Origin of the sequence: Fischerella major NIES-592, from assembly GCF_001904645.1 — a bacterium.
In the GTDB taxonomy this organism is placed as follows: Bacteria; Cyanobacteriota; Cyanobacteriia; order Cyanobacteriales; family Nostocaceae; genus Fischerella; species Fischerella thermalis.
Genome location: NZ_MRCA01000022.1, coordinates 1 through 53,714 on the forward strand (window position 1 = coordinate 1; position 53,714 = coordinate 53,714).

Here is a 53,714-nt window from a genome sequence, read left to right on the forward strand (position 1 = left end):
TGTTGAGTATTTCCCATGATCTATTAGCGCCTTTGTTAATTCACATTAGACGTTACTTATAATTAATACTAATAAATACATTTTTCAATTATCAAAAATGAAGAGGACGGGAATTGTAGACATCTGTAGAGCAGCTTCCCATCCTCATTTTTATGTATGATGATTGGTAATTGGTATTGATTTTTCCCATTACCAGCCTGCGATCGCCTCTTCAGTTCTTAAAGCTCACCTCTTAGAAAAACAATTTACGTTCCAGATAGTAAGTTTGTTGGAGCCAGGGAACTAGATTATTCACTCAAAACAGACGCACAAGCTTGAGCAACGACCCAGAGTTTGTGTAGTAAAAACTCAGTGCGATCGCTCAGTGTGGTAACAAACACACCTTGGACATTCTCAGAGCCATCCGATAACCAAGAACCGCTGAGAGTGACTTCAATGTACTCACAATCAGATGCGCATAAAGCAAGAATTTCTCTTTCTTCCCATTGCACCTGAGTCTTGAGTTGTTCTAATCCTGGCAAATTCGCAGGAAGCAAAAAGGAAGCAGTGCTAGGTTCAACAGACAGACTTTGACCGACTCGCAGTGTCAAAATCACTCGCTGCGCGACCCACTCCTCAAGGGACTGAGCCAGACACTCTAGGTGAAAACTCGTTTCGGTGTAAGTTAATTTCAGCATTCCTCATGCTCTCCTGTTATTCCAGGTTTATTTGCACGTCCATCCAAAACTGTTCCGCAAAAGCAATCGTGGGATGGACAGGTGCTTTTGGTTTAGTACGTAGGCGCATACCCGCTTCTTGTGGGGTTTTATCTCCTTTTTTGGAGTTACACCGTTCGCAAGCAGCAACCACGTTATCCCAAGTGTGCTGTCCACCTCGAGAACGGGGAAGCACATGATCTAATGTCAAATGTTTGCTGCTACCGCAATATTGGCAACTGTGATGGTCTCGTCGCAACACTTCCCGTCTATTGACTGGTGGAATTTTCCACATCCGTTCCCGAGAAGCTATTTTCAAGCGAATTTGTTTTGGTACATCGATTACCAAGCTAGGAGAGTGAACTTGCCAGCCGCTATTAGTGGTAATATCTAGCGGTTCCGCCTTGTTTGTGAGCAAAAGTACAATAGCTCGCTTGATATTTACTCGACACAGTGGCAAGTAATTTTGAGAAAACACCACCACAGATTGATCTAAAACTTGCGTTGCGATCCTCACGGTTTGACTCCTCATTCAAAAACCCCCGCTTTTTTCTTTGTTAAAGCGGGGGTTGAGAATTGACTTTAAAAGTCTTTTATTCCTCTATCGGTACAGCATCTGGGTGTCTGTACCTCCCGCTTCTCTCTTTTAGTTGTGGTGCTCGATTAAGTACACCAATCCTGGCATATTTAGAATCATGATTACCCTCTGTAAATTTGCCCAGTTTTAGGCAAATCAGCCCCATAAATAAATACTCCACTCCCATAGGCGCTGATTCCCAACTGGTTCGGGACTGATCAGCACATAAAGAAGTAGAGATGGGGTAAATGGATATCACAGAAAATTTCACCTATTGAACATTCCTTTAAACATACTACACTTGTATTACTATCCTGTCTATAGTTTTAAGGAGAAAAACTCATGCATACCATCACTCGCACCCCCACCACCGATATGGAAGTCACCAGCATCCGTCTTGAGCGCGAATTAAAAGATAAACTTAAAGATTTAGCAGGCAATCAGGGATATCAAGCTCTCATCCGCGATATCCTTTGGAATTATGTCCAGCAAAAATCAGGAGAGTGGAAACCTCGATTTTCCAGATCTGATATTCGAGCAAGCATAGCTGCTACAGCCCAACAAGAAGAGCGTTGTGTACTCACAGGTCAATTAATTCAACCGCAACAACCGATGTTGTTAGGACTGACGAGGACGGGCGATATGGTTCCTCTAAGTGTCGAAAGTTTAGCCGGATAAATGGATTCAGGTGAATGCAGCCTGGTTAATGTTGTTTCAAGCAAAACTAGGCTGTATTCACCATAAAGTTATGAAGAAACTAGGCAGAAGGCAAAGAAAAAATAAGGAAGCCTATTAGGTATAATTATTGACTATATAAATTAATGCTATAATTAGTTATTTTATTTATCAAATCAATAAAAACAGGAAGTAACAGTCATAAACATTCTGCCCGAATCATCGGACTCCTTGCGCCAAAATTAAATTAGCTCAAAAAAATAAATATCTAAGAGGAACAGAAATAACTTTTGCCTATTTCCCGTTCCCCCTTGCCTTTTAAATAACGTCGAAACTATCTAGAGGCTTAGTAATTTATAACACAGGGGGTCTGACTACACTTGACAGATCTAAAACATCAGCCTAAAGATTAAATGATTCTAAAGACAAGGAGTGAAGTAGCTAATCTCAATACAAATTTTTCCCTACCCCTTGTTTAGTTGTCGAAAATTTTGCTAAACCCTGACGCTAATTACATTTATTAGTGTCTGACCTAGCTAAAAAGTCAGCGATGGGAGCATAGTGTGAAAAAAATATTACACTTTTTTAGAAAAATTCAGTATTAATGCGGAAGCTATTTAGGAAGTCTTGGCGACAAGTCTAGAGAAATTACGGTTTATGTATAGTTATAGACAGGATAATCTAAGTAGATGTTAGCAAAAAATAGGCGTGTAAAAAGCTGTAACTATATTTGGCTATTTGCCCGATGCAACTAAACTAAATTTATTTTTATGTATCTTATTACTCAAGGTTTCTGATATGAGATGATTTGACGATCTGCAATAGAAAAGGGCTATAACAGGTGAGAGTAAAGTTTTGAAGACAAGATGAAAGATTCAATCACAGGGTGCAGGGTTACAAAGGGAGCAAGCATATGGCAGGAGGTTGGGTACAAAGGAAATGGGTTCAATATCCAAAAGCGTACCAGGAATGAGAAAGCGTTTGTCTTCGTTGCCACAACGCCGAGATGAAATAGATAGACTCACACACTACCCGGTCAATCTGATGCAACATGAGGAAGAGGCAGCCCTCCAGTTAGCACAAAAAATCAATCACATCATTGCTAATAGCTCAACATCAGCAATGATGCTGCAAGATATTGCCCAATTGCTAGGAGTTGCATTCAAAGTAGATTGCTGCTGCTTAGTGACTGCCCACAAAGAGGTGACTGGTGGTGAAGAAATTGCTGCAAATTGGTGTCCCCAAGAGTATTTAGATTCGTCGCCAGATGAAATATTTTCACTAGAGCAGCTGGATTTACCAGTGGTGCAATGCGCTGGTGAACCAACTATAGAGGACATTGCCACAATTCAAAACAGTCTGAAAATAGGTTGCCAACAAGTGCCGATACCAGTGAAATCGGTTCTGGCAATTACTACCCATTTTGGAAACAAAAAGAATGGTGTCATTAACTTAATCAAGTCTCAGCTATATGATTGGAGTGAGTCAGAAAAATCTTTACTCACAGCAGTAGAGTCAGTTTGCGCGATCGCCTTAGAACAAGTAGCACAAGCACAGCTGATCACCTCACAACAGCAGTTTCTCCAAACTTGTGCTAAGCATCAAAATCTGATCAAACAATTGACAATACTTGGTCGCAGCAACTTGGAGATTAATCAAATGCTTCAGGTGGCGATCGCATCTACTGCCGAAGCCCTAGAAGCAGACCGGGGTTTGATTATATTACTCAAATATACTGATCCGCTATTTAGAAATCTACCCAAAAAACAAATTCCCAAAGCGAAAGCTACTGTTATTGGTGAATGGTCTAAACAGCCAGAAGATTTTTACATTGATAAACAAGATAACCAAGATCATTCCTTCTGGCTTTCAGAGTGTGGAATTAGTCGGCGTGCCTTTACAGCAGAGTCTGGCAAGCCTGTAATTATTAATGACACTAAAGATAGACGCAAGGATACCTCCAAAATCGCCCAAGCGTTTATTTTAGAAAAACTGCCTGCAATGCTGTTAATGAGGTTGGAGAGTCAAGGCAAAGTTTTGGGATTTTTAGCACTACAGCAAACCCAACCTCGTTACTGGCATACAGCAGAAATCAACATGGTAGAAATGGTCTGCGCTCAACTCAGCAATGCCATCATTCAAACACAGACACTACGGCAAGTACAAATGTTAGTCGATGAGCGCACATCCCAATTGCAGCGCAGTCTGGACGTTCAAGCAAAACTGTATGAAAGAACAAAGCAATATGTTGAGCAATTGCGAGAACTCAACAAACTCAAAGATGAGTTTTTGAGTAACATGAGCGATCGCCTACGTTATCCTTTAACCAACATGCGTATGGCTTTGCGTATCCTGCGTCAACCAGGAAGAACCCCCGAACAGCAAACCAGGTACCTAGATATTCTGGAGGAGGAGTGTACTAAAGAAATCAACTTGATTAACGACTTATTGACACTCCAGAAGCTAGAGAATCATCAAGAGCCTCCGCAATTTGAAACCTTAGATTTAAATCGCAGAATCCAAGACATATCAGCATCTTTTGAGAAAAAGCTGGTAGAAAAAGGATTAAATATTTCTTATGAGTTACCGGAACAATCCCTAGAATTACAAACCGAACTAGAAAGTTTTGACCGCATCTTACAAGAACTTTTGACCAATGCGGTAAAGTTCTCCGAAAGGGATACTAGCATCCAAATTCAAGCTACACACCAAGTTATTCAACAAATTGATCGAGTTATTATTAAAGTAACCAACATAGGACGTGGCATCTCAGAGGCAGAAAGCACCTATATTTTCGATGCATTCCGTCGCGGTAGAGGAAGATGGACTCCTGGCACTGGCTTAGGGCTTGCTCTGGTAAAATCCTTAGTGCAGCATTTGAGTGGGGAAATCGCTGTAGAAAGTACTCCGATTGAGGATACAGATCTCAGCAAAATCTGTTTTACCTTAAATCTGCCCCAATTTTCAGACCAAGACAAAACCTACCCTGAAAGTGACTGAAGAAAAATATACACCAGAAGAACTCAACTTCATCGCCATTGAAGACGAAACTAACTTTGAAGCGAATGATCAAAACGCTGTGGCTGTTCAAATCGAGAAAATCACCGACAGACAGCGACAAATCACCGCTAAAATCCAAATTCCCCAGCCAGTGGCAAAAGTTTGGGAAGTACTCACCAATTATGAAGCCTTAGCCGACTTCATCCCCAACTTAGCCCAAAGTCGTTTACTGGAACATCCCAACGGTGGTATTCGTTTGGAACAAATAGGTTCTCAGCGCTTTTTACGCATGAATTTTTCTGCCCGTGTAGTTCTTGATCTTGAGGAACACTTTCCCAAAGAAATAACTTTCCAAATGGTAGAGGGCGATTTTAAAGACTTCTCTGGTAGCTGGTGCTTAGAGTCTTATTCTTTAGGTCAAGAAACAGGGACTAATCTCTGCTACACGGTCAAAGTTTGGCCTAAACTTACTATGCCCGTAGGAATTATTGAGCGCCGCCTTGCGAAAGACTTACAACTAAATCTGCTGGCAATTTACCAACGTTTGGAGGGATAAGGTAGTGGACTGGTCATTCCATTTTGGATTTTGGATTTTGGATTTTGGATTGCCTCCAGAAATGAGATGATCTTAAAACAGAATGCATTAATAGCAAAAAACACTCCACAAATCGTTCACTTTTACTGTGGAGTTTTCCCTATATTGATTTTCAGATACCCCCAGGGGAATTCGAATCCCCGTTACCTCCGTGAAAGGGAGGTGTCCTAGGCCTCTAGACGATGGGGGCGCGGGTCACACTTTTATTAATTTAGCGGCTTTTACTTTTGATGTCAACAGTTTAAATGAATAATTTGATAGCAAAATTTTAAATTGCAGCAGGTTAAACTGAGTGGAAGCAAAAGTGATTCATAGTCAAGGGTTAAAAAATGAACCTAAGGAGGTAAAAATGGCACTCAAAAGCTGATAAATCAAGCATTAGGGTCGTTACCATTTTACCAATCCTCTGGGGCGAGTGTATTATAGGTAACCAAGTAAAAAACTTTTCTGCTCAACAAAGAGTATTCAAGTTGTCATATTGCATCAGGTAAATAGAGTCTTTACAATTCTTTACAAGAGATTTTGAAAAACATAGCTCAAAATCTACAACATGGAAGCATCTTTTGAAATCACCTTGCAGATGGTTATTGCCGTCGTTGCCGGCATAAGCGCTCAGGTAGTAGCTGCGTACCTGCGAGTACCCAGTATTGTATTTTTATTGCTGTTTGGTATTCTGCTTGGCTCTGACGGTTTCGGGCTGTTGCATCCCCATTTGCTAGGCACTGGATTAGAAGTTATTGTTGCTTTGGGAACGGCAATAATTTTGTTTGAAGGCGGACTTAACCTAGAACTGCGAGAGTTAAACAAAGTTTCTACAAGTTTGCAATTACTCGTAACTTTGGGAACTTTAATTACATTACTTGGTGGGAGTATGGCGGCTCATTGGCTAGGTGAATTTCCTTGGCCGATCGCTTTGCTGTTCGCCTCTCTAGTAGTGGTTACAGGCCCTACGGTGATCAGTCCTCTGCTCAAACAAATTAATGTGGAACGACCAGTTGCCACATTGTTAGAAGGCGAAGGAGTGTTAATTGACCCTGTTGGAGCCATCCTAGCTGTTGTAGTGCTGAACACGATATTAAACGATAATGCCGACCCCTTTGTTGCCATCAGCAGTTTGCTAGTGCGGCTGAGTCTTGGTGGCATCATTGGGGCAGTAGGCGGCTGGTTGATGGCGCTAATTTGCAAGTATGCCAATTTTCTATCTTTTGAGGTCAAAAACCTTGTAGTCTTGGCTGGTTCGTGGGGTTTATTTGTGTTGGCGCAAATGCTCCGCAGTGAATCAGGATTGATGGCGACTGTAGTTGCTGGTGTGGTGTTTGGAACAGCTTCTGTTCCAGAAGAACGACTACTGCGGCACTTCAAAGGTCAGTTAACGATTTTGTGCGTTTCAGTCTTATTTATTTTACTGGCTGCTGATTTATCTATTGACAGTTTGTTTGCACTAGGTTGGGGCAGTTTATTTACTGTTTTGGCTTTGATGTTTATCGTGCGTCCGATCAACATTCTTTGTTGTACCTGGAACAGTGACTTGAACTGGCGACAAAAACTGTTTCTTAGCTGGGTTGCTCCTAGAGGAATTGTTTCTGCTTCTGTAGCTTCTTTATTTTCAATTTTGTTGACCCAACACGGCATTAACGGTGGTGATGCCATTAAAGCTCTTGTGTTCCTCACAATTATCATGACAGTTTTCTGTCAGGGACTAACTGCTGGCTGGATTGCTAGGTGGCTGGAAATTACCTCCAAAGAGGCGACAGGGGCAGTAATTGTTGGTTGCAATCCTCTGAGTATTTTAGTTGCTCGCCTGTTGCAAGAACGGGGAGAAGCAGTTGTGATGATCGACACTGATCCTGAAGCAAGTAAGCAAGCCCAAGCCGAAAATTTACGAGTCCTAATCAGCAGTGCTTTGGATGTCAATGTTTTGGAAGAAGCAGGATTGGCTTCGGTGGGAACTTTTTTGGCGATGACCAAAAATGGCGAGGTGAATTTTGTTTTGGCACAACGAGCCGCAGAAGAGTTTAACCCACCCCGCGTTCTAGCAGTTTTTCCCCGTGATCCACAAGCCACTAATGGTACAAATAATACGAAAGTCAGTCAGGCCTTTATTCCAGACTTGCAAATTAAAACCTGGAATCAATATATCAACGATGAGCAAGTGAAACTAGGGATGACGACACTCAAAGAACCTGGTTTTTCATTACAAAAGGTTCAGTTGCAGGCATTAATTCGGACTGGTGAGTTAGTACCACTGTTTTTAGAACGGGATGAGAAATTGCAGATCATGCCTGCGGGTGAAGCTTGGCAAAGTGGCGATCGCATCATCTACCTATTGCATGATCCCAGACCGAAGCTTTTAAAACGCTTATCGGGTGGTAGAGATTCAAATCGCCTCTCTCTGGAAAAATTACCAGAGGTTGAGGAAATCCCGATCGGGAAGTTATCTCAGCTTTCTGTCAGTGATGCTCCTGCACCTTGAAGCTGACTCGGTGGCAAGTTAGCACTTTCAGAGTTGGCAAACTGAGCTTTCATTTGTTTTTCTTGCCACAATACGCTGAATAAATGTGCGCCAGAAATGATAATGGCAGCAATTGAAAGGATATAACTGTGTATGGTGTAGAGTCTTTGGATAGTTAGCGTACTAATTGCACCACCAGTCAGGATTTCGCGTAGTTGTGAACCAATCAAAGGAATTGCTTCAATGGTTCCTAACTCAATGCTAAAACGCCAGAATCCTTCTTGATCCCAGCTTAAAATCATTGCTGTCCAACTTAACCCAATGGCAATGAGAGTGAAGAAAATTGCACTGATCCAGGCTGATAACCAACTCTTGCGAAATTGTCTGCACAGAAATAACACCACAATTTGCACAAGTGCGATCGCAATCACTCCATTACCAGCAATATTGTGGGCTTTACGGAACAACCAACCATACTGCACTTGCTCTGTAATCAATTTCAACGACTGATACGCCCTGCCTGCTGCTGGTTCATAGTAAATAGATAACAAAATGCCAGTAGAAGCTGCAACTAAAGATAGGGTAATAATGACGAGAGATAATACGGTAGCTATGCGCCGCAGAACCCTATTAAACTCGGTGCTTTCCATCACTCACCGCTCCTTTTGTTAGCTAAAATGTACTTTTATAACAATTTTAGCTAAGAAATATTAAGAAAGTATAATTTATAGTTAATAAATGTTTGTCCCAAATGTTTTTCATGAATAACATGATGAGCGAATGTCAAATTGAAGTGCGATCGCTCTCAATGAAATGCTCACAGTTGTATTTTCTGTTGTGGAAAACGGCTATAAATGCAATCACGTGTTATCCAAGGTTTATTGGCAATTGTCTAGTTATTTTTAGTTAACGAACACAGATGCACACCGATAAACACAGATGGATTATCGCTGTACATCTGTTTGAATTTACAATCTATTGTGCTGCTAAATATTCATACAATTGCCAACGTGCGTCTACTTCTGCTTGGGCTTGTTGTAGCAAACGTTGAGCAAGTTCGGGTTTACTCTTGACAAGCATTTTGAAGCGATTTTCTTGATACATTGACTGTTCTAGTGATTGTTTGGGCGATCGCATATCCAATTGCAAAGGATTTTTACCCTGTTCTCGCAATTGTGGGTTATAGCGATACAGCAACCAACGACCTGATTCTACTAAAGCTTTTTGGTTGTTCATGGCTGTGGTCATATTAATGCCATGAGCAATACAATGACTATAAGCAATAATCAGTGATGGGCCGTTGTAAGCTTCAGCTTCTAAAAATGCTTTCAGTGTTTGGTCATCACGTGCGCCTAAAGCTACACTCGCTACGTAGACATTACCGTAGCTCATCGCCATGAGTCCCAAATCTTTCTTGGCAGCAGGCTTACCACTAGAGGCAAATTTGGCGATCGCAGCTGTTGGAGTGGCTTTAGAAGATTGTCCGCCTGTATTGGAATATACTTCTGTATCCATCACTAGGATATTAACATTGCGACCACTGGCAAGTACATGATCTAATCCGCCAAAGCCAATATCATAAGCCCAACCGTCACCACCGACAATCCAAACACTCTTTTTGACAAGATAATCAGCCAACAGTCTCAGATTTTGGATTTTGGATTGTAAAGACGTACCATGGTACGTCTCTACATCGTCTAATCGCTGTTTAAGCAATTCTACCCTTTGTCTTTGCTCGTAGATATCTGCTTCGGTTTTTTGGGGTGCGTTAAGAATAGATTGAACTAAATCCTCAGGAAGCTTACTTCCCAACTCTCGCAATAATTCCGCCGCATGTTCAGCATGTTTATCTAAAGATAAGCGAAAACCAAAACCGAATTCGGCGTTATCTTCAAATAAACTATTAGACCATGCTGGGCCTCTACCTTCAGAGTTTTTAGTCCAAGGAGTTGTGGGGAGATTACCACCGTAAATCGAAGAACAACCAGTAGCATTGGCAATCATCGCGCGATCGCCAAATAATTGTGACAGTAGTTTTAAATAAGGTGTCTCGCCACAACCCGCACAAGCACCAGAAAATTCAAACAATGGTTCTTGCAGTTGTTGTTGGCGAATTTGGTTTAATTTTAGTTGCCGTCGGTCAGGATTTGGTAAATTCAAAAAGAAATTCCAATTTTCCCGTTCTTGCTCCCGTAAAGGTAACTGCGGTTTGAGATTAATTGCTTTAGTTTCTGGCTGCAATTTATTTTTCGCAGGGCAAATTTCAACGCAGATACCGCATCCTGTACAATCTTCCGGTGCTATTTGAATCGTAAATTTCTGTCCCGCAAAGTCTTTATCTTTGGCATTGATAGACTTAAATGTTACCGGAGCATTTGTTAATTCACTTGCTGCGTAAACTTTACTGCGAATTGCCGCATGGGGACAAACCATCACACACTTGCTGCATTGTACGCAGACATCAGGTTCCCAAACCGGAATATCTAGCGCCACATTGCGTTTTTCCCATTGAGAAGTACCTGTGGGAAAAGTTCCATCAGCAGGTAAAGCACTTACAGGTAAATCATCCCCTTCCCACCTCATAATTTTGCTTAAGACTTCGCGGACGAACTCAGGCGCACCCTCAAGATTTTGGATGTTGGATTTCTCCCCATCACACCACCTTGGAACATCGACTTTCTGCAAGTTTTCCAGCGTCTGATCTACCGCTTGCAGATTCATGCGGACGACTTCTGCGCCTTTTTTGCCGTATGTTTTTTCAATCACTTGCTTAATTTTGGCGATCGCTTCTGCTTGGGGTAAAATTCCTGCTAAGGCAAAGAAGCATACTTGCATAATAGTGTTAATGCGTCCACCCATGCCACTTTCACGGGCGACTTGAGTAGCATTGATAACATAAAATTTTAGTTGTTTGCTAATAATCTGCTGCTGTACTTTCTCTGGCAGATATTCCCAGACCGTATCTGCATCATAAGGACTATTAAGTAAAAAAGTTGCCCCTGATACAGCATTTTTCAGTACATCTACTCGATCCAAGAATACCCACTGATGGCAACCGATGAAATTCGCTTTGCCAATCAGATAAGTAGAGCGAATCGGCTTCGGACCAAAACGCAGGTGAGAAACTGTCATCGAGCCAGATTTCTTAGAATCGTAGACAAAATAACCTTGGGCGTAGTTGTCGGTTTCTTCACCAATAATCTTGATCGAGTTTTTGTTTGCACCCACCGTCCCATCAGAACCCAAGCCGTAAAACATGGCTCTGACAACCTGATCTGGTTCAGTAGAGAAGTTGGGGTCAAAACTTAGGGAAGTGTTGGTAATGTCGTCATTAATACCAATAGTGAAGTGATTTTGCGGCTGTGGTTGGCCGAGATTGTCGAAAATTGCCCGCACCATCGCCGGAGTAAATTCTTTAGAAGAAAGACCATAGCGACCAGCGATGATTTTAGGAGTGGGGTGATGGGGTGTAGACGCGCTCTGCGCGGCTTCCCGTAGGGTAGGGGTGATGTGAGGAGTATGAGGGGTGTAAGGGGTATAAACATTTTCGTTATCTCCTAGTCCCCCAAGTCGTCCCCTTTGTCTCCTTATCTCGTCCTGCAATTCCCATGCTTCGTGAATGGCGGTGACGACATCAAGATACAACGGTTCGCCGGCTGAACCTGGTTCTTTGCTGCGATCTAGAACTGCGATCGCTTTTGTGGTTTTTGGTAAGGCTTGAACAAATCTTTGGACATCAAAGGGGCGGTAGAGTCTGACTTTGACAACACCCACTTTTTCACCACGGGCGTTGAGGTAATCTACTGTTTCATGGACTGTTTCACAACCAGAACCCATGAGGACAATCACGCGATCGGCGTCACTTGCGCCATAATACTCGTAAATTTGATAGTGTCGTCCCGTGCGTTCCCCAAGTTTGTCCATAACGTGTTGGACAATTTCTGCACAAGCATTGTAGTAGGGGTTAGCGCGTTCACGGGCTTGGAAATAAACATCGGGGTTTTGGGCAGTTCCCCGCAATACAGGGCGATCGGGAGTTAAAGCACGGGTGCGATGGGCGAGAATTAATTCTTCATCAATGAGCGATCGCAAATCCTCATCTGCCAGCAACTGGACTTTCTGAATTTCATGGGAGGTGCGAAAACCATCAAAAAAGTGCATAAATGGCACTCGCGCCGCCAGAGTTGCAGCTTGGGCAATCAGCGCAAAATCATGGGCTTCCTGCACCGACGCAGAACACAGCAAGGCAAATCCTGTACCACGGGCTGCCATAACATCGCTGTGGTCGCCAAAAATAGATAAAGCATGGGTAGCTAAAGCACGGGCTGCTACATGAATAACTGCACTAGTTAATTCTCCAGCAATTTTGTATAGGTTAGGGATCATCAACAATAACCCCTGTGACGAAGTGAATGTAGTTGTGAGAGAACCTGTTTGTAGCGCCCCATGTACAGCCGCAGCCGCTCCGCCTTCACTCTGCATTTCGATTACACTCGGAACCGTACCCCACAAATTAGCACGGTGTGATGCTGACCAAACATCAGCCCATTCACCCATTGCGGAAGAGGGGGTGATGGGATAGATAGCTATGACTTCACTTAAACGGTAAGCAACACGGGCTACAGCCTCATTCCCATCAATGGTTGCAAAAGTTGTGTGCATGATTTCCTCCTGCAAGCTACCCCCAAAAGTTAAGTTAATCAGTGGTTAGTGGTTAGTGGTTAGTAGGGGCGTACTCTACCTTGAAGCAGCTTTGCGTCTACGGGTACTCTACCCTACAACAGCTTACGGCGTACGAGAAGCCTGGCTTCGCCCGTCTACGGGGGTTTGCATACCCTTACCTTAAGCCTATGAGTGCGTCTACGCGTAGCGTCTCCCTTCAGGGAGATAGCGTTTATATGGGTATCTTGAATTTAAAACGAAATATATTCGTACAATTTATAACCCGTTTTAACGGGTTTAAGCTTTCAGCCCAAAAGTTTAGTTTTGGGATTACCTAGACATATTTATTAATTATTTAGATTATCCCATTCACAAAAAACATATTGATTGCTCTTAATTAATAACTGCACTCATCCCAAAAAACTAACCATGAGTTAGCTTTTCAGAAAATATAAACAATTTTTGGGGTAGAGGTTCGAGAATTAATTAATTCAGCATTCCAGCGACTTTGTCTTCAGATATTTTTTCGTTTAATTTCTCAAGAGCTTGAAGTCTTCCAGATTCCTGAGTTAGTCAAAAATTTTTTAGTTTTAATAAGGATTATGAACGAGTTGTTATCTTATCTTCCTGATGGATAACAGTTCAGAGAGTGACACAAAAGGGTTATCAGCTTGATGCGGTCAATCACCCATTGTATAATACCCATTATTCATCTCTGAAAAAAGTAAAAATATTTTTTGAGAGACGCACAGTGCTTGTACAAGTAAAAAGTTAAAATAACTATTAAATTCATCTTTCTTTTTACTTGTTTTTTCTTTTTCATGCGTCTCTTTCAAATCTCCTAAACTTATGGGGATTTTATTTTTAGTTTTTATTTTTCAGGATACTCTTTTACGAATTAGGTACTTCAAGTTCCCCGATTTCTGCAAGATTATTATCTGTTTCTTTGATTTCCTCAGAGGCTTCTTTTTGAATCCATAAAAATAATATGGCAAACACAGGAAAAGGCAAAATATAGAAAACTAGGGGAATCATGATCCAGGGCAACCATGAAGCAGCATAGTCACCTGTTAGTTGTGTCATATCTACCATCATACAATTCCTCTAAAACTCAAAATTTAAAACTCAAATTTATCCAATGCAAAATTTGTGTTAAGAAAGTAACATTTAGCTAGCATTAACGGCTCCTCTAAGAATGGCATCCAAAGCGTCAAAGTTTTCGAGCAGCAAATATGCAAATATAGCACCACCCATTGCACCAAGAAAAATTCCGCCATTTAATTGGCTCCATTCTTCACGAGTTCTCAACGGTCTTAATGAGTCTTTGGAATAAGAACTATAAGAACCTTTCGGATTTCCTTGGAATGTTGTAATCGCAAAAATGGAAATTCCTAAACAAGCGGATAAAGCTATATATATAGCAGTGATTAATCCACTCAGATTTGCTCCATGTGCTGATTCCCGTAAAGGTCCAATTACAACCTCTGGTCCCACAAGAAAATAGCCATGAGCCATACCAATTTCCAGTCCCCGCATGAAAGGAGTTAACCCTTTGCGATAAGCAGGTAAATTATTGATGAAAGCTTTAGCTAAAGGAGAATCATTAATAGGAGTGGATAGATTACCAAGGCATGGATCGCCTTTGAAAGGTTTAATTATATCGTTATCTACTGTATCAACTGTATTAGACATTGTTATTAACCTTTGTATTGAATTGGTTGATGTTGTCTTAATTTTAAATATATCAATTATCGATTTCTAAAAATATATTTTTAGATGATTTTAAGAATATTATTAACAATAATGCAAGCCCTAAATAGGAAAGTCTCTTGCTCAGTCAAGCAAGAGAGGAGGTCGAAACTTTATATTTTTAATAACTTAATTTCCGGAATAAAAATAACAAAGTATAACCTTGAGAACTTATATTTATTTGTTAACTGTTGACAGTTAATTTTTAACTGTCAACAATTGATTCATTGACCAAACTTACTTGCTGTTGAGGCAATTAAAAAGGCTCCGTAGGTAGCGATGTAACCAACAGTAAAGTGAGTTAAGCCGACTAAACGAGCCTGAACAATTGACAAAGCAACGGGTTTATCTCTCCAGTAGCCAAAGGATAGGGGCGTTTGTTCGTGTGCCCAAGCCAGAGTTTCGATTAACTCTTGCCAGTAACCCCGCCATGTAATTAGGAACATGAAGCTAACAGCCCAAGCTAAGTGTCCAAACAGGAACATCCAAGCCCAAACAGCTAAGTTACTAGTCCCATAGGGGTTATAGCCATTAATCAACTGAGCGGAGTTTGCCCAGAGGTAGTCTCGGAACCAACCCATGAGATAGGTAGAAGATTCGTTGAATTGGGCGACATTCCCTTGCCAAATAGATAGATGCTTCCAATGCCAGTAGAACGTTACCCAACCCAGAGTGTTAAGCATCCAGAAGACAGCGAGGTAGGATGCATCCCAAGCCGAGATATCACAAGTACCACCCCGACCGGGGCCATCACAGGGAAAGGCGTAGCCAAAATCTTTTTTATCGGGCATTAGCTTGGAACCACGAGCATCCAACGCACCTTTTACTAATATCAAGGTGGTGACGTGCAAACCGAGAGCGATCGCATGATGAACATAAAAGTCACCCGGGCCAATTGTCAAGAATAATGAGTTAGTCCCACTGTTGATTGCATCTAACCATCCCGGTAACCAAACATTGGCATGGTTGGGCCATGCTGTGAAAGCAATACTATCTGGATTTGACAGCAGTGTGTGAAACCCATACAAAATCTTACCGTTTGCTGACTGGATAAACTGAGCAAACACCGGCTCAATCAAGATTTGCTTATCAGCCGCGCCAAAGGCTACTTCTACATCGTTGTGGACGTATAGACCCAAGGTATGGAAGCCTAAGAATAGCGATACCCAACTTAGATGAGCAATAATGGCTTCTTTGTGCTTCAACACTCGCTCTAGGACATTACCTTTATTCTGTTCTGGGTCGTAATCTTTAATCCAGAAGATGGCAGCATGGGAAAATGCCCCTACCATTAAGAATCCGGCAATATACTGATGGTGTGTGTATAATACCGCCATTGTGGTAAAATCCTTGGCGATAAAAGCATAAGGCGGCATGGAATACATGTGCTGTGCCGTCAAAGAACTGGCAACACCTAGACAAGCTAGTGCCAAAGAGAGTTGGAAATGCAGAGAATTGTTTACTGTTTCGTACAGCCCTTGGTGAGGTAGATTGAAGGGACCTTCAACTTTTCTACCAAAGAAAGTCTTTGAATCCATCATCTCCTTGAGACTGTGACCGATATCCCAATTAGTGCGGTACATGTGACCCGCAATAATTAATACGACTGCGATCGCTAAATGATGGTGTGCCATATCCGTCAGCCACAGTGATTGCGTCTGGGGATGAAAACCACCTAAGAACGTGAGAATTGCTGTGCCTGCACCTTGAGAAGTATTAAATACATGCTGGGCGGTATCAGGGTTTTGAGCGTATGCTCCCCAATTACCCGTGAAAAATGCCCACAAACCAGCGGGATGGGGTGGGGCAGATAAGAAGTTATCCCAGCCAACATGTTGTCCGCGAGATTCTGGTATGGCAACGTGTACTAAATGACCAGCCCAAGCTAAAGAGCTAACACCAAACAAACCTGCCAAATGATGATTTAAGCGAGCTTCCGAATTCTTGAACCAACCTAAATTCGGTCTAAATCTAGGTTGTAAATGTAACCAGCCTGCAAATAAGAAAAGAGAAGCAAGTAAAATTAAAAACAAAGCACCAACATACAAATCAGTATTTGTACGCAAGCCAATGGTATACCACCAGTGGTAGACGCCGGAATAGCAAATATCTACAGGATTTCTTGCTCCTGCTTGGGTATAAGCTGCAATTGCTCCTGGTCCAAATTGGGCATCCCAAATCGCGTGAGCAATGGGACGCACATGCACAGGGTCTTTAATCCATACCTCAAAATTACCTTGCCAAGCAACGTGGAATAAAATCCCCGACGCCCACAGAAAAATAATTGCTAGATGACCAAAGTGAGAGGCAAAAATCCTTTGATAGAGATTTTCCTCCGTCATCCCATCATGACTTTCAAAATCGTGAGCAGTAGCGATCGCATAGAAAATGCGCCGCGTTGTCGGGTCATTAGCAAGGTCTTGGCTAAATTTTGGGAATTTAGTAGCCATAAGCCAAAGAAGTAAAAAGTAAAAAGTAAAAAGTAAAAAGGCAAAAATGAAGCAATATAGCCGGAAAAAGGAAAAAGTACACAAGTTAAATGCTTTTTCCTTTTGCCTTCATCCAAATGCCGTCATTCTTGCCAGGAAGAAAGCCCAAGTAGTGACAATTCCTCCTAAAAGATAATGAGCAACCCCTACAGCCCGACCGTGAATGATGCTCAAAGCACGAGGTTGAATAGCTGGGGCAACTTTCAACTTGTTGTGTGCCCAAACTATCGATTCAATCAGTTCTTGCCAGTAGCCACGACCACTGAATAAGAACATCAAACTAAAGCCAAAGATGAAGTGTCCGCCCAGGAACATTAAGCCGTAGGCCGAAAGTGATGTGTTGTAGGATGTAATCACTTGCGTTGATTGCGCCCAAAGGAAATCACGCAACCAACCGTTATTCGTTATTGACGAAGTCGCAAAGTTTCCACCAGTGATGTGAGTGACCACCCCATCTGCTCCCACCGTCCCCCAGACATCTGATTGCATCTTCCAGAAGAAGTGGAAAATCACCATACTAAGAGAATTGTACATCCAGAACAAACCCAGGAATACATGATCCCAAGCCGACACCTGGCAAGTACCACCCCGTCCCGGTCCATCGCAGGGGAAGCGGAAGCCTAAATTAGCTTTATCTGGAATTAAACGGGAACTGCGGGCAAATAAAACCCCTTTCAGCAGTACTAAAACAATGACGTGAATTGTGAAGGCATGAATGTGGTGAATTAAGAAATCCGCTGTACCCAAGGTAATGGGCATCATCGCCACTTTGCCACCCACAGCCACTACACCACCACCGAAAGCATAGCTGACAGGCTCGTGCAAATTAGGCGCTGCGGTTCCCAATCCTGTTAGTTCCAGATTTCGCAAGCCACCAAAAGCATCACCCAAAGGTGCAGCAACTTGGAGAGATGGATTTCCGATGGTCATCGTATGGATATGTTGCAGCCACTGGGCAAACACTGGCTGTAATTGAATTCCCGTATCCGAGAACATATCCTGAGGACGACCAAAAGCCCGCATGGTGTCGTTATGACAATACATGGCAAAGCTATGGAAGCCAAGGAACTGACACACCCAAGCAAGATGAGAAATAATTGCATCCCGATGGCGTAGTACCCGATCCAGTACATTATTGAAATTCTCTTCTGGATCATAGTCCCGCACCATGTAAATCGCTGCGTGGGCTGCTGCACCAACAATCAGGAAGCCTCCAATCCATACATGGTGAGTGAATAGAGATACCACAGTCGCATAGTCTGTTGCCAAATAGGGATAGGGCGGCATCGCATACATGTGATGGGCGATGATAATGCTCAGAGAACCCAACATTGCCAAATTGATTGATAGCTGAGCGTGCCAGGACGTCGTGAGGACTTCAAACAGACCCTTGTGACCGACAGGCCCAATAAAGCTCAAGAATGGCAGCATGTTTGGAGTTCTGGCATCATCCAGCATTTCTTTAATGCTGTGACCGATACCCCAGTTGGTACGATACATGTGACCGGCAATGATGAACATTACCGCGATCGCCAAATGATGGTGTGCAACATCTGTCAACCACAAGCCACCAGTAACAGGGTTAAGCCCACCCTTAAAGGTGAGAAAGTCAGTAAAATGCCCCCACTGCAAGGTGAAGAAAGGCAGGACACCTTTCACAAAGCCCCAATCTGCATGGGGATACAACTTGTTCATCAAACTGGGATTCAAGATGAACTCGTGCGGTAAAGGAATATCCTTCAGAGCTACTCCAGTATCCAACAGCTTGTTAGTGGGTAGGGAAACATGGATTAGGTGTCCTGTCCAACCTAATGAACCCAAACCCAAAAGCCCAGCCAAGTGATGATTTAACATCGACTGGGTATTCTGGAACCATTCCAGTTTGGGAGCGCGTTTGTGATAGTGGAACCAACCAGCGAACAGCATCAGCGCTGCCATTACCAAAGCGCCAATTGCAGTGCAATACAATTGGAATGTATTGGTGAAACCAGCAGCACGCCACATCTGGAAAAGCCCAGATGTGATTTGAATGCCGTGGAAACCACCGCCCATATCTCCATTCAAAATTTCTTGGCCAAATATGGGCCAAACAACTTGGGCGCTCGGTTTAATAGCAGTTGGATTTGCCATCCAAGCTTCAAAATTGGAAAAGCGAGCACCATGAAAATACATGCCGCTTAACCAAATAAACACCACCGCTAGATGCCCAAAATGGGCAGCAAAAATCTTGCGCGATATGTCTTCTAAATCGCTGGTATGAGTATCGAAATCGTGGGCGTTAGCATGTAAGTTCCAAATCCAGGTTGTGGTTTTGGGGCCTTTGGCAAGGGTGCGGTCAAAGTGTCCTGGTTGCGACCACTTCTGAAAAGAAGTAGGCACCGGATCGTTATCAACTACAACCCTCACCTCTTGCTCTCGCTCTGGCGTAAGAGTCATTGAACTCTCCCTCTTCTATTAAAGAAATGAGAACTTTACTCTGCTCAAAGTAGCTGTATTTACGTTTTTTGTTGGTTGTTAGTTTGGGGATTAACTATTGCCACTAACCAAGAGAAAAAGCCAGCGATTGGATTAACAGTAACGCTGGATTATTTGTAGATAAATTATTCGCTCAAGAGACATCAAGTAGCTGAATAACCCTTTCCTTAGAGAATAAGAAAAAAAAATGAAGAACTGATGAAAGAAGATAGTTATTAATAAAAAATTACAAAAACTAATTCCAATTCAGCACTTCAGCTACTTGTTTGGCCAGAGTCATTAAATCAAAAGGTTTAGCGATCACAGTCATTGTTAAAAGCACAGACGGTAAAGTTGATGTACGCCAAAAACAACAATCAACAGCTATTACACGAAATATATTCACGCCGACCCACTGATCAATGCTTGTAGCACTTGATCAGATAAGGTAAAAGGATCGTAGGGCTTGGTAATTACCGCCGCGATCTTAAGTTGAGTAAACTGACGTTGTTCAGCAGCCTGTGCTTTTGCTGTGAGCAAAACTACTGGAATATTCTGAGTAGTAGGATTTTTTTGGAGGTTTTGCAAGGTCGTCAACCCATCCATATCTGGCATCATCACATCCAAGAGAATAACATCAGGTTTTTCTGTTGCAGCTTTGACCAGACCTTCTCTACCAGAAACTGCTGTTAGAACTTCCCATCCACCAGCTATCTCTAGACACATCTGGGTAGTTTCTCGGATATCCTGTTCATCATCAATAATCAAAATGCGTTTTGTCATTTGTAATTTGTTGGTTGTTGGTTGTTGGTAGTTAGTAGTTAGTGATTGGTATTTTCCCCAATACCCAATTACTGACTAATAGGTAACGTGAAATAGAAGGTGCTACCCTTCCCTAAAATACTCTCTGCCCAGATTCTGCCTCCATGCTGTTGTACTATGCTGCGACAAATTGCTAATCCCAAGCCAGTACCCCCTTGATGACGGGAATTAGAAGCATCGACTTGCTGAAAGCGGTCAAAAATTGTCTCTAGTTTATCTTCAGGAATACCTCGCCCTTGATCTTTGATTTGGAACAAGAGATAGGAAGTAGGGGAAGTAGTAAATTTATTTTTCTCCACACAATCGGCTTTCCTCACTTTCCCCTCTTGTTGAAGTTCAACACTTAGCCATACTGTGCTACCTGGAGGCGAGAATTTGATAGCGTTGCTGAGTAAGTTAGTAATTGTCTGGATGATACGGTCTGGATCTGCCCATAGTTGCACTGATGCTGGTGTCAGTTCTAGGTGAATTTCTGCTTTCTCAGCCATGGCTCGCATTTCATCCACAGCTTGAATCATCAAGTCAGTGACGTTACATATCTGTTTGTGCATCGTCACTTTACCTGAGTTGATACGCTCAATATCAAGGATGTCATTAATCAAACGCACTAAGCGGTTAGTGTTATCAAAGGCAATTTCTAACATCCGCTGACTTTTTTCGGGTTGATTGTTTAAGGAACCCCGCGCCAACAAACCTAAAGCACTGCGAATTGAGGTTAAAGGTGTTCGTAACTCATGGCTGACAACAGAAACAAATTCATCCTTCATCCGTTCTATTATTTGTCGTTCGGTTATATCCTTAAAAATAACTACAGCACCAACAATTTTTTTTTGTTCTCGAATTGGTGTAGAGACATATTCGACTGGAAATTTTGACCCATCGCGGCGGTAGAATATGTCGTCAGTAACATGTTGTACTGTTCCATTTTGCAAGGTAGCGTAGATGGGGTTATCTTCCAAAAAATAGCGGACACCGTCGGGTTTAGAATGCTTCACGACTTCGTGCATAAATAGATTGATTAGTTCTTTCACCCCATATCCCAGCATTCTTGCTGCTGCTGGATTTACAAAAGTAATTTTGCCGTGACAATTTAAACCATAAATTCCCTCGCCGGCTGAGTTCAAAATTAACTCGCTTTGCCGACTAAGGCGTTCTAGTGAGGCTTGTGTTTGCTTGCGATCGCGAAGTGCGCGTTCTCGTTCGTTGATTTCTTCCAACAATCGTCTATTGGCTCGTCGTAACTCTGCGGTTCGCTCTTGAACTCGTTGCTCTAATTCGGCATTCAATGCACAGATTTTTTTCTCAGCTTGCTTGCGCTCTTCGATATCGCACTGCAAGTTGGCGTTGAGAGCATTGACTTGCTGATACAGTTGATATTGATGAATTGCGATCGCAAAGTGACTAGCCAAAGCTTGGGCAAGTTCAATTTCCGTAGCTTTCCATGCTTGGACTTGACCTCGCTTCAACTCTCGCCACACCTCAAAAGATTTAATCGGAGACAAATGTCTCTCATCATCGCGGTCTGGTCGTCGCGCCCAGATAGTTTCTATGTCTATTTCGTTACGAAAAATACTTAAATAACCCAAAATCTGCTGCCGATATTGCAAGCGCACAATTAACAAAGTACGAATCCCAGACTTCAAAAACGCCTGTGCTAAATCTGACTGTAGTGCCGCTTGATACAAATCATTAACAACCCAAACTGGGCTTTCTTCAACAACAGTTGTTTCCATTCTTAGCCATTCTCGCCAGCTAGGATGTTCTTCGAGGGGGGAAAATGAAGAATTTATTACTCCCCCTTGTCCCCTTTGTTTCCTTTGTCTCCTGCTCCCCTGATTAACAGGAAAAATCGGCTGTTCTCCGATGGTGAACAATTGTGCTTCCTCAGCAGGGTTCTGGGGGGTAATGCAAACTCTGCCGCCTGCGCCTTGTAGTGCTGATACAGTTAATTCTAGTGCTTGTTGCACCTGCATCTGTGTCATGGAGTGTAGCAGTTTGGCAACGCGGTTAATTGTGGCTTCTTGTTGGGCTTGGAGGCGGCTTTGTTCGAGGAGAGTAGACTGAGCGATCGCAATTGATAATTGATCTGCGACTAACTGCACCACTTGTAATTCTCGCTCTGTTATTTGGCGCGGTAAACTATGATGGGAAACTAATAAGCCCCATAATTGCTCGCGATGCAAAATTGGCACTACTAAAGAAGATTGCACTCCCATTGAGGTGAGGTATTCTACATGGCAGGGGTCTACCGAGCGAAATCGAATGTCATTTTTGAGTTTGATGGATTCGTCAGCTTCCGGAGCAGGGCTGAGTCCAATTTGTTGTGTTCCTACATCCACAATTGAACGCTGACGAGCCAACAAAAATAATTCTCGAGCTTCAGATGGAATATCCTGAGCAGGGAAGTGTTGCCCTAGTAAGGATGGTAGACGTTCTTTATCAACCGACTCTGCCACAACTTCACCACTACCATCTGTATCAAATCGATAGATTTTAACGCGGTCAGTCTCCAAGAATCCACGGATTTCGGCAACAGTTATTGAGAGTATCGCTGGTAATTCCAGAGATTGGCGAATGCGATTCATTATCCGATGTAGCAATACTTCTAAAGAAGTGATTTGCTTTTCACCAGCAGTGTTAGTCTGATTTAACGCCTTGGAATGGGGATTATTCGATGGCATCATCTAAAACATCATGGCAAAGTATTTTCTCTAGTTCTGCAAACGCAGGCTGCTGTATTTCTTGCTTCAAGGCTATAACCAAGTTGTACAAATGCAACACTTGGTTTTGATTAGTGTTCATATGCGATCGCAACATCTGCTCAACTTCAAAAGCCAAACGCGAACCTTTGGTAAAACCAAAAATACCCAAAGCCCCCGCCAGTTTATGTGCTGCTTGTTGTGCTTTTTGTCTTAATTCGTCTCCCAGGTTGTTTTCTAGTAATGCTTCTGTGGCTTGCTCTAGGATGATGATGCGATCGCAATTCTTAACTTTCAACTTCTCCCACAATTTAGTTAACGCTGCTTTGGTTTGTTGTATATTATCATGTAAATCTTGAGCCTCATAAAATAAATCTTTTATCTGTTGTTTTTTACTTGGTTTTACACCATTTAATCTGTGATTTTCTTTTGTTTTTTGTGGCAATTTTTTGGAAGATGTAGGTACTTTCAGGCGATAACCCAGACCATACACCGTTTCAATAAAATTATTCTCCGCTCCTGCTTGTTTGAGTTTTTGTCGCAAACCTTTAATGTGAGCTGTAACTGTATCTTCTTGGGGAGCTTCTTCCGTTGACCACAAGTGTTCTAAAATGTCGCCGCGGCTAAAAACTTGATGTCCGTTGCGAAGAAAAAGTTCTAGCAAACGATATTCTTTGGGAGTTAAATTGAGAAGGTGATTGTTATAGACAACTTCACATTTACCAGGATCAAGACGCAGGTTTTCCCATTCCAAAACCGTTTGTAGAGTTGAATTTCGCCGCCGCAATAAAACCCGAATTCGAGCTAATAATTCTGACATGTCAAAAGGTTTAACAAGATAATCATCTGCTCCAGCATCCAATCCCATTACTTTATGAGTGCTAGAGTTTTGCGCTGTTAATAACAGCACGGGAGCTTGATAGTTATGAGAACGTAACCTTTGACAAAGCTGAATACCGTCCAACTTCGGTAGCATGACATCCAACAAAATTAAGTCATAGTTGAAAGTCTCTACAAGCTCCCAGCCTAATTCCCCATCATTTGCAATATCGACAACATAATGTTGATTCCCAAGAATATTTTCTAGAGTATTGGCAATACACTCATCATCTTCAACTAATAAAAGTCTCATGAAATATCACCCTGTGATTAGTGGGAATATATCGAAATCACACGCTTAGGTTTTGAGCTTGGATAGCTTGGAGAAATTTCCCCACTTGAACATATCGGTTAAGCAAGCGTGACATTCGCGATTAATTAGTTGACTTTTTAGATCATCTTTTGGTGATGTCTAAGGCAGACTTCAAGAGAAAGATAAACTGGGGATATTTGCCTTTTCACCTTTCAGAATTGTTAATAAGCAGCGTTTTATAATTGTCATGCGATCGCTCCGCACCCTTTAGGAAGGCTCCGCCTACAAAATGAAAGTATTTTTTAAAAATGTACAAGTTCTGAATTAATCAGAAATAATCGCCAAAAAATCAAAATCAAGAATATCAAAAGTTTGGTTAATAAAAAATAACTGATTGTTCACAAAAATGTTACTAATATTTTCCCATTTTAGGATAGTTGGGCATACTAAATATATTATCGTGTTGACAATTACAATCATTATTAACAGATTTCTCACAAAACTAGTTACTTAGCTTCAATAAAATTTTTATTTCTTCACTTATTTTTATAAAAACTAGAGTAATTTTTTACACATCCTCAAATGTTCCAAAGATGTAGCTAGCGAACAATTATCAGACTCTTTATCAAAAAATTTCCGTAATTTCACCGGATTACCACATGTAGCATTACTACGTCTCTATTAAGAGTTATTATCTGGAAACTGCTCAAATTTACCTATCAATGATGATTTTGTAAATTTCTGTAAAGAAAATTAATTCCTTCATTAGTTCTTCATGTTTTTTCACTATTCTGCTTTTCATCAATCTTGAATAATATTTTCGTCGTAGCTGATGAAGGTTTGACTGCAAATATATAGCCCTGCCATCGCCTCTGGTGTGAGAGTGTGCTGCGATGGAAACTCCTGCCCATTCAATGAGGATGTATTGAGTATGAAGCTAGAGTCAGACCATGTAATTGCAACCTCAGATAGTAGCAATTACACTTCTGAGCCAACAGCAAACAAACTCTCAGAAAGACGCAAAAAAGTTAATCATTGGGAAAAATTTTGTTCATGGGTTACCAGCACAGAAAACAGACTATATGTCGGTTGGTTTGGTGTGTTGATGATTCCTTGCATCTTAACAGCAACAACTGTTTTTATCATCGCCATCATCGCTGCTCCTCCTGTAGACATGGATGGAATAGGTGCGCCCATTTCCGGTTCAATACTTTCTGGAAATAACATTATCACTGCTGCTGTTGTGCCAACATCGGCTGCAATTGGTCTGCATTTTTATCCAATTTGGGAAGCAGCTTCCATTGATGAGTGGCTTTACAATGGTGGGCCATATCAAATGATTGTGCTGCATTTTTTGATTGGCATCATCGCCTATCAGGACCGGGAATGGGAACTAAGTTACCGCTTGGGAATGCGTCCGTGGATTTCTCTAGCATTTACTGCTCCCGTCGCCGCAGCTGTCTCAGTGTTGTTAATCTACCCAGTGGGACAGGGTAGCTTATCTGCGGGAATGCCTTTAGGAATATCTGGCACATTTCACTTCATGTTGCAGTTTCAAGCAGACCACAACATCTTGATGAATCCTTTGCATCAGTTAGGAGTGATTGGAGTTTTGGGTGGTGCTTTTGCGGCTGCAATGCACGGTTCCCTAGTCACATCTACCCTAATTCGCAGTCATAATCACAGCGAATCTGAATCAATTAACAAAGGGTATAAACTTGGTCAACAACACCCAACCTATAATTTTAGGTCAGCCCAAGTTTATCTATGGCACTTGATATGGCATCGTGTCAGTTTTCCTAACTCTCGCAAATTGCACTTCTTCTTGGCAGCTTTACCAGTAGCAGGAATTTGGTCTGCGGCTTTAGGTGTAGACATTGCTGCGTTTGACTTTGACTACTTGCAATTCCATCAGCCTGAGATCAAAAGCCAAGGGCAGATTATTCACACTTGGGCAGACACAATTGATTGGGCTTCTTTAGGGATAAAAATTTTAGATGAACGCCATATTTATGACTTCCCTGAAAACTTAACAGCAGGTGAAGTAGTGCCTTGGAAGTAGGCATCTTGAATTTTCAATTTGGAATTTTTTATGACTACTATTTCCACACGACCAACGAGCCGTTTCCCAGCTTGGGACAGGTTCTGCGACTGGGTAACTAGTACCGAAAATCGCCTGTATATTGGCTGGTTCGGCGTCTTGATGATTCCTCTGTTAGGAGTTTCTATCTGCGTCTTTACGATCGCCTTTATTGCCGCTCCCCCAGTGGATATTGACGGCATCCGCGAACCAGTATCCGGTTCACTACTCTACGGCAACAATATCATTACCGCCGCCGTAGTTCCTATGTCCAACGCGATTGGACTGCACTTTTACCCCATTTGGGAAGCAGCTTCTATGGACGAATGGCTCTACAACGGCGGGCCATATCAAATGATTGGTTTCCACTACATTCCAGCCCTTGCTTGCTACATGGGGCGTGAGTGGGAATTATCATACCGTCTGGGAATGCGTCCTTGGATTGCAGTTGCCTACAGCGCTCCTCTTGCCGCTACAACTTCAGTATTCTTGATTTACCCAATTGGACAAGGCAGCTTCTCTGACGGTCTGCCTATGGGTATCAGCGGCACTTTCAATTTTATGTTTGTGTTCCAAGCGGAACATAACATTCTCATGCATCCCTTACACATGATTGGAGTCGCTGGAGTCTTGGGAGGTTCGCTGTTCTGTGCAATGCACGGTTCACTAGTGACATCAAGTCTCATCCGTGAAACCACAGAATTAGAATCGCAGAACTACGGTTATAAATTTGGTCAAGAACAAGAGACTTATAACATCGTTGCAGCCCATGGTTACTTTGGTCGACTAATTTTTCAGTACGCCAGCTTTAACAATAGCCGTTCCTTGCACTTTTTCCTCGCAGCTTGGCCAGTGATTTGTATATGGGGTACTGCTATAGGCATCAGCACAATGGCGTTTAACCTGAATGGCTTCAACTTTAATAATTCCATTCTTGATTCTCAAGGACGTGTACTCCCCAGTTGGGCTGATGTGTTGAACCGAGCAAACTTAGGCTTTGAAGTGATGCACGAACGGAATGCTCATAATTTCCCACTGGATCTTGCTGGTGGTGAAGCTGTTCCTGTCGCAATCACAGCGCCTTCCATCACTGCCTAGTCGGTTTTCAGTTGTCAGTTTGATTCCTCCCTGACAACTGAACCATTTCCTAATCGATTTGTTGTTAGTTGTTGGTTGTTGTTTGGTGTTGGTTGGTTGTTATTTGTAAGCTACTAACCACTAACCACTAACTACTAACCACTAACTACTAACCACTAACCACTAACCACTAACTAAAAAAATCAGGAGTAATTTATGAGCGTCGTCACCGAATTAATTCTCAATGCCGATAGTGAATCTCGCTATCCTGCTCCTAAAGAGCTAAGAATTTTTCAAGACTTTGTGAAAACAGGAGACCAACGAATTCGGATTGCAAAAATCTTGGCAGAAAATGAACAACTAATTGTGCAACGTGGTAGCCAAAAATTCTGGGAACGCTGTCCTAATACTCCTAGTAATAGTGGTAACGAGCGAAAAACAGCTTCCTGTCAGCGCGATCAAGGTTGGTATGTTCGCTTAGTTGCTTATTCGGTCTTGGCAGGCAGTGAGAAACCCTTAGAAGAAATAGGCACTATTGGCATTAAAGAGATGTACAACAATTTAGAGATTCCACTCAGAAATATAGTAGAAGCAATGCGCTGCATTAAAGAAGAAGCTGTATCCATGATGAGTGAGGAAGATGCTGTTGAGGTAGGCCCATATTTTGACTACATCATTAGAGCGTTGTCATAGGAAGGAGTAACAGATGAATAATGAAGTATGAAAAATAAAAAATAAATTTATACTTCATTTTTCGTCTTTTCTTAAATATCTATTACTCGAATACTCAAATTAAGGATACAGGATTATGCAAGACGCAATTACTTCTTTGATTAATTCTTCTGACGTTCAAGGAAAATACCTGGATAACAATTCTTTAGAGAAGCTACAACACTACTACCATACTGGTGATATGCGAGCGCGTGCTGCTACTACGATTAGTGCTAATGCCAAAACTATCGTTACTCAAACAGTAGCAAAATCTCTGCTTTATACAGATATCACCGCTCCTGGCGGCAATATGTATACCTGTCGTCGTTATGCTGCTTGTGTTCGAGACTTAGATTACTTTTTGCGCTATGCTACCTACGCCATGTTGGCTGGCGATCCCTCAATTTTAGACGAGCGCATTTTGAATGGTTTGAGGGAAACTTATAACTCGTTGGGTGTTCCCATTGGTGCAACTATACGAGCAGTGCAAGCAATGAAGGAAGTAACTAATAGCATGATAGGTGCTGATGCGGGTAAAGAAATGGGTGTTTATTTCGACTACATTGCTTCTGGCTTGAGCTGAAGACCAATAAATAGGGAATAGGGAAAAACGATTAATCATCAACTCCCATTCCCAATTTCCAATTCATACTTTTTTACTAGCAATTAACAATTCCCTATTACCAATGAGCATTATTATAAAATCAATTGTAAATGCCGATCGCGAAGCTCGGTATCTCAACGCTGGTGAGTTAAGTGCAATTCAAGAGTTTTATGAAAGTGGAGTTTCTCGGCTGAATCTTGCCATGACTCTAACGGAAAATGAACAAAAAATTGTAGAAAAAGCAAGTCTAAAATTTTGGGAACGCTGTCCAAATACACCTAGTAATAGTGGTAATAGAATGTATCGAAATTCGTGCTTGCGCGATCAAAGTTGGTACATTCGTTTGATTACTTATGCTGTGGTAGTGGGTGATGTAGAGCCTTTAGCAGCAATTGGTACTATTGGAGTGAAAGAAATGTACGAATCTCTAGAGATTCCCCTGCCCAATCTAGTAGAAGCAATTCGTTGCCTTAAAGAAGTATCTTTAGACTTATTTACCTTAGAAGATGCCACCGAAATAGCACCTTATTTTGACTATTTGATTCAGAGTTTGATGCCTTAATTGGTTAGTAGTTAGTAGTTAGTGGTTAGTTGCTAATACTAACAACAAACAACAAATAACAAACAACAACCAACAAATAAAAAATGAGTGCTAAAGCAAGTAGTAGTATTTCAGTTGCTCATCCACAACTATATCAAACTGTACCTATTGCAGTTATTTCACAAGCAGAACAACAAGACCGCTGTTTAAAGCGTACTGAACTTCAGGAGCTAAAGTCATTTTTTAGTTCTGGTAATAAGCGTTTAGAAATTGTAGAAACGCTAACTAAAAATGCAGATGAAATTGTATCTGTGGGGGCAAATCGGATTTTTGTTGGCGGTTTTCCCATGGATTACTTGGAAAAACCCCAAGATCCTTTAGGATTGCCAGGTTCTGGTTACTATGTAGGTGAGGATTACCTGAGTGCAGCACGAAGAAATGGTTATGTTCCGGATAAGGAACGGGTAAATTTAATACCAACGCCAAGATTTTTCAATCCTTTAAGGGGTTGGTGGGAACAAGCGCGTACCCTGTTCACTGACAGAGATCCACTCCCGGAAGGTTTCCGTTTTATCAATATTTCTCGCTATGGGCCAACAAGAATGAAACGGTCTATGCGAGACTTAGCGTGGTTTTTACGTTATATAACTTATGCCATTGTTGCTGGTGATACTAGTATTTTGTCAGCTAATGCCAGAGGCTTGCGCGGCATCATTCCAGAAGATGTAACAGATGCTACTGTCGTTGCTCTTAAAGAAATGCAACGTCAATCCCTAAATTACTTTGCAAATGATGCTGAGGCACAGGAAATTATCAAACATAATTTTCAAGTATTAATATCGGAATACCTTGTTGAAAAACCTCCGGCCCAACTAAGAATAGGGGTTTCCGACGAGCAACAGGGTTTAGTATTGCCTCAAAGTTATGCGATCGCCTCCCAGACGCGACTCAAATATGTAATGAAATCCGTCTTACCAGAGACAGAAAAGCAAGGAGTCATAAAAGCTGCCTATCGGCAAGTCTTTGAGCGCGATGTGACTGCTACCTATGGTTTCCCTGTAGATGAATTGGAGTCCCAAGTCAAGGGTGGACAAATTTCCATGAAGGAATTTGTTCGTCGTTTAGGTAAATCTCGCCTCTACCGCAGACTTTTCTGGGAGCCGTACACCATCAGTCGCGTGATTGAATTGGCAATGCGTCACTTTTTGGGACGGGGATTGAGTTCTCTAGAAGAGTTCCAAGAATACTTTGCTGTAGTTACCAAAGGTGGTTTACCTAAGCTAGTTGACACTTTGGTAGATTCCCAAGAATACGCTGACTACTTTGGCGAGGAAACAGTACCATATCTGCGTGGCTTGGGACAAGAAGCTCAAGAGTGCCGTAATTGGGGGCCACAAATAGATTTGTTTAAATACAGCACTGTTGTTCACAAAGTACCCCAGTTTGTCACCCTGTTTGGCAAATACACCAAACCATTACCCAATCAGCATCCTTACGGTTCTGGTAACGACCCCCTCGAAATTCAATTTGGTGCAATTTTCCCTGTAGATACTTTACCCGCAATCACTCTCCACAGTCCTGCACCCTTTGGTAAAGATAACCGCCGCATTCTGATTAGCTCCAATGGCTTGGGACAAGTTCCAGGCACTTTGGCAAAGGTAATCAAGTTAGATCATCCAGAGAAGTTACACACAACATCTCCAGTAAATGGAAAACAAGCACCATCCAACGTCAGCCTCGCGAAAAATTCCCCATCCACAGTAATTCAAGTGGCTTATCGACAAGTATTTGGACGTGATGTCTTTGAAGGTCAGCGTATAACAGTTGCAGAATCAGCACTCCTAAGTGGTGCAATTACCATGCGGGAGTTTATCCGCCAATTAGCCAAATCTAAATTATTCCGCAGAATGTTTTGGGAACCACTATACATAACTAAGGCGATTGAATACATCCATCGGCGCTTGTTGGGCCGTCCTACCTACGGGCGACAAGAAATGAATCATTACTACGACATCTCTGCAAATCAAGGCTTTTACACACTGATTGATGAAATCATCGATAGCCCAGAATATATGCAAACTTTTGGAGAAGATACAGTTCCTTATGAACGCTATGTTACACCCAGAGGTTTTGCAATGCGATCGCCAAAATCATCTTACGCCGTAAATCTATCGGCAAAATCTTTGCTGTCATCCCCATCACAATTAGACAGGTTTGTTCCCAACCACCGCAACGGACAAACGCAAACTTTGCCAGAGTTGGTAAATGAGTGTGAGACTAACCTCCAAGAACAAAAGTTGGAACCAGAACTAACTCCAGTGATTGAGTCTGAAAACGAACAAAGCTATATCAATCCAGTCTGATTGCGAAAAATTTGGTTTTCTTGGTGTCTTTGTGTCTTGGTGGTGAAAAATCTTTTTTTGAAACACAAAGACACAAAGACACAAAGAGCTAATCCTAATTGCCAAATCCAAAATCCAAAATTGATATGAGTCTTGTAAAGCAGGTAATTGAGAACGCTGATGAACAGATGCGCTATCCTACCCCCGGAGAAATCCGCATGATTCAAAATTTTTGCCATTCGGGGGACAAACGGATTCGCATTGCTACAACTTTGGCGAGTAACCAAAATCGGCTTGTAGAAAGAGCTAGCCAGAAGTTCTGGAAGCGGTGTCCAGTGACACCCAGTAATAGCGGCAATATGAGGAAAACAGCTTCCTGTCAACGCGATCAAGGTTGGTATATCCGTTTAGTTGCCTATTGTGTTTTGGCAGGAAATGAGCAGCCGTTGACGGAAATTGGCACAGTGGGAATGCAACAAATGTATCAATCTTTAGGAATTCCGCTCTCTAATTGGGTTGAGGCGGTGCGTTGTATTAAGGAAGAAGCTCAAGCACTGCTTGGTGATGAAGATGCTGCGGAAGTCACTTCTTATTTCGACTACATTATTCAAGCTCTTTCCTTTCCAGGTGCTCCTTATTTTATGAATGATGGTCGGTCGGATTGGTGAACAAAGTTTTTTAGCAAAAGGATAAGTGATTATGACCATTGCAATTAGACCCTCACGGACAAGGGGGTTTGAATGGTTTTATGTCCTCGATGACTGGCTGAAACGCGATCGCTTTGTGTTTATTGGTTGGTCGGGTTTGTTACTCTTTCCCTGTGCTTACCTGGCGATTGGGGGTTGGTTTACTGGTACGACTTTCGTTACTTCTTGGTATACTCACGGGATTGTGAGTTCTTATTTGGAAGGCTGTAATTTCCTGACTGCGGCTGTTTCCACTCCTGCTGATAGCATGGGACATTCCTTGCTGTTTTTGTGGGGACCAGAGGCGCAGGGAGATTTTACCCGCTGGTGTCAAATTGGTGGTTTGTGGAATTTTGTTGCTTTGCATGGTGTCTTTGGTTTAATCGGCTTCATGCTGCGCCAATTTGAGATTGCTCGTGCAGTTGGCGTTCGACCCTACAATGCGATCGCTTTTTCTGCTCCTATTTCTGTATTTGTTTCTGTCTTTCTCATTTATCCATTAGGACAATCTTCCTGGTTTTTTGCGCCCTCGTTTGGGGTCGCTGCCATTTTCCGTTTCTTACTATTTTTCCAAGCTTTCCACAACTATACGCTGAACCCGTTTCACATGATGGGAGTCGCTGGTGTATTGGGAGGTGCGCTGTTGTGTGCTATTCATGGTGCAACAGTGGAAAACACCTTGTTTAGAGACACCAAAAGCTTTAACACTTTTGGGGGATTTTCTCCCACTCAAGCAGAAGAAACCTATTCGTTTGTGACTGCAAACCGCTATTGGTCACAGATTTTTGGAATTGCTTTTTCTAACAAGCGATGGTTGCATTTCTTTATGTTGTTTGTGCCAGTTACAGGCTTGTGGATGAGTTCTATTGGCATGGTTGGTTTAGCTTTTAACCTGCGGGCTTATGACTTTGTATCTCAGGAAATCCGCGCAGCCGAAGATCCAGAATTTGAAACTTTCTATACCAAAAATATCCTGTTGAACGAGGGAGCTAGAGCGTGGATGGCGGCTCAAGACCAGCCCCATGAAAAATTTCAATTCCCTGAAGAGGTACTGCCCCGTGGTAATGCTGAATGAGGGAACCAGAGCCTGGATGGCGACTCAAGACTAGCCCCATGAAAAGTTTGAATTCCCTGAAGAGGTAATGTTCTGTGGAAACGCCCTTTGATTCTAAAGTTTCAAAACCAAAAGACGAAGTTCAAAAACCTGCTTATATTGTTAATTCACCAAGTGAAGGTCGTGATGAAGCCTCCACTGGATATGCTTGGTGGGCTGGTAACGCTCGTTTTATTAACCAATCTGGTCGGTTTTTAGGTGCTCATGTTGCCCATGCAGGGCTGATTGCTTTTTGGGCAGGGGCGATGCTGCTGTTTGAAGTCGCTCACTATGTCCCGGAAAAACCGATGTATGACCAAGGTCTGATCTTAATGCCTCACATTGCCGCCCTTGGTTTTGGTGTGGGGCCAGGAGGTCAGGTAGTAGATATCTTTCCATTTTTTGCGATCGCTGTATTTCACCTGATTGGCTCTGCTGTTTTGGGTTTTGGTGGCATCTATCACTCCCTCAAAGGCCCGCAAAAGCTTCCTGGTTTCTTCAATTTCGATTGGAGTGATAAAGATAAAGTCACTAGCATTTTGGGATATCATCTGATTGCTCTGGGCGTCGCCGCCTTCTTACTTGTCGGTAAGGCGATGCTGTGGGGGGGGTTGTATGACACCTGGGCACCTGGAGGTGGTGCTGTACGCCTTGTTACCAATCCTACTCTTGACCCCAGAATCATCTTTGGTTATCTGTTCAAAGGTTTTACAGGTGGCGCAGGTAATATTGCTAGTGTTGACAACCTAGAGGATTTAGTCGGCGGTCATATTTGGATCGGTTCGCTGCTGATCCTTGGTGGTATTTGGCACATTGTTACCAAGCCTTTTAAGTGGACTCACAAAGCCTTTATTTGGTCGGGTGAAGCTTACCTTTCGCAAAGTTTGGGTAATGTAGCCGGGCAAGCATTTATTGCCACGATGTTCATCTGGTTTAACAATACTGCCTATCCCAGCGAATTTTATGGGCCGACAGTTGCTGAATCTTCCAATGCTCAGGCGCTAGTATTTCTCGTGCGTGACCAAAATTTAGGAGCAAATGTCGCTTCAGCGCAAGGACCAACAGGTCTGGGGAAATATTTGATGCGATCGCCAACCGGAGAAATTATCTTTGGTGGGGAAACCATGCGGTTTTGGGATGTCAAAGCCCCCTGGCTAGAACCTCTGCGTGGCCCCAATGGTCTAGATATTGACAAACTTCAGCATGATGTCCAGCCTTGGCAAATTCGCCGTGCTTCTGAGTACATGACCCATGCACCTATAGGTTCCCTGAATTCTGTCGGCGGCTTAGCAACTGAACTCAACTCCTTTAACTTTGTTGGGCCTCGTGCCTGGCTGGCTTCTGCACATTTTGTCTTTGCTCTGCTTTTCTTAGTTGGTCATCTCTGGCATGCCGGTCGCGCCAGAGCCGCGGCCGCAGGCTTTGAAAGGGGTATAGACCGAGAAGATGAGCCAGTTCTATCCATGCCTCCATTAGATTAGTTGGCGATCAGGGATCGGGAATAGGGAATTACTTAATCCTTAAACTCTCCCTTCTCTTCCCATTTCCCAATCCCCTATCACTAATCCCCAATCTCCCCACTCCCCATTAGGACTATGCAGTATTTGCTCAAAAATCAAATGATTGACTCCGTGGTTCACATAACTTTGTTGATGTTTTTTTGTGTAATTTTGTCTTTTTTGAAAAAATTTTTCCCTGATTCAGCATCAGGTACATACCTACGACTTTTGTTCTAAATAAGAGATTGAATTCTCTTAACTCTTGACTTTTGACTAAGGAAGCACAATCAATGGGATTACCTTGGTATAGAGTTCACACAGTGGTCTTAAATGACCCAGGACGACTTATTGCTGTACACCTGATGCACAATGCCCTTTGTGCAGGCTTTGCTGGTTCGATGCTTTTGTTTGAACTAGCTTTGTACGATCCTAGCGATCCAGTACTCAATCCCATGTGGCGGCAGGGATGTTTTTTAATGCCGTTTGTAGCACGCTTGGGAGTGACAAATTCTTGGCAAGGCTGGAGTATTACAGGTGAAACCTTCGCAGATCCTGGTTTTTGGACGTTTGAAACTGTAGCCATAGCTCACATTGTCTTTTCGGGTCTTGAGTTCTTGGCTGCTTGCTGGCACTGGTTTTACTGGGATCTCGCCACATTCTTCGACTCCAAAACGGGCGAACCAACTTTAGATTTGCCCAAAATTTTTGGCATTCACCTATTCTTAGCTGGTTTACTCTGCTTTGGATTTGGTGCTTTTCATCTCACCGGTATTTTTGGCCCGGGTATGTGGGTTTCTGACCCATACGGGCTAACTGGTCATGTTCAAGGAGTTGCACCAGTATGGGGACCAGAGGGTTTTAATCCCCAAAATCCTGGTGGAGTTGTTGCTCACCATATTGCAGCGGGTATTGTAGGAATTATTGGCGGACTTTTCCATATAGTTGTTCGACCCCCCGAGGTACTGTACAGGGGGCTAAGGATGGGAAATATTGAAACCGTCCTTGCCAGTGCGCTGGCCACTTTCTTTTTTGCAGGTTTTGTGGCTGCTGGTAGTATGTGGTATGGTACTGCCACCACACCTATTGAACTGTGGGGACCGACTCGTTATCAGTGGGATCAAAGCTACTTTAAAAAAGAGATTGATAGGCGGGTGCAAGCGGGTTTAGACGAGGGTAAAACTCTCTCACAATCTTGGTCAGCTATTCCAGAGAAATTAGCTTTCTACGACTATATTGGCAATAATCCTGCCAAGGGTGGTTTATTCCGAGTGGGTCGAATGGTCGATGGAGATGGAGTTGCTCAAAGCTGGCTTGGTCATCCAGTATTCAAAGACCGTGAAGGACGGGAATTGACAGTTCGTCGAATGCCTACTTTCTTTGAAACCTTCCCAGTAGTTCTGACTGACAAAGATGGTGTAGTGCGTGCAGATATTCCCTTCCAGCGAGCAGAGGCAAAATACAGCTTTGAGCAAACTGGCGTTAATGTCAGCTTCTTTGGCGGGATACTTGATGGTCAAACGTTTACAGACCCTATGACGGTCAAGAAGTACGCACGTCAAGCCCAACTGGGTGAACCTTTTAAATTTGACCGCACAATCCACAATTCCGATGGAGTTTTCCGAACTAGTAACCGGGGCTTTTTTGCCTTTTTCCACACTTGCTTTGCTTTGGTGTGGTTTTTCGGACACATCTGGCATGGTTCTCGTACCATCTACCGGGATGTATTTGCTGGCATTGACCCAGAACTTGATGAACAGGTAGAGTTTGGTGTTTTCCAGAAAGTGGGAGACACAACCACACGTAAGAAGCAACCAGTTATCTAAAACACCAGTAAAGACGCGCCATGGCGCGTCTCTACAAATTACCAAATACCATCAACAATAGTCGGAGGAATCCATGCAATCACAAAAGTTTCAACCCAAAAAAGTCGCACCTGTACAATATCTACTCAAACAATTAAATACTGAGGCAGGTAAAGTTACCTCTGGTTGGGGTACTACACCACTAATGGCTGCTTTGATGCTGTTGTTGTTTATTTTCTTATTAATGATTTTAGAGATTGTCAATTCCTCAATTTTGCTTGAAGGAATCAATATGAGTTGAACAAGCTTGCGAAACTAATCTATAGGTGGGGAGGTTGGGGAATAAGGAAATTAGGAATTAGGAGTTAGGAGTTAACAACCAACACCCAACAAACAACTACTAACCAATAAACTGAGGTATTTAAATGCAACACATTTATTTAGCATATGGTGAGGGACAATTTGCCTCAACTGCAACCGGAGTTTTCTTTGGTTTGATAACAGCTGTATCTTTTTGCGCTCTCTTGATAATTTATGCAGCCAACACTTATCCAGCAGATAGAAGGTAATGTCTAAATATCAAAAAAACAACAACTACTAACCACTAACTAATAACAACCAACAATCAACAAAATTATGAAAAGAATATTTGCTCTGATTCTCGCAATTTTTATTTGGTTTAGCGCTGTTTCTACTGCATTGGCAGAAAATACCACATTGGTTCCTTGTTATAAATCACCTGCATTTGTAGAAAGGATGAAAAATGCTCCTGACAGTTATTACACTACAATGCCATTAAAAGCTTATTCGCAGTTACTTTGTGGTGAGGATGGTCTACCTCGGATTGCTCTTGACCGCCTTAGTCTTGCTGTTGATGTAGCAATTCCGATCGCCATATTTCTGTATACTGCTGGTTTTATTGGCTGGAGTGGTCGGTCTTACCTACAGGCAATTAAAAAACAAAATAAAGCAGAAGAAAAAGAAGTGTTTATTGATGTACCTTTATTCATCAGTTGTATGGTGATGGCTTTATTTTGGCCTCTGGCAGCAATTAAAGAATTACTAGCTGGTGAATTAGTTGCCAAGGATGAAGAAATTCCTATTTCAATTCGCTGAAATAATATTGAGAGGTTATCTGAAAAGTTTTTGCCAATATACCAAGTGATTGAGGCAAGATAATTCGTATTTGAACAGCTACCCTCTCAATAATCCAAATAAAAATACAAGTTCAACAAATTTGATTTAGGTTGGAGAAATCATCATGGAAGCACGTTATTTGCTAAGATATCTTTCCACTGCTCCTATAGTTGCTACACTAACATTGGTTACTATTTCTGTAATTATGATTGTATTGAATTATCTGTTTCCTGGTTTGCAATACGGTACTTTTTTCCATTCTTTGCCGTAATATCAAAGAAGCTTGAATGCGATCGCCGCAGGATTGTGTACAAAGGAAAAATAGCCTCCTGCCTTCATGAATGTAAAACCCTTGCAATCATACTGTTTGCTTGCGACTCATATCCGCCCCCAAACAAATTAAAGTGATTAAGGATGTGATACAAGTTATACAAAGTCTTCCTGCGTTCATATCCTGGTTCTAGGGGAAACACTTGGTTATAACCATGATAAAATGCCGCCGGAAAACCGCCAAAAAGTTCGGTCATGGCAATATCTACTTCTCTATCCCCAAAATATGTTGCTGGATCGAAAATAACTGGTTCTCCTTTGACAGTACATCCAGCGTTACCCCCCCACAAATCACCGTGTACTAGGGAAGGTTGGGGAGCGTGGTCTGCTAATATTTCGGGAATAGCTGCTAGTAAATCTTCAGCTTGCGAAAATCTACCACCCCGTCGCCTTGCTAATTGAAACTGATAACCCAGGCGACGCTTACTAAAAAAATCTGCCCAATTAGATGTCCAAGTATTAATTTGGGGCGTAGAACCAATAGTATTATTCATGTCCCAGCCAAAACCATTCACTGTAGTGGCTTTGTGCATCGCCGCTAACTTACGCCCCATTTCTTCCCAAGTTTTGGCATTACCTGAACCCATTTCCAACCATTCCAAAACCAAGTAGCAAGAATTATCAACTGTTCCACTACAGATTGGTTTGGGAACGCGGATAGTGCCTGTATTGTATATTTGTTCTAAACCCAGGGCTTCCGCTTCAAACATGGTAACTTGGGATGCTTGATTAAGCTTAACAAAATAGGTAAGCTTGCCATCCGATATGGCATAACCTTGGTTGATGCACCCGCCACCAACTGAACGTCGTTGTGTAGAGTGAAAATTTTCACCAGTGATTTGGGTAATATGGGCGTCGATTTCAGTCCACATGGTTTTGATGGGGAGATGGGGAGTGTGAGGAGTGTGTAGACGCGCTTTGCGCGGCTTCCCGTAAGGGTAGAGTGTGAGGAGTGGAGAAATAACCACTAACCACTAACTACTAACTAAACTGGTTTCATTACTACTACACCGTACGCGTTGGGGGTAAGATACTTTTGGGCAGCTTGCATTAACTTGGTTGCGTCCTGTCCTTGGATATGGCTGGGGTAGTCAAAGGCTGGTTCTAAATCGCCTATTAGTGTTTGATAATAACCATATAAACCTGCGCGATCGCTTGGTGTCTCGTTGCCAAAAATAAATCTATTCGCTACTCGTTTCTGCACACGGGCAATTTCTGATTCTTGCACGAACTCAGTTTGTAAGGTTCTAATATGTTGAGCAATCGCTTCTTCTACTAACCCCAAATTTTCTACTGGACAGTGAGCAGAAATATAAAATGTCCCCTGCAACTTATGAGTCATGTTACTCACAGAAATATGGGAAGCAAGTCCACGTTCTTCACGTAACTCTCGGACTAATCTGGATGTACGTCCATGTCCGAGAATTGCTCCCAAAACATCCAAAGCATAGGTTTCATCAAGTTTGTCTAAGCCTGGAACTCGCCAAACCATTACCAGTCGTGCTTGTTGTAAGCTTTCATCAGTAAATTCTTGTCGGACAATTTCACTAAATGGGAGTTCACAAGCAAATTTTGGTGGTTGTTTGTTGATTGTTGATTGGTGATTGTGAGATTTGCTAAAGCCTTCTGCAATAATTTCAATTAATTCTTCTACTGCTAAATTACCCACAGCGACAGCAGTTATAGACGGTGGTTGATACCAACTAGCGTGAAAATCTCGCATTTGTTGGGGTTTGAGGTGAGAGATTACCTCTTCTGCTCCCAATACCGGACGTCGATAAGGAAGTTGTGCAAAAGCCATCTCCATCGCCCTTTTGTAGGTGCGGCGACGGGGATTATCTTCGGAACGTCTTATTTCTTCTAAAACTACCAACCTTTCCCGTTCAAAGGCATCATCAGGAATACTTGCATTAGCTACTACATCAATTTGCAGAGGCGCGAGATCAGCAAAATCCTTCGGAGCAGTAGTTATATAATAGTGGGTATAATCCTGGCTAGTAGCGGCATTGGTAACAGCACCCCGCTCTTCAATTCTACGTTCAAACTCACCGCTGATTAGTTGCTCAGTTCCTTTAAAAATCATATGCTCTAAAAAGTGAGCCATGCCATTAATCGCATCTGCTTCTACAGCTGAGCCGACGTTAATCCACAAACTCAAGTTAACTGCATCTATCGGCATTTGCTCCGCTATGATCGTTAAACCATTCGGTAATCGATGAAGCTTTGGTGCATTCAGACGAGGAAATTTTACCAGGGTTGAGGTCATGGGTAGTTGTAAGTGAGCAGTTACCTCTATCTTACATAGCACTTAAATGAGAATTGCAGCGATCGCTTAATTACAAGAAATTTACTGAGTGATTGCTGTATCTGCGACAGGTATTGGTTTTTTTCTTGGTGTCTTGGTGTCTTTGTGGTTTATTTTCACCACCAAGACACCAAGACACGAAGGTAGATATTAAAAATGCACCTCACCCTGTTAACAGAGGGGCTGTTCTTGTGAGGTGTTGTACTTAATCGAGTTGAAAATCACCGTATATGGATATGAGAAGCTTGCTCAGTATTGGCTAAAGTTACATTGTTTCTTTATATTAAGTATTTTGTAAAATATAATTAAGAGTATTAATAATTATCTGATAAATATCAATGCCAAATCATCGTGGTGGCAAAACTAAATCTCGTGTCATCATTATTGGTGCAGGAATTGGTGGACTCACTGCTGGGGCATTATTGGCTCGTAGAGGTTATAGTGTCCTCATTCTAGATCAAGCCCTAGTGCCTGGTGGTTGTGCTTCTACATTTAAACGCAAAGGTTTTACTTTTGATGTCGGTGCAACCCAAGTCGCGGGTTTGGAACCAGGAGGAATTCACTACCGCATTTTTTCAGAATTAGAAGTTGATTTACCGCCTGCAACGCCTTGTGATCCTGCATGTGCGGTATTTTTGCCAGGAGAAAATACACCCATCAATGTTTGGCGTGATCCTCAGAAATGGCAAGAGGAACGCCAGCGACAGTTCCCTGGTAGCGAACCTTTTTGGCAATTGATTGCAGAGTTGTTTCAAGCCAGTTGGAAATTTCAAGGGCGTGATCCGGTACTACCGCCGCGTAACCTTTGGGATCTATGGCAGCTAACCAAGGCGGTGCGTCCGAGTACTTTAATTACTGTACCTTATACGTTGTTTACGGTAGGGGATGCGTTGCGTGCCTACAAGTTGGCAGATGATCAGCGTTTACGAACGTTTTTAGATTTGCAACTGAAACTATACTCTCAGGTAGATGCAGAAGAAACAGCGCTATTGTACGCCGCAACAGCGTTGAGTGTATCTCAGGAACCACAAGGCTTGTTTCATCTCCAAGGTAGTATGCAGGTGTTGAGCGATCGCCTAGTTTCTGCTTTGGAACGAGATGGTGGTCAATTATTAATGCGCCACACTGTTGAACAAATCAAAGTAGCCCAAGGTAAAGCTAAGGCTGTAGTGATTCGCAATCAAAAAACTGGGGAAACCTGGACAGAATCAGCCGACCATATCATTGCTAATGTTACAGTCCAAAATTTGGTGAAATTGCTAGGTGAAAAGGCTCCCTCTGGGTATAAAAAACGTGTGGCAAAATTGCCATCTGCATCAGGTGCGTTTGTAGTTTATCTAGGCGTGGATGCAAGCGCTATTCCCGTTGATTGTCCCCCCCACCTGCAATTTATGTACGATGCCAATGGCCCTATTGGCGAAAATAATTCTCTATTTGTGTCTGTGAGTCATCCCGGTGATGGTCGTGCTACTACAGGTAAAGCTACAATTATTGCCTCTTCCTTCGTAGATCCTGAACCTTGGTGGCAGACAGAAGACTACGAAGGATTGAAACAAAAGTATACAGAAGACGCGATCGCTCGTCTGGCACAATATTTTTATCTAAAACCAGAAACCATTATTCATGTAGAAGCTGCCACGCCCCGTACCTTTGCTCATTACACCGCTCGCGATCGCGGTATTGTTGGTGGAATTGGTCAAAGGATAGCGACATTTGGTCCCTTTGGATTTGCCAATCGTACACCCATAGATCATCTCTGGTTAGTTGGTGACTCTACCCACCCCGGCGAAGGTACAGCAGGCGTGAGTTATTCTGCACTAACAGTAGTTAGGCAAATAGATGGGTAATTGGTAATTGGTAATTGGTAATTGGTAATTGGTAATTGGTAATTTGTCACTATTTATTCTCCTCACACTCCACCCTACGGGAAGCCGCGCAAAGCGCGTCTACACACTCCCCCCACTCCTCTCACTCCCCCTACTTCCCCAATCCCCTCAAGGCAAAAACCGATCTAAAGCTGCTTTGAGTTGCTCAATTTCTACATCAATATTGCCCTCTTCTGCTGCTCTGGCAATACACTCAGTTAAATGTTCATCCAAAACAATGCGTGCTACTTTATCCAGCGCACCTCTAACTGCGGCAATTTGCAACAACACATCAGGACAAGGGCTATTTTGCTGTACCATTGTCTTGATTCCGCGAATATGTCCTTCTATACGTGATAATCGATTTACCAATCGGCGCAAAGACTCTTCGCTATGAATGTGAGGATGAGGCGACTGTTCATGGTTATGAGTCTTGTGTGTGTGAACGTGGTCTGTTTCTTCCAAGAGTACATCTTCATCTTGCTCAAAACTAGGCAAAGATGATTTAGCTAATCGCTTTGATCCATTCATTGGCTGCTGTTTGGAGTTTTAGGAATACATAAGATCCTAACTTAGACAGGGATAGTAGTGGGGAGTGTGGGGAGTGTCAGGAGTGTGGGGAGTAGAAATATTTTCTTTATCCCTTTTATCTACCTTGTCTTCAACAAAGCTCTCATGCTTCCAAAGGGAGCAATGGGTTCATTTGAGTCCTATTGTACTTTGTGATTTTAAGTAAAGCGTATATTATATCTTTGAATTAACAGCAATTGCCAAGAAAGAATCATCCTAATTCCCGAATATTGCGAGTGTAAGTTTCCAGAATGGCTTGTCACCTACAAATTCAAATAAATTGATCTATAAATGGGTCATAATAATCTCCAAGTGTCAAGACTAAAGCAAGCATGAAACTCTGACATGAGAACTAGCGTCAACACTTAGAAATTAACATCAAATCTGCAACAATAATATTTAGGTATGTAAGTAGCCATTATAAACTACTTACACCAAAGAAAATGAACAAATACATAACTAACTAGACTGAAAAATAAGGTTGTGGTTATGCGATTTTCCCAACTACCCAGGTATATCAAACAACTCTTTACTCATGCATTAGCGATGATTTTAGGAGTTGTACTCACTGTTGGCACTATCCGAGTGTCACCCTCCCAAGCTGACCCAGCACCGAAGCCAGTTACAAATGACACACCACAACTTATTGCTCAACGGCAATCACCAACGACAGCAGCGATTGGAAATAGCAGCTTTGTGACTGCGGCGGTAAATCGTGTGGGTCCAGCTGTAGTTCGGATTGATACTGAACGTACAGTTACTCGTCGTCTACCTGATTTTTATGACGACCCGTTTTTCCGCAGGTTCTTTGGGGACAGTTTTCCCCAACAGTTACCCCCAGAACAATTGCGGGGTCTGGGTTCTGGTTTCATTATTGACAAAAGTGGCTTAGTTATGACTAATGCCCATGTGGTCGATAATGCTGATAGAGTTACAGTCAGCCTTAAAGATGGGCGTAAATTTGATGGCAAAGTCCGAGGTGTTGATGAAGTCACCGATTTGGCAATAGTTAAAATTGACGCTGGCGGTGATTTGCCTGTCGCACCTTTGGGTTCTTCTTCTAATGTCCAGGTAGGAGACTGGGCGATCGCAGTCGGTAATCCTTTAGGATTTGACAATACCGTCACCTTAGGAATTGTCAGCACCCTGAGACGTTCTAGCGCCCAAGTTGGTATCCCTGACAAACGCTTAGACTTTATTCAAACAGATGCTGCAATCAACCCCGGTAACTCTGGTGGACCACTGTTAAATGACCGAGGTGAAGTCATTGGTATTAATACAGCTATTCGTGCTGATGCTATGGGAATTGGCTTTGCTATTCCCATCGATAAAGCTAAACAAATTACAGCCCAATTGCAACGCGGTGGTAAAGTAGCTCATCCTTATTTGGGTGTGCAAATGATCACTCTCACACCCCAGCTAGCAAAAGAAAACAATAACGACCCCAATTCTCAGTTCATCATTCCAGAAGTGAATGGCGTTTTGGTAGTACGGGTTTTACCTAATTCTCCAGCAGCTACAGCAGGTATCCGACGTGGCGATGTTATTACCCAAGTTGATGGACAAGCAATTACTAGTGCTGAACAGTTGCAAAATCTTGTGGAAGACACTCGCGTAGGACAGGTGTTACAGGTGAAAGTGCAACGTGGAAATCAAACGCAGCAATTATCAATACGCACAGCTGAATTGAAGAGTACTTCGTAATTGGTTAGTGATTGGTTGTTAGTTGTTGATTGTTGATTGTTCCAAACAACCAACAACCAACAACTAATTTATTTTTGTGCTAAAAACTGACGCAAACTTAGTAAATTTAAACTTTGTCCTAAAGCCAGTGGCAAAAGTGAAATTCCTTCTAGGCGAGACTGTACCCAACCTTCTCCCCAGTACCATTCATGGAAACCATCAATTCCTTGACTGAGAATTAAACGCAGACAATTAGGACGTGCTACATCTACTTGATGATGAATCGTGATCGGTCCGAATCGAGTTGTAAATTGAAATCCTGGATGCAACTGTTCTGGCATTCCGGGGGGAAGACTACCAGAAAGTAGCCATTTTTCCAATTGCGTAGGACGCAGCAGACTGTCTCCAATGGCAGTTGCTGATGCTTCCATTTCTATCCGGAGTTGACTTTTTTGAAAATTACCTAGCATTGTTGACGCGATCGCTCTTATCGCTTTTTCTTTATAGTATGACAAAGACTGGGATGAGCTATACTTCTGCTCTACGGAAAGCCGCTTGTGGTTGGTACGGGTATTGTCATTCTAATTGCAATATATTTGGTCACTTTTAATCAAACTGTGAACTTAAAATAGAGAAAGTAAGTTTGTAAAGAAATGTAAGGATTTTCATGGCGGATCAATTAATTCGCGCTACAGCAGCCGATGGTGGAATTCGTGCGGTGGGTGCAATTACAACTCGTCTCACAGAAGAAGCACGGCAGCGCCATCAAATGTCTTATGTCGCAACAGCTGCCTTGGGACGGACTATGACCGCTGGCTTGTTGATGGCATCCAATATGAAGCGGACTGGCTCTAGAGTCAACATCCGGGTAAAAGGTGATGGCCCTTTGGGTGGTATATTAATAGATGCTGGTCTCGATGGTACAGTACGTGGCTATGTGGGCAATCCGGCAGTAGAACTACCGCCCAATGCTAAAGGCAAGCTAGATGTCGGTGGTGCAGTTGGTGATGGATTTCTCTATGTAGTGCGTGATATTGGTTATGGCTACCCATATTCCAGTACAGTTGAAATTATTTCTGGTGAAATAGGAGATGATGTGGCCCATTACCTGGTAACATCTGAACAAACTCCTTCAGCGTTAGTACTAGGCGTATTTGTGGAACCAGGTGGGGTAACTGCTGCTGGCGGTCTTTTGGTGCAAGTGTTGCCCAAAGCAGCCAGAGATGAAGCTTTAATAGAAACTTTAGAATCACGAGTTGCTGCTTTAAGCGGTTTTACACCTCTGCTCCAAGCTGGTAAATCTCTGACAGAAATTTTTCAAGATTTACTGGGAGATATGGGAGTAAATATATTTCCCGAAACTCAGATGCTACGCTTCCACTGTGGTTGCTCTTTTGATCGGGTTTTAGGAGCGCTGAAAATGTTGGGAGAAGCAGAACTGCAAGACATGATCATCAAAGACAATGGCGCAGAAGCGACTTGTGACTTTTGTGGCACAGTTTACCAGGCAAGTAGCGATCACTTAGCTCAGCTAATTGTTGATTTGCAAGCAGAATCATCCGCTACTAGATAGTAGTATAAAAAGACACTTTGTATTTGGGATGGTAATGATATCTATGGAGGTATGATGGTGCAAGAGGTGGATTTTTCTCGATGAGAAAGTTACCATGACAACAACATAGTTGCGATTCAACGTAGATCGCTATTAAACTACTTTGGTGTGAGAGATGACAGAGCGGGATACTTCAGAAAGTTGGTCATTAGGCAGAGCTAGAGAGCCAGATATGATGACAAGATTATCCCGAGCCGGTCACGCTAATGAGACTAAAATGTCTGGTATACCACCTGCCGGCTCTAACTCCAAGTCTGTGATGCAGTCAAAACCAAACACTTCTGAACAACTACCCCCCAGTGGTCATGGTTCTGGAAAAATGCCACGCTGGTTCAAAAGCTGGGTTTTGTGGGCGCTTTTGTTCACACTAGTCCCTGGCAGCATCGCATTTATGGCAATGGGAATGCTACTCAAGTTGCCATCTGCCCCCAACTGTCCATCTATTTTCTGGCCTCTGGCTAGTGCGTCGGTACGCTTACATTGTGCCCAACTTGCGGCTTCTAAGCAAACAGTCAAAGACCTGCTGCAAGCAATTGATCTGGTGAAGCTATTACCAGAAAGGCATCCCTTACGAGGGGAAATAGACCGCTACCTGGAACAATGGTCACGAGACATTTTAAAGTTAGCAGATGAAAGTTTTCAACAAGGCAAATTAGAAGAAGCGATCGCCACTGCCAACCAAATCCCAGAAGACCTGCCTGCTCATCAACTGGTAAAAGAGCAAATTAGCAAATGGGAAAAAATTTGGTTAGAGGCAGAAGGTATTTACCAAGAAGCAGAAAACGAAATGCGTGAACAACACTGGCACGACGCATTTATGGCTGCTGCTAAATTATTACGAGTCAATAACAAGTATTGGGCGAGTATCAAATATGACCAATTAAATAGACTGATTACTAGTGCCAGAGAAGATGGCGATAAGCTGGCGAAAGCTGAAAATCTAGCTGAAAGCGGAAATGTAGATAACTTACTCAAAGCGATTAAAATTGCAGAGTCGATTCAAAAGGACAGTTACGTTTACCCGAAAGCTCAAGAAGCAATTCCCAAATTTGCACGCGCAATGTTAGATTTGGCACAGAAAAACCTAGACCGTCGTGATGCCGACCAAGCTATATCTATTGCCCAGCAAATTCCTTTCAGTACAGGACTACAGTCAGAAACAGAGGACTTTATTGCGATCGCAGAAGCCCAAAGAAATGCTTGGATTGGCACTGTAGCAGGTTTAGAGACAGCAATTGCCCAAGCTCAACAAATTGATCCATCCAGAGCAGTCTACGACAAAGCCCAACAGTTGATCGCTCGTTGGCAACTAGAAATTGAAGATGTCTCAAAGCTAGAAAAAGCGCGGACACTGGCAAGCCAAGGAACAATCAACGATTTAACAGCAGCGATCGCCGAAGCACAACAAATCCCCAATAGCAACCCACGTGCAGAAGAAGCTAGGGAAGAAATAAATGGTTGGGTTGCTCAAGTCCAAACAATCGAAGATAAACCTTATTTAGAACGTGCTGAAGAGATAGCCTTGTTAGAAGATATCAACTCTTTGCAAGCGGCAATTACTGAAGCAAGGCAGATTCGGCGAGGACGGGCATTATATAGAGAAGCACAAAGAAAAATAGCCCTTTGGACAGCCAAGATACAACGGATAGAAGACCAACCATTATTGGATCAAGCACGATATTTAGCTAATAGCGGTAACCTTCCCGCCGCTATTAACGTTGCCCAACAAATACCCTCAGGCAGGGCCTTATCTGGTGAAGCACAAGCCGCCATAGATGACTGGCGCGCCCAAATTCGCGCTCGACAAAACTGGAGCAAAGCAAAAGAAGTGGCATTGGCAGGTACTCCTCAAGCTCTCGTAGAAGCAATTAGACTCGCAAGTCGAGTGCCTCGCAGTAGTATTTTAAGCAGTGATGCAAGCATTGCCATCGATCAATGGAGCCAGCAATTATTGGATATAGCACGCTCCCAAGGCGAGTCTGATATTCCCAGAGCGATCGAAACAGCTAGGCTAATTCCACGTTATGCCGCTGCTTACAACGCTGCTCAAGAACAAATTCGTGTTTGGCGTAATTTTCTAAATCCTGAACCAGAGCAACAATTTGACCCATTATTGCCAGGGGGGATTCAACAATAGCAGTAATATTAAGTTTGTTAGGGTGCATGGACAAAGGCAATGGGATAAAAATGATTTCCCTTACACTCATACACCCTTTTTTTTTAAGGCGAACAGAAATCTAACATAATTCTGTTGAATTTATACACATATGTTAGAAAGATGATTTAATGACTAGTTAGACAAATGGAAAATTTTTCTATCGGCTTTAATTTCGATACTGAATCATTTCTTGAATGATGAGCTATCATTTTTCACTATGAAGCAATAATATGACCAAATATTTGGTCATGGCTTAACCACTTGTAAAAATCATGTCGCGAGAAATTAAACTGTTTACAGAATTCTTAATATTACTTGAACAATGATAAATTTAGCTAATGAACAACTGTAATTTCAATAATTTTTTTGAATTTTTATATTGAGGCAATAATGTCTAACACAGCCAATTTTAATAAAAAAAACACTCAAAATCAAGCATCGCGACACCAATCCCTATATCAAGAACAAAATATCATTGAAGGAGATACTCAAGACGTAAACATTGATGAAATACCAGAATTTTCCGAAGAAAGTACTATTTGTAACATCTCAAATCGCGGTCGTGTAGTAATTTTGATTGATGGTTCTAACCTATTCTATGCAGCTTTACAATTAGGGATTGAAATAGATTACTCCAAGCTATTGTCTTATTTAGTAAAAGACGGCAGACTGTTGCGTGCTTTCTTTTATAGTGGAGTTGACCGCACCAACGATAAACAACAGGGTTTTTTGTTATGGATGCGTCGTAATGGCTACCGCGTAGTCACTAAAGACGTGGTTCAGTTTCCTGATGGCTCTAAAAAAGCCAATTTAGAAGTAGAAATTGCAGTAGATATGATGACTTTGGCTTCCCACTGTGACACAGTGGTTTTAGTCAGTGGGGATGGAGACTTAGCTTACGCTGTAAATGCAGTTTCCTACAAAGGAGTGAGGGTAGAAATTGTCAGTCTGCACTCAATGACTAGCGAGAGTCTAATTAACTATGCTGACTGTTTCATTGATCTCGATAGCATTAAAAAAGAAATTGAAAAAGTTGCTAATACTAGCTATATCTAGTTAGTGGTTAGTGGTTAGTTGTTGGTTGTCTCACCATCACCCCATCACCCTTGTCCCCGATCCCTATTTTGTCTGAAAAATATTTTGTACCATTTTTTTATCTGTACCTGCCGCTGCTTTGTCCAGTTCTACAATCTCACTAGAGTTTAGTTGCCAATCTAAAGCACCAATATTATTTTGTGCCTGTTCTACACTTTTGGCTCCAGGGATAGGAATAGTTCCCTTGCAGATGCACCAGTTGAGAGCTACTTGGGACATGCTTTTATTTCTGGACTGAGCAATCTCTCGCAAACACGCTAAAAGCGATCGCACCCCTGGTAATAACTGCCTAAATAATAGTCCCCGAATACCTTTAGGAAACGGGCCTTGCTCAGAATATTTTCCTGTTAATATTCCCAATGCCAAAGGACTATAGGCAATTAATTTAATCCCCAGTTCGTCACAAACCTCTTTAATCCCCAATTGCGTAACAGGATAGGTGGATAGTAATGAGTATTGTACTTGCAGAGTCGCAATTGGTATTCCTCGTTCTGCAAACTTTTTATGCACTTGTTTAAGCCGTTTAGAGCCGTAATTAGATAAGCCTACTCCTTTCACCAAACCTTGTTCGTAGAGATCCCCTAAACCATCCAACAGCGCCCTCTCTTGCCAAGGAGCATAATTAGCTGTAGACCAATGCATTTGTACCAAATCCACATTTCTTCCCAAACGCTCAGCAGAAGCTTTACAAGCCCGTACCATCGACTGGCGTGTCAATCTCCAAGGATAAGCAGCAAGTTTAGTGGCAATGCAAATATTTTCTTTACCTATACCTTGATATTCTCTGGTAAATCTTCCTAAAAGTAACTCACTGCGACCATTCAATTTTCCCGTTCCGTAAGAGTCACCCGTATCAAATAAAGTCACACCACGACTTACGCAAAGGTCAAAGACTGCTTGCAATTGGTTATCTATGCTTTCATCGTATCCCCACAGCAGCCGATTGCCCCATGCCCAAGTTCCACAACCCATTGTTGGCAGAAAAAGTTTTTGACTATGCATATTACACTTATCAGTCATCAATTATCAGTTATCAGTTAGCCAAGTCACAGCCTTAAAATCCCTCCATCATCAGCCTGTTTACTTAATTGCCAATTGGTTTTTGGTAAATTTCCAAAGTCTGATTTTGATTAACTTAGACACCCCAAAGGATAGCTTTCCGGAGGGTACACCAATGCACACTGAGTAATTTATCTGTGTTCATCTGTGTTCATCTGTGTTCGATTATAAAAACATGACTGTTGCCATAGTTTTAATTCACGGCGTGATTAAATAAAAAGCTTTGCCAAAATTCATTATCAAACAATTCAACACATTCAATAAACTTATTCTTGGAATAAGTATTTACCCTTTGTGCAAAAGTAATAGTGGGCACTACCAAGCTATTATCTGCGTCAATCATTTCACTGTGCTAAATCTGCTTCAGTTTTTGGGCAGGCAGTAAATCAATTCGCACGGAATGAACAACTACTGATCAACCAGTTCATAGACACGATGGCTAATACATTTCATAAACAAAGCAGACGATCGCACATGTGGGTAGATAAAAAATCATACAAACCTCAAAGTTCGTGCCCTCTTAGCAGGCGATGGCTCAAGTATCTTCTCCCACTACTTTTTGTAATGTCATTCTTGACGACATTTTTGATTAATAACCTTTACTCTGCAACAGCACAGGTTTCTCGTCAGGAAATTCGTGGTGTGTGGATGACCAGCAATGACTTTAACACCCTCAGGGATCGTACCAAAGTCCAAAATGCCGTTAGGCAATTACGGGAATTGAACTTTAACACAATCTATCCCGTAGTGTGGAACTCTGGTTATGTCATGTATCCCAGTGCTGTAGCCAAACGCGAAGGCATCCAACCCTTTGTATTGCGAGGCTCAGACGGGCATGATATCTTAGCAGACTTAATTAACCAAGCCCATCGTCAGGGACTACTTGTGATTCCCTGGTTTGAGTTTGGTTTTATGGCTCCCCAGATGTCGGAATTGGCATTGAACCATCCAGATTGGTTTACCCAAAAACGGGATGGTAGCCAAACTTCCATCACTGCTGCGGGTGAGGTGATGTGGCTCAATCCCTTTCATCCAAAAGTACAAGAGTTCATCACTAATCTCATCGTCGAAATCGTCACCCAATACGATGTCGATGGTATTCAGTTTGATGATCACATGAGTTTACCCCGAGAATTTGGCTACGACAAATACACAACTGCCTTATATACCCAGGAAACTCAAAACAATCCACCTAATAATCCTGAAGATCCAGCATGGATGCGCTGGCGGGCAGATAAGATTACGGCGTTTATGGTACAACTCAATCAAGCTGTAAAAGCCAGAAAACCCAATGCCATTTTCTCCGTTTCCCCTAATTACCACGACTTTGCTTATAAATTCCAGTTGCAAGATTGGCTGGCTTGGCTCGATAAAAACATCATAGATGAGCTAATCATGCAAGTTTATCGTTCCGATTTGCAAAGTTTCGTCGCTAAAATTTCCCGACCTGAAATTCAGATATCACAACAAAAAATACCAACAGCCATCGGTATCATGACAGGATTGCGAAATAACCCTGTGCCAATACAACAAATCAAGTCACAGGTGCGCGCTGCTCAAGAACGTGGTTTAGGTGTGGCTTTCTTCTATTACGAAAGCTTATGGGAATATGCTCCAGAACCACCCGACAAGCGCCAGGCTGCATTTAAGACTCTGTTTGCAAATCCTGCACTCCGTGCCAGAGTTGAATAATTTCTTTGTGTCTTAGTGTCTTTGTGTTTCAAAAATCTTTTTTTGAACCACAAAGGCACAAAGGCACTAAGACAGTTAATGGTAGGAAAATCCCACGAACCTTGCAATGAAAATAACAATCTTCCTACACCCCTACACTTATTTTCGAGACAGACTTCCACGGGCGTTAACGTAGCTCCTCCGTCAGGAGGCTCACCCACAACCAGAGTATGAAAATTAACGAACACCGATTAACACTGATTAACACCGATGGATTATGGGTTTACTGTTTAGGTTAATCCCTAATTGCTATTTTCGAGACAGACTTCCACAGGTAATAATGAAACGTAGACGCGTAGCGGCTTCCGTAAGGAAGGTACACCCTGCAAGGCGATGGACACCGATGGATTATGGGTTTGCTGTTAAGTTGATCGCTGATCGCTATTTTTAAGACAAAGTGAAGATTGGTTTGCGGTTAAAGCGTTTTTGTTGGCAGATCACTATAGCCAACAAGCGAGAACTTTTCCCCTATCTCCATTGTTTGAATACATGCAGTCAACCACACTAAACCTACGGCATAGCCAGCTATTACATCAGTAGGCCAGTGTACACCTAGATACAGCCGAGTTAAACCGATCGCCAAGATTAAAGCGGTGGTTCCAGCAAAAATTAGTTGCCGATGTTGGGGGAATTTCTTGGTTAATGTGTATCCAATGAAACCATAAATTACCGTTGATGCCATAGCATGACCGCTAGGAAAGCTATAATGACGAACTTTGACAAGATGATCCCACAGTACTGGACGTGCCCGACGAAATAGTTCTTTAAGGAATATATTCAAGCCGATCGCACCAACTGCGGCTAGACCTAGGTTATTTGCTTCCCAAGGACGCTGATTGTATGCTGATCTGGTTGCTAATCCCAGACAAATCAAAAACAGAACTAGTGGTTCTCCTAAAAAAGTGATCCCAAGCATGATCTGGTCTAAGAGTGGTGTGTGCAACTTTTGAATTGTTAGTAAAGTTTCTTCGTCTAATCCAGATTTACGCAACAATGTGGCGCATAAAATAAAGGTGGAAATAGATCCAGATAATAGAATAAGTTTACTATTTGCTTTGTTTAGTTGTTTTTGCACAGCCTGGGCTGGAATTGGTGAATTCTTAACTTTTGTTGGTGCTGTGTTGGTTTTAGTTGTTTGTAGAGGTAATTTGTTAATTAGTTTTGTGTAATCTACGACTATTTCTTGCAGAAGCCAAGCGATCGCATTTGGGTTGGTTTTTGGATGGAAAAAAATCAGGACGTTTCCTGTGAGAGGATTAGCACGAACTTGTGTGATTATTTTCTCTTTTGACAATCTAGATTCAAGGTATGTTTTGAGACTTTCTGAATAATACAGTCCGTTGACTTTATATCTAGCTCTGCCTTTGACAGCAGTATGTAGCGCCTGTATCAAAGGATTTCCGTTGGGGAAATGATTGAGAGAATTGCCCATTTTACGAATTGGAGATTGGGGATCGGGGAATGGGGGAATATAAAGGAATATAAAGAGAAAAATACCTCTTTGTCTGTTTTGTCTTCTTTCCCTTCCAGACTAATATCTAATATTTTAAGTACCTAAACGAAATAAACACATTTTTTGCCTATTGCAAGAATGCCTATTTCCTCTTTTGACTAAGTTTTGAGATACTTCACATTCAATTGACATTAGGTAACGATACACGATAAACCAAGGCTTATGGTTGTGTAAGTTTTTTTCAATGCAAAGTTTTTTAAACTTTCGGTTTGATCAGCAT

At 42.3% G+C, this 53,714-nt stretch carries 41 protein-coding genes and 1 tRNA gene; 23 read left to right on the top strand and 19 right to left on the bottom strand.

The genetic code is table 11. The annotated features are described in order from the left end of the window. Window positions 1-287: 287 nt before the first annotated feature. On the bottom strand, window positions 288-677 hold the full coding sequence (locus tag NIES592_RS22630; protein ID WP_062246762.1) for an alr0857 family protein: 390 nt from the start codon (window positions 675-677) through the stop codon (window positions 288-290). Between the two features lie 16 nt (window positions 678-693). Then, window positions 694-1,227, bottom strand: a complete 534-nt coding sequence (locus NIES592_RS22635) for an HNH endonuclease (RefSeq protein WP_073556977.1) — start codon at window positions 1,225-1,227, stop codon at window positions 694-696. A 387-nt stretch (window positions 1,228-1,614) separates the two neighbouring features. On the opposite strand from NIES592_RS22635, the gene NIES592_RS22645 reads away from it, so the two are divergent. The 3 genes from NIES592_RS22645 to NIES592_RS22655 all read left to right on the top strand — a co-directional run bounded on the left by NIES592_RS22645 (window position 1,615) and on the right by NIES592_RS22655 (window position 5,503). Further along, a complete protein-coding gene (locus NIES592_RS22645; protein WP_009453717.1) occupies window positions 1,615-1,950 on the top strand; it encodes a hypothetical protein in 336 nt (111 codons plus the stop codon). A gap of 936 nt (window positions 1,951-2,886) precedes the next feature. Then, a complete protein-coding gene (locus NIES592_RS22650; RefSeq protein WP_073556978.1) occupies window positions 2,887-4,947 on the top strand; it encodes a GAF domain-containing sensor histidine kinase in 2,061 nt (686 codons plus the stop codon). Continuing rightward, window positions 4,940-5,503 (top strand): SRPBCC family protein, encoded by a 564-nt coding sequence (locus NIES592_RS22655; protein WP_062246768.1) that lies wholly within the window; start codon window positions 4,940-4,942, stop codon window positions 5,501-5,503. The genes NIES592_RS22650 and NIES592_RS22655 overlap by 8 nt, the downstream gene beginning before the upstream one ends. 156 nt (window positions 5,504-5,659) lie before the next feature. On the opposite strand, the gene NIES592_RS22660 is transcribed toward NIES592_RS22655, so the two are convergent. Further along, window positions 5,660-5,732, bottom strand: a tRNA-Glu gene (locus NIES592_RS22660). 360 nt (window positions 5,733-6,092) lie between these two features. Between NIES592_RS22660 and NIES592_RS22665 the strand changes: the two genes are divergently transcribed. Beyond that, window positions 6,093-8,015, top strand: coding sequence for a cation:proton antiporter (locus NIES592_RS22665; RefSeq protein WP_062246770.1), 1,923 nt, complete (start codon window positions 6,093-6,095; stop codon window positions 8,013-8,015). Here the strand turns inward: NIES592_RS22665 and NIES592_RS22670 are convergent. The 10 genes from NIES592_RS22670 to NIES592_RS22710 form a co-directional block, all read right to left on the bottom strand. Then, window positions 7,982-8,644 carry a cytochrome b N-terminal domain-containing protein gene (locus NIES592_RS22670; RefSeq protein WP_073556979.1) on the bottom strand — a complete coding sequence of 221 codons (663 nt, stop codon included), beginning with the start codon at window positions 8,642-8,644 and terminating at the stop codon, window positions 7,982-7,984. The two genes, NIES592_RS22665 and NIES592_RS22670, sit on opposite strands and share 34 nt — an antisense overlap. 325 nt (window positions 8,645-8,969) lie before the next feature. Then, window positions 8,970-12,656, bottom strand: coding sequence for a pyruvate:ferredoxin (flavodoxin) oxidoreductase (nifJ, locus tag NIES592_RS22675; protein ID WP_073556980.1), 3,687 nt, complete (start codon window positions 12,654-12,656; stop codon window positions 8,970-8,972). An 891-nt stretch (window positions 12,657-13,547) separates the two neighbouring features. Further along, complete coding sequence (locus NIES592_RS22680) at window positions 13,548-13,739, bottom strand: photosystem I reaction center subunit VIII (protein WP_235656136.1); 192 nt, start codon at window positions 13,737-13,739, stop codon at window positions 13,548-13,550. Window positions 13,740-13,823: 84 nt separating this feature from the next. Beyond that, window positions 13,824-14,348: a photosystem I reaction center subunit XI gene (locus tag NIES592_RS22685; RefSeq protein ID WP_073556981.1), complete on the bottom strand. Its 525-nt coding sequence runs from the start codon at window positions 14,346-14,348 to the stop codon at window positions 13,824-13,826. Window positions 14,349-14,629: 281 nt separating this feature from the next. After that, a complete protein-coding gene (gene psaB, locus NIES592_RS22690) occupies window positions 14,630-16,855 on the bottom strand; it encodes a photosystem I core protein PsaB (RefSeq protein ID WP_073556982.1) in 2,226 nt (741 codons plus the stop codon). A gap of 108 nt (window positions 16,856-16,963) precedes the next feature. Beyond that, entirely contained in the window at window positions 16,964-19,330 is a 2,367-nt protein-coding gene (gene psaA / locus NIES592_RS22695) for a photosystem I core protein PsaA (protein ID WP_073556983.1), read from the bottom strand. A 274-nt stretch (window positions 19,331-19,604) separates the two neighbouring features. Then, window positions 19,605-19,754 (bottom strand): hypothetical protein, encoded by a 150-nt coding sequence (locus NIES592_RS25480; RefSeq protein WP_178379613.1) that lies wholly within the window; start codon window positions 19,752-19,754, stop codon window positions 19,605-19,607. Continuing rightward, entirely contained in the window at window positions 19,751-20,131 is a 381-nt protein-coding gene (locus NIES592_RS22700; protein WP_062246781.1) for a response regulator, read from the bottom strand. Before NIES592_RS22700 ends, NIES592_RS25480 begins: the two co-directional genes overlap by 4 nt. A 68-nt stretch (window positions 20,132-20,199) precedes the next feature. After that, window positions 20,200-22,851 (bottom strand): ATP-binding protein, encoded by a 2,652-nt coding sequence (locus NIES592_RS22705; protein WP_073556995.1) that lies wholly within the window; start codon window positions 22,849-22,851, stop codon window positions 20,200-20,202. Further along, window positions 22,838-24,001, bottom strand: coding sequence for a response regulator (locus NIES592_RS22710; protein ID WP_062246783.1), 1,164 nt, complete (start codon window positions 23,999-24,001; stop codon window positions 22,838-22,840). Before NIES592_RS22710 ends, NIES592_RS22705 begins: the two co-directional genes overlap by 14 nt. A gap of 931 nt (window positions 24,002-24,932) precedes the next feature. Here NIES592_RS22710 and NIES592_RS22715 point away from each other — a divergent pair. From NIES592_RS22715 to NIES592_RS22775, 13 genes are all read left to right on the top strand, one after another. Further along, window positions 24,933-26,063: a photosystem II q(b) protein gene (locus NIES592_RS22715; protein ID WP_082720488.1), complete on the top strand. Its 1,131-nt coding sequence runs from the start codon at window positions 24,933-24,935 to the stop codon at window positions 26,061-26,063. Between the two features lie 30 nt (window positions 26,064-26,093). Next, window positions 26,094-27,179, top strand: coding sequence for a photosystem II q(b) protein (gene psbA, locus NIES592_RS22720; protein WP_062246785.1), 1,086 nt, complete (start codon window positions 26,094-26,096; stop codon window positions 27,177-27,179). Window positions 27,180-27,374: 195 nt separating this feature from the next. Then, complete coding sequence (apcD, locus tag NIES592_RS22725; RefSeq protein WP_062246786.1) at window positions 27,375-27,851, top strand: allophycocyanin subunit alpha-B; 477 nt, start codon at window positions 27,375-27,377, stop codon at window positions 27,849-27,851. A gap of 115 nt (window positions 27,852-27,966) precedes the next feature. Beyond that, window positions 27,967-28,452: an allophycocyanin subunit beta gene (gene apcB / locus NIES592_RS22730; protein ID WP_009453701.1), complete on the top strand. Its 486-nt coding sequence runs from the start codon at window positions 27,967-27,969 to the stop codon at window positions 28,450-28,452. A 103-nt stretch (window positions 28,453-28,555) separates the two neighbouring features. Further along, window positions 28,556-29,035 carry an allophycocyanin subunit alpha-B gene (gene apcD / locus NIES592_RS22735; RefSeq protein ID WP_009453700.1) on the top strand — a complete coding sequence of 160 codons (480 nt, stop codon included), beginning with the start codon at window positions 28,556-28,558 and terminating at the stop codon, window positions 29,033-29,035. Between the two features lie 83 nt (window positions 29,036-29,118). Continuing rightward, the gene (locus NIES592_RS22740) at window positions 29,119-31,377 is read left to right on the top strand and encodes a phycobilisome rod-core linker polypeptide (RefSeq protein ID WP_073556984.1); all 2,259 of its coding nucleotides are present in this window, start codon (window positions 29,119-29,121) and stop codon (window positions 31,375-31,377) included. 125 nt (window positions 31,378-31,502) lie between these two features. Next, entirely contained in the window at window positions 31,503-32,024 is a 522-nt protein-coding gene (apcD, locus tag NIES592_RS22745) for an allophycocyanin subunit alpha-B (RefSeq protein WP_062246792.1), read from the top strand. Window positions 32,025-32,055: 31 nt separating this feature from the next. Further along, window positions 32,056-33,117 carry a photosystem II D2 protein (photosystem q(a) protein) gene (gene psbD / locus NIES592_RS22750; RefSeq protein ID WP_073556985.1) on the top strand — a complete coding sequence of 354 codons (1,062 nt, stop codon included), beginning with the start codon at window positions 32,056-32,058 and terminating at the stop codon, window positions 33,115-33,117. Between the two features lie 74 nt (window positions 33,118-33,191). Next, entirely contained in the window at window positions 33,192-34,616 is a 1,425-nt protein-coding gene (gene psbC / locus NIES592_RS22755) for a photosystem II reaction center protein CP43 (protein WP_073556986.1), read from the top strand. Between the two features lie 308 nt (window positions 34,617-34,924). Then, a complete protein-coding gene (gene psbB / locus NIES592_RS22760; RefSeq protein ID WP_062246797.1) occupies window positions 34,925-36,457 on the top strand; it encodes a photosystem II chlorophyll-binding protein CP47 in 1,533 nt (510 codons plus the stop codon). 73 nt (window positions 36,458-36,530) lie between these two features. After that, entirely contained in the window at window positions 36,531-36,737 is a 207-nt protein-coding gene (psbH, locus tag NIES592_RS22765) for a photosystem II reaction center phosphoprotein PsbH (RefSeq protein ID WP_062246799.1), read from the top strand. 335 nt (window positions 36,738-37,072) lie between these two features. After that, window positions 37,073-37,552, top strand: a complete 480-nt coding sequence (locus NIES592_RS22770; RefSeq protein WP_062246801.1) for a Photosystem I reaction center subunit III — start codon at window positions 37,073-37,075, stop codon at window positions 37,550-37,552. Between the two features lie 145 nt (window positions 37,553-37,697). Continuing rightward, entirely contained in the window at window positions 37,698-37,844 is a 147-nt protein-coding gene (locus NIES592_RS22775; protein ID WP_071846743.1) for a photosystem I reaction center subunit IX, read from the top strand. Between the two features lie 64 nt (window positions 37,845-37,908). Here the strand turns inward: NIES592_RS22775 and NIES592_RS22780 are convergent, their stop codons facing one another. After that, window positions 37,909-38,775 carry a fructosamine kinase family protein gene (locus NIES592_RS22780; RefSeq protein ID WP_073556987.1) on the bottom strand — a complete coding sequence of 289 codons (867 nt, stop codon included), beginning with the start codon at window positions 38,773-38,775 and terminating at the stop codon, window positions 37,909-37,911. 113 nt (window positions 38,776-38,888) lie between these two features. Beyond that, window positions 38,889-40,169 (bottom strand): M16 family metallopeptidase, encoded by a 1,281-nt coding sequence (locus NIES592_RS22785; protein WP_073556988.1) that lies wholly within the window; start codon window positions 40,167-40,169, stop codon window positions 38,889-38,891. 377 nt (window positions 40,170-40,546) lie between these two features. Between NIES592_RS22785 and crtD the strand changes: the two genes are divergently transcribed. Further along, window positions 40,547-42,055 (top strand): C-3',4' desaturase CrtD, encoded by a 1,509-nt coding sequence (gene crtD / locus NIES592_RS22790; protein WP_073556989.1) that lies wholly within the window; start codon window positions 40,547-40,549, stop codon window positions 42,053-42,055. A 147-nt stretch (window positions 42,056-42,202) separates the two neighbouring features. Here crtD and NIES592_RS22795 read toward each other — a convergent pair whose 3' ends face one another. Then, the gene (locus NIES592_RS22795; RefSeq protein ID WP_016871855.1) at window positions 42,203-42,604 is read right to left on the bottom strand and encodes a metal-sensing transcriptional repressor; all 402 of its coding nucleotides are present in this window, start codon (window positions 42,602-42,604) and stop codon (window positions 42,203-42,205) included. A gap of 528 nt (window positions 42,605-43,132) precedes the next feature. On the opposite strand from NIES592_RS22795, the gene NIES592_RS22800 reads away from it, so the two are divergent. Then, on the top strand, window positions 43,133-44,347 hold the full coding sequence (locus NIES592_RS22800) for an HhoA/HhoB/HtrA family serine endopeptidase (RefSeq protein ID WP_009453684.1): 1,215 nt from the start codon (window positions 43,133-43,135) through the stop codon (window positions 44,345-44,347). Window positions 44,348-44,415: 68 nt separating this feature from the next. Here the strand turns inward: NIES592_RS22800 and NIES592_RS22805 are convergent, their stop codons facing one another. Beyond that, window positions 44,416-44,796, bottom strand: coding sequence for a hypothetical protein (locus NIES592_RS22805; RefSeq protein ID WP_009453683.1), 381 nt, complete (start codon window positions 44,794-44,796; stop codon window positions 44,416-44,418). Window positions 44,797-44,993: 197 nt separating this feature from the next. On the opposite strand from NIES592_RS22805, the gene hslO reads away from it, so the two are divergent. The 3 genes from hslO (at window position 44,994) to NIES592_RS22820 (ending at window position 49,152) form a co-directional block, all read left to right on the top strand. After that, complete coding sequence (hslO, locus tag NIES592_RS22810; RefSeq protein ID WP_073556990.1) at window positions 44,994-45,899, top strand: Hsp33 family molecular chaperone HslO; 906 nt, start codon at window positions 44,994-44,996, stop codon at window positions 45,897-45,899. A 154-nt stretch (window positions 45,900-46,053) separates the two neighbouring features. Next, window positions 46,054-48,075 (top strand): chromosome segregation ATPase, encoded by a 2,022-nt coding sequence (locus NIES592_RS22815; protein WP_073556991.1) that lies wholly within the window; start codon window positions 46,054-46,056, stop codon window positions 48,073-48,075. 411 nt (window positions 48,076-48,486) lie between these two features. Continuing rightward, entirely contained in the window at window positions 48,487-49,152 is a 666-nt protein-coding gene (locus NIES592_RS22820; protein WP_073556992.1) for a LabA-like NYN domain-containing protein, read from the top strand. Between the two features lie 63 nt (window positions 49,153-49,215). Here NIES592_RS22820 and NIES592_RS22825 read toward each other — a convergent pair whose 3' ends face one another. Beyond that, on the bottom strand, window positions 49,216-50,193 hold the full coding sequence (locus NIES592_RS22825; RefSeq protein ID WP_073556996.1) for an aldo/keto reductase: 978 nt from the start codon (window positions 50,191-50,193) through the stop codon (window positions 49,216-49,218). A gap of 621 nt (window positions 50,194-50,814) precedes the next feature. Between NIES592_RS22825 and NIES592_RS22835 the strand changes: the two genes are divergently transcribed. Continuing rightward, window positions 50,815-51,942 (top strand): glycoside hydrolase family 10 protein, encoded by a 1,128-nt coding sequence (locus NIES592_RS22835; RefSeq protein WP_073556993.1) that lies wholly within the window; start codon window positions 50,815-50,817, stop codon window positions 51,940-51,942. Window positions 51,943-52,396: 454 nt separating this feature from the next. Here NIES592_RS22835 and NIES592_RS22840 read toward each other — a convergent pair whose 3' ends face one another. After that, window positions 52,397-53,413, bottom strand: coding sequence for a phosphatase PAP2 family protein (locus tag NIES592_RS22840; RefSeq protein WP_073556994.1), 1,017 nt, complete (start codon window positions 53,411-53,413; stop codon window positions 52,397-52,399). Window positions 53,414-53,714 lie beyond the last annotated feature (301 nt).

What these genes read in the sequence shown, in the direction of transcription:
- NIES592_RS22650 (WP_073556978.1), top strand. Translation starts at nt 2,887, where the DNA reads ATGGGTTCAATATCCAAAAGCGTACCAGGAATGAGAAAGCGTTTGTCT.
- NIES592_RS22835 (WP_073556993.1), top strand. Translation starts at nt 50,815, where the DNA reads ATGTCATTCTTGACGACATTTTTGATTAATAACCTTTACTCTGCAACA.
- psbH (WP_062246799.1), top strand. Translation starts at nt 36,531, where the DNA reads ATGCAATCACAAAAGTTTCAACCCAAAAAAGTCGCACCTGTACAATAT.
- NIES592_RS22740 (WP_073556984.1), top strand. Translation starts at nt 29,119, where the DNA reads ATGAGTGCTAAAGCAAGTAGTAGTATTTCAGTTGCTCATCCACAACTA.
- NIES592_RS22715 (WP_082720488.1), top strand. Translation starts at nt 24,933, where the DNA reads ATGAAGCTAGAGTCAGACCATGTAATTGCAACCTCAGATAGTAGCAAT.
- NIES592_RS22780 (WP_073556987.1), bottom strand. Translation starts at nt 38,775, where the DNA reads ATGTGGACTGAAATCGACGCCCATATTACCCAAATCACTGGTGAAAAT.
- psbA (WP_062246785.1), top strand. Translation starts at nt 26,094, where the DNA reads ATGACTACTATTTCCACACGACCAACGAGCCGTTTCCCAGCTTGGGAC.
- hslO (WP_073556990.1), top strand. Translation starts at nt 44,994, where the DNA reads ATGGCGGATCAATTAATTCGCGCTACAGCAGCCGATGGTGGAATTCGT.
- NIES592_RS22705 (WP_073556995.1), bottom strand. Translation starts at nt 22,851, where the DNA reads ATGCCATCGAATAATCCCCATTCCAAGGCGTTAAATCAGACTAACACT.
- psbD (WP_073556985.1), top strand. Translation starts at nt 32,056, where the DNA reads ATGACCATTGCAATTAGACCCTCACGGACAAGGGGGTTTGAATGGTTT.
- NIES592_RS22685 (WP_073556981.1), bottom strand. Translation starts at nt 14,348, where the DNA reads ATGTCTAATACAGTTGATACAGTAGATAACGATATAATTAAACCTTTC.
- psbB (WP_062246797.1), top strand. Translation starts at nt 34,925, where the DNA reads ATGGGATTACCTTGGTATAGAGTTCACACAGTGGTCTTAAATGACCCA.
- NIES592_RS22630 (WP_062246762.1), bottom strand. Translation starts at nt 677, where the DNA reads ATGCTGAAATTAACTTACACCGAAACGAGTTTTCACCTAGAGTGTCTG.
- NIES592_RS22665 (WP_062246770.1), top strand. Translation starts at nt 6,093, where the DNA reads ATGGAAGCATCTTTTGAAATCACCTTGCAGATGGTTATTGCCGTCGTT.
- nifJ (WP_073556980.1), bottom strand. Translation starts at nt 12,656, where the DNA reads ATGCACACAACTTTTGCAACCATTGATGGGAATGAGGCTGTAGCCCGT.
- apcD (WP_062246792.1), top strand. Translation starts at nt 31,503, where the DNA reads ATGAGTCTTGTAAAGCAGGTAATTGAGAACGCTGATGAACAGATGCGC.
- NIES592_RS22805 (WP_009453683.1), bottom strand. Translation starts at nt 44,796, where the DNA reads ATGCTAGGTAATTTTCAAAAAAGTCAACTCCGGATAGAAATGGAAGCA.
- NIES592_RS22800 (WP_009453684.1), top strand. Translation starts at nt 43,133, where the DNA reads ATGCGATTTTCCCAACTACCCAGGTATATCAAACAACTCTTTACTCAT.
- NIES592_RS22770 (WP_062246801.1), top strand. Translation starts at nt 37,073, where the DNA reads ATGAAAAGAATATTTGCTCTGATTCTCGCAATTTTTATTTGGTTTAGC.
- NIES592_RS22815 (WP_073556991.1), top strand. Translation starts at nt 46,054, where the DNA reads ATGACAGAGCGGGATACTTCAGAAAGTTGGTCATTAGGCAGAGCTAGA.
- apcD (WP_062246786.1), top strand. Translation starts at nt 27,375, where the DNA reads ATGAGCGTCGTCACCGAATTAATTCTCAATGCCGATAGTGAATCTCGC.
- NIES592_RS22635 (WP_073556977.1), bottom strand. Translation starts at nt 1,227, where the DNA reads ATGAGGAGTCAAACCGTGAGGATCGCAACGCAAGTTTTAGATCAATCT.
- NIES592_RS22645 (WP_009453717.1), top strand. Translation starts at nt 1,615, where the DNA reads ATGCATACCATCACTCGCACCCCCACCACCGATATGGAAGTCACCAGC.
- psaA (WP_073556983.1), bottom strand. Translation starts at nt 19,330, where the DNA reads ATGACTCTTACGCCAGAGCGAGAGCAAGAGGTGAGGGTTGTAGTTGAT.
- NIES592_RS22795 (WP_016871855.1), bottom strand. Translation starts at nt 42,604, where the DNA reads ATGAATGGATCAAAGCGATTAGCTAAATCATCTTTGCCTAGTTTTGAG.
- NIES592_RS22840 (WP_073556994.1), bottom strand. Translation starts at nt 53,413, where the DNA reads ATGGGCAATTCTCTCAATCATTTCCCCAACGGAAATCCTTTGATACAG.
- NIES592_RS22670 (WP_073556979.1), bottom strand. Translation starts at nt 8,644, where the DNA reads ATGGAAAGCACCGAGTTTAATAGGGTTCTGCGGCGCATAGCTACCGTA.
- apcB (WP_009453701.1), top strand. Translation starts at nt 27,967, where the DNA reads ATGCAAGACGCAATTACTTCTTTGATTAATTCTTCTGACGTTCAAGGA.
- crtD (WP_073556989.1), top strand. Translation starts at nt 40,547, where the DNA reads ATGCCAAATCATCGTGGTGGCAAAACTAAATCTCGTGTCATCATTATT.
- NIES592_RS22680 (WP_235656136.1), bottom strand. Translation starts at nt 13,739, where the DNA reads ATGACACAACTAACAGGTGACTATGCTGCTTCATGGTTGCCCTGGATC.
- psaB (WP_073556982.1), bottom strand. Translation starts at nt 16,855, where the DNA reads ATGGCTACTAAATTCCCAAAATTTAGCCAAGACCTTGCTAATGACCCG.
- apcD (WP_009453700.1), top strand. Translation starts at nt 28,556, where the DNA reads ATGAGCATTATTATAAAATCAATTGTAAATGCCGATCGCGAAGCTCGG.
- NIES592_RS22775 (WP_071846743.1), top strand. Translation starts at nt 37,698, where the DNA reads ATGGAAGCACGTTATTTGCTAAGATATCTTTCCACTGCTCCTATAGTT.
- NIES592_RS22785 (WP_073556988.1), bottom strand. Translation starts at nt 40,169, where the DNA reads ATGACCTCAACCCTGGTAAAATTTCCTCGTCTGAATGCACCAAAGCTT.
- NIES592_RS22700 (WP_062246781.1), bottom strand. Translation starts at nt 20,131, where the DNA reads ATGACAAAACGCATTTTGATTATTGATGATGAACAGGATATCCGAGAA.
- NIES592_RS22825 (WP_073556996.1), bottom strand. Translation starts at nt 50,193, where the DNA reads ATGCATAGTCAAAAACTTTTTCTGCCAACAATGGGTTGTGGAACTTGG.
- NIES592_RS22820 (WP_073556992.1), top strand. Translation starts at nt 48,487, where the DNA reads ATGTCTAACACAGCCAATTTTAATAAAAAAAACACTCAAAATCAAGCA.
- NIES592_RS22710 (WP_062246783.1), bottom strand. Translation starts at nt 24,001, where the DNA reads ATGAGACTTTTATTAGTTGAAGATGATGAGTGTATTGCCAATACTCTA.